The 56,611-nt window shown below is 68.0% G+C and carries 57 protein-coding genes and 2 tRNA genes (1 of these 59 cut by a window edge); 33 read left to right on the top strand and 26 right to left on the bottom strand.

All coding sequences use genetic code 11. From position 1 onward, the window contains the following. Together eno and ACJH6I_RS22930 are read right to left on the bottom strand one after the other, a co-directional pair. Nucleotides 1-148, bottom strand: partial view of a phosphopyruvate hydratase gene (eno, locus tag ACJH6I_RS22935; protein WP_406784532.1) — the 5' end (the start) only. The gene continues 1,142 nt to the left of window position 1, outside the view; only the first 148 of its 1,290 coding nucleotides appear in the window; its start codon is at nt 146-148; the stop codon falls past the left edge of the window. Nucleotides 149-247: 99 nt separating this feature from the next. Then, nucleotides 248-973, bottom strand: coding sequence for a lytic transglycosylase domain-containing protein (locus ACJH6I_RS22930; protein WP_226520764.1), 726 nt, complete (start codon nt 971-973; stop codon nt 248-250). A gap of 193 nt (nt 974-1,166) precedes the next feature. On the opposite strand from ACJH6I_RS22930, the gene efeU reads away from it, so the two are divergent. The 3 genes from efeU to efeB are packed head-to-tail and all read left to right on the top strand — an operon-like array spanning nt 1,167 to nt 4,514. Then, nucleotides 1,167-2,063 (top strand): iron uptake transporter permease EfeU, encoded by an 897-nt coding sequence (efeU, locus tag ACJH6I_RS22925; RefSeq protein WP_212812868.1) that lies wholly within the window; start codon nt 1,167-1,169, stop codon nt 2,061-2,063. Further along, the gene (efeO, locus tag ACJH6I_RS22920; protein WP_318986713.1) at nt 2,060-3,220 is read left to right on the top strand and encodes an iron uptake system protein EfeO; all 1,161 of its coding nucleotides are present in this window, start codon (nt 2,060-2,062) and stop codon (nt 3,218-3,220) included. Before efeU ends, efeO begins: the two co-directional genes overlap by 4 nt. Next, nucleotides 3,201-4,514: an iron uptake transporter deferrochelatase/peroxidase subunit gene (efeB, locus tag ACJH6I_RS22915; RefSeq protein WP_318986714.1), complete on the top strand. Its 1,314-nt coding sequence runs from the start codon at nt 3,201-3,203 to the stop codon at nt 4,512-4,514. Before efeO ends, efeB begins: the two co-directional genes overlap by 20 nt. On the opposite strand, the gene ACJH6I_RS22910 is transcribed toward efeB, so the two are convergent. Beyond that, nucleotides 4,487-4,774 (bottom strand): hypothetical protein, encoded by a 288-nt coding sequence (locus ACJH6I_RS22910; RefSeq protein WP_318986715.1) that lies wholly within the window; start codon nt 4,772-4,774, stop codon nt 4,487-4,489. The two genes, efeB and ACJH6I_RS22910, sit on opposite strands and share 28 nt — an antisense overlap. Nucleotides 4,775-5,077: 303 nt before the next feature. Continuing rightward, on the bottom strand, nt 5,078-6,028 hold the full coding sequence (locus ACJH6I_RS22905; protein WP_406784531.1) for a cupin domain-containing protein: 951 nt from the start codon (nt 6,026-6,028) through the stop codon (nt 5,078-5,080). A gap of 34 nt (nt 6,029-6,062) precedes the next feature. On the opposite strand from ACJH6I_RS22905, the gene ACJH6I_RS22900 reads away from it, so the two are divergent. Next, nucleotides 6,063-6,755, top strand: a complete 693-nt coding sequence (locus tag ACJH6I_RS22900) for an alpha/beta hydrolase (protein WP_318986717.1) — start codon at nt 6,063-6,065, stop codon at nt 6,753-6,755. Here the strand turns inward: ACJH6I_RS22900 and ACJH6I_RS22895 are convergent. Next, a complete protein-coding gene (locus ACJH6I_RS22895) occupies nt 6,743-7,690 on the bottom strand; it encodes a nucleoside triphosphate pyrophosphohydrolase (RefSeq protein WP_318986718.1) in 948 nt (315 codons plus the stop codon). The two genes, ACJH6I_RS22900 and ACJH6I_RS22895, sit on opposite strands and share 13 nt — an antisense overlap. Further along, nucleotides 7,687-11,337 (bottom strand): transcription-repair coupling factor, encoded by a 3,651-nt coding sequence (gene mfd, locus ACJH6I_RS22890; RefSeq protein WP_318986719.1) that lies wholly within the window; start codon nt 11,335-11,337, stop codon nt 7,687-7,689. Before mfd ends, ACJH6I_RS22895 begins: the two co-directional genes overlap by 4 nt. A gap of 107 nt (nt 11,338-11,444) precedes the next feature. Here mfd and ACJH6I_RS22885 point away from each other — a divergent pair, with 107 nt between their 5' ends. The 3 genes from ACJH6I_RS22885 (at nt 11,445) to ACJH6I_RS22875 (ending at nt 14,942) form a co-directional block, all read left to right on the top strand. Further along, entirely contained in the window at nt 11,445-12,692 is a 1,248-nt protein-coding gene (locus ACJH6I_RS22885) for a diaminopimelate decarboxylase (protein WP_318986720.1), read from the top strand. A 112-nt stretch (nt 12,693-12,804) separates the two neighbouring features. Continuing rightward, nucleotides 12,805-14,364 (top strand): alpha/beta hydrolase, encoded by a 1,560-nt coding sequence (locus ACJH6I_RS22880; protein ID WP_318986721.1) that lies wholly within the window; start codon nt 12,805-12,807, stop codon nt 14,362-14,364. Further along, nucleotides 14,364-14,942, top strand: a complete 579-nt coding sequence (locus ACJH6I_RS22875) for an LppA family lipoprotein (protein ID WP_318986722.1) — start codon at nt 14,364-14,366, stop codon at nt 14,940-14,942. Before ACJH6I_RS22880 ends, ACJH6I_RS22875 begins: the two co-directional genes overlap by 1 nt. Here the strand turns inward: ACJH6I_RS22875 and ACJH6I_RS22870 are convergent, their stop codons facing one another. Then, entirely contained in the window at nt 14,943-15,536 is a 594-nt protein-coding gene (locus ACJH6I_RS22870) for a TetR/AcrR family transcriptional regulator (protein ID WP_064983424.1), read from the bottom strand. 85 nt (nt 15,537-15,621) lie between these two features. On the opposite strand from ACJH6I_RS22870, the gene ACJH6I_RS22865 reads away from it, so the two are divergent. The 8 genes from ACJH6I_RS22865 to pth all read left to right on the top strand — a co-directional run bounded on the left by ACJH6I_RS22865 (nt 15,622) and on the right by pth (nt 21,548). After that, nucleotides 15,622-15,693, top strand: a tRNA-Gln gene (locus ACJH6I_RS22865). Nucleotides 15,694-15,731: 38 nt separating this feature from the next. Continuing rightward, a complete protein-coding gene (gene glmU, locus ACJH6I_RS22860; RefSeq protein ID WP_406784530.1) occupies nt 15,732-17,174 on the top strand; it encodes a bifunctional UDP-N-acetylglucosamine diphosphorylase/glucosamine-1-phosphate N-acetyltransferase GlmU in 1,443 nt (480 codons plus the stop codon). A 103-nt stretch (nt 17,175-17,277) separates the two neighbouring features. After that, nucleotides 17,278-18,258, top strand: coding sequence for a ribose-phosphate diphosphokinase (locus tag ACJH6I_RS22855; RefSeq protein WP_060999253.1), 981 nt, complete (start codon nt 17,278-17,280; stop codon nt 18,256-18,258). Then, nucleotides 18,258-18,596: an arsenate reductase (glutaredoxin) gene (gene arsC, locus ACJH6I_RS22850; RefSeq protein ID WP_064859483.1), complete on the top strand. Its 339-nt coding sequence runs from the start codon at nt 18,258-18,260 to the stop codon at nt 18,594-18,596. Before ACJH6I_RS22855 ends, arsC begins: the two co-directional genes overlap by 1 nt. A gap of 2 nt (nt 18,597-18,598) precedes the next feature. Continuing rightward, nucleotides 18,599-19,252 (top strand): LpqN/LpqT family lipoprotein, encoded by a 654-nt coding sequence (locus ACJH6I_RS22845; protein ID WP_406775974.1) that lies wholly within the window; start codon nt 18,599-18,601, stop codon nt 19,250-19,252. Nucleotides 19,253-19,276: 24 nt separating this feature from the next. Continuing rightward, nucleotides 19,277-20,146 (top strand): oxidoreductase, encoded by an 870-nt coding sequence (locus ACJH6I_RS22840; RefSeq protein ID WP_406784529.1) that lies wholly within the window; start codon nt 19,277-19,279, stop codon nt 20,144-20,146. Between the two features lie 151 nt (nt 20,147-20,297). Next, complete coding sequence (locus ACJH6I_RS22835) at nt 20,298-20,966, top strand: 50S ribosomal protein L25/general stress protein Ctc (RefSeq protein WP_318986728.1); 669 nt, start codon at nt 20,298-20,300, stop codon at nt 20,964-20,966. A gap of 6 nt (nt 20,967-20,972) precedes the next feature. Then, nucleotides 20,973-21,548 (top strand): aminoacyl-tRNA hydrolase, encoded by a 576-nt coding sequence (gene pth, locus ACJH6I_RS22830; protein WP_406784528.1) that lies wholly within the window; start codon nt 20,973-20,975, stop codon nt 21,546-21,548. A gap of 77 nt (nt 21,549-21,625) precedes the next feature. On the opposite strand, the gene ACJH6I_RS22825 is transcribed toward pth, so the two are convergent. The 7 genes from ACJH6I_RS22825 to ACJH6I_RS22795 all read right to left on the bottom strand — a co-directional run bounded on the left by ACJH6I_RS22825 (nt 21,626) and on the right by ACJH6I_RS22795 (nt 28,667). Next, nucleotides 21,626-21,889 (bottom strand): hypothetical protein, encoded by a 264-nt coding sequence (locus ACJH6I_RS22825; RefSeq protein ID WP_138248077.1) that lies wholly within the window; start codon nt 21,887-21,889, stop codon nt 21,626-21,628. A gap of 249 nt (nt 21,890-22,138) precedes the next feature. Next, a complete protein-coding gene (locus ACJH6I_RS22820) occupies nt 22,139-22,561 on the bottom strand; it encodes a hypothetical protein (RefSeq protein WP_406784527.1) in 423 nt (140 codons plus the stop codon). A gap of 146 nt (nt 22,562-22,707) precedes the next feature. Then, on the bottom strand, nt 22,708-24,345 hold the full coding sequence (locus ACJH6I_RS22815) for a fatty acyl-AMP ligase (RefSeq protein WP_346416161.1): 1,638 nt from the start codon (nt 24,343-24,345) through the stop codon (nt 22,708-22,710). Nucleotides 24,346-24,626: 281 nt separating this feature from the next. Further along, nucleotides 24,627-25,595, bottom strand: coding sequence for a 4-(cytidine 5'-diphospho)-2-C-methyl-D-erythritol kinase (locus tag ACJH6I_RS22810; RefSeq protein WP_346416160.1), 969 nt, complete (start codon nt 25,593-25,595; stop codon nt 24,627-24,629). Nucleotides 25,596-25,660: 65 nt separating this feature from the next. Then, entirely contained in the window at nt 25,661-26,581 is a 921-nt protein-coding gene (gene rsmA / locus ACJH6I_RS22805) for a 16S rRNA (adenine(1518)-N(6)/adenine(1519)-N(6))-dimethyltransferase RsmA (protein ID WP_346416159.1), read from the bottom strand. Further along, the gene (locus tag ACJH6I_RS22800) at nt 26,578-27,705 is read right to left on the bottom strand and encodes a transglycosylase family protein (RefSeq protein WP_406784526.1); all 1,128 of its coding nucleotides are present in this window, start codon (nt 27,703-27,705) and stop codon (nt 26,578-26,580) included. Before ACJH6I_RS22800 ends, rsmA begins: the two co-directional genes overlap by 4 nt. Before the next feature lie 128 nt (nt 27,706-27,833). Then, complete coding sequence (locus ACJH6I_RS22795; RefSeq protein WP_406784525.1) at nt 27,834-28,667, bottom strand: TatD family hydrolase; 834 nt, start codon at nt 28,665-28,667, stop codon at nt 27,834-27,836. A 25-nt stretch (nt 28,668-28,692) separates the two neighbouring features. On the opposite strand from ACJH6I_RS22795, the gene metG reads away from it, so the two are divergent. The 5 genes from metG to ACJH6I_RS22770 all read left to right on the top strand — a co-directional run bounded on the left by metG (nt 28,693) and on the right by ACJH6I_RS22770 (nt 35,099). Further along, nucleotides 28,693-30,246: a methionine--tRNA ligase gene (gene metG / locus ACJH6I_RS22790; protein ID WP_346416157.1), complete on the top strand. Its 1,554-nt coding sequence runs from the start codon at nt 28,693-28,695 to the stop codon at nt 30,244-30,246. A 9-nt stretch (nt 30,247-30,255) separates the two neighbouring features. Further along, nucleotides 30,256-31,611: an NADP-specific glutamate dehydrogenase gene (gene gdhA / locus ACJH6I_RS22785; protein ID WP_346416156.1), complete on the top strand. Its 1,356-nt coding sequence runs from the start codon at nt 30,256-30,258 to the stop codon at nt 31,609-31,611. A gap of 137 nt (nt 31,612-31,748) precedes the next feature. After that, nucleotides 31,749-32,918 carry an FAD-dependent oxidoreductase gene (locus ACJH6I_RS22780; RefSeq protein ID WP_318986734.1) on the top strand — a complete coding sequence of 390 codons (1,170 nt, stop codon included), beginning with the start codon at nt 31,749-31,751 and terminating at the stop codon, nt 32,916-32,918. Continuing rightward, nucleotides 32,915-33,832 carry an RNA polymerase sigma-70 factor gene (locus ACJH6I_RS22775; RefSeq protein ID WP_318986735.1) on the top strand — a complete coding sequence of 306 codons (918 nt, stop codon included), beginning with the start codon at nt 32,915-32,917 and terminating at the stop codon, nt 33,830-33,832. The genes ACJH6I_RS22780 and ACJH6I_RS22775 overlap by 4 nt, the downstream gene beginning before the upstream one ends. 13 nt (nt 33,833-33,845) lie before the next feature. Continuing rightward, the gene (locus ACJH6I_RS22770) at nt 33,846-35,099 is read left to right on the top strand and encodes an aminodeoxychorismate synthase component I (protein ID WP_346416155.1); all 1,254 of its coding nucleotides are present in this window, start codon (nt 33,846-33,848) and stop codon (nt 35,097-35,099) included. A 227-nt stretch (nt 35,100-35,326) separates the two neighbouring features. Here ACJH6I_RS22770 and rsmI read toward each other — a convergent pair whose 3' ends face one another. Next, nucleotides 35,327-36,184 carry a 16S rRNA (cytidine(1402)-2'-O)-methyltransferase gene (gene rsmI, locus ACJH6I_RS22765; RefSeq protein WP_406784524.1) on the bottom strand — a complete coding sequence of 286 codons (858 nt, stop codon included), beginning with the start codon at nt 36,182-36,184 and terminating at the stop codon, nt 35,327-35,329. Nucleotides 36,185-36,208: 24 nt separating this feature from the next. Between rsmI and ACJH6I_RS22760 the strand changes: the two genes are divergently transcribed. Then, nucleotides 36,209-37,747: a dolichyl-phosphate-mannose--protein mannosyltransferase gene (locus ACJH6I_RS22760; protein WP_133427940.1), complete on the top strand. Its 1,539-nt coding sequence runs from the start codon at nt 36,209-36,211 to the stop codon at nt 37,745-37,747. Between the two features lie 101 nt (nt 37,748-37,848). After that, the gene (locus ACJH6I_RS22755) at nt 37,849-38,460 is read left to right on the top strand and encodes an alpha-ketoglutarate-dependent dioxygenase AlkB (protein WP_060999285.1); all 612 of its coding nucleotides are present in this window, start codon (nt 37,849-37,851) and stop codon (nt 38,458-38,460) included. On the opposite strand, the gene ACJH6I_RS22750 is transcribed toward ACJH6I_RS22755, so the two are convergent. Together ACJH6I_RS22750 and ACJH6I_RS22745 are read right to left on the bottom strand one after the other, a co-directional pair. Further along, a complete protein-coding gene (locus ACJH6I_RS22750) occupies nt 38,461-39,120 on the bottom strand; it encodes a DUF5642 family protein (protein ID WP_212812891.1) in 660 nt (219 codons plus the stop codon). It lies immediately after the preceding gene. A 10-nt stretch (nt 39,121-39,130) separates the two neighbouring features. Then, nucleotides 39,131-39,805 carry a DUF5642 family protein gene (locus tag ACJH6I_RS22745; protein ID WP_064859500.1) on the bottom strand — a complete coding sequence of 225 codons (675 nt, stop codon included), beginning with the start codon at nt 39,803-39,805 and terminating at the stop codon, nt 39,131-39,133. Between the two features lie 148 nt (nt 39,806-39,953). Here ACJH6I_RS22745 and ACJH6I_RS22740 point away from each other — a divergent pair, with 148 nt between their 5' ends. Next, nucleotides 39,954-40,646 carry an LpqN/LpqT family lipoprotein gene (locus tag ACJH6I_RS22740; RefSeq protein ID WP_061007396.1) on the top strand — a complete coding sequence of 231 codons (693 nt, stop codon included), beginning with the start codon at nt 39,954-39,956 and terminating at the stop codon, nt 40,644-40,646. 12 nt (nt 40,647-40,658) lie between these two features. Here ACJH6I_RS22740 and ACJH6I_RS22735 read toward each other — a convergent pair whose 3' ends face one another. Further along, complete coding sequence (locus ACJH6I_RS22735; protein WP_061007397.1) at nt 40,659-41,495, bottom strand: shikimate 5-dehydrogenase; 837 nt, start codon at nt 41,493-41,495, stop codon at nt 40,659-40,661. Beyond that, nucleotides 41,495-42,520: a GNAT family N-acetyltransferase gene (locus tag ACJH6I_RS22730; protein ID WP_406784523.1), complete on the bottom strand. Its 1,026-nt coding sequence runs from the start codon at nt 42,518-42,520 to the stop codon at nt 41,495-41,497. The genes ACJH6I_RS22735 and ACJH6I_RS22730 overlap by 1 nt, the downstream gene beginning before the upstream one ends. A 120-nt stretch (nt 42,521-42,640) precedes the next feature. Between ACJH6I_RS22730 and ACJH6I_RS22725 the strand changes: the two genes are divergently transcribed. From ACJH6I_RS22725 to ACJH6I_RS22705, 5 genes are all read left to right on the top strand, one after another. Beyond that, nucleotides 42,641-42,892: a type B 50S ribosomal protein L31 gene (locus ACJH6I_RS22725; RefSeq protein ID WP_293014887.1), complete on the top strand. Its 252-nt coding sequence runs from the start codon at nt 42,641-42,643 to the stop codon at nt 42,890-42,892. 2 nt (nt 42,893-42,894) lie between these two features. After that, the gene (locus ACJH6I_RS22720; protein ID WP_406784522.1) at nt 42,895-43,260 is read left to right on the top strand and encodes a WhiB family transcriptional regulator; all 366 of its coding nucleotides are present in this window, start codon (nt 42,895-42,897) and stop codon (nt 43,258-43,260) included. A gap of 56 nt (nt 43,261-43,316) precedes the next feature. Continuing rightward, complete coding sequence (locus ACJH6I_RS22715) at nt 43,317-44,231, top strand: lysophospholipid acyltransferase family protein (RefSeq protein WP_293014893.1); 915 nt, start codon at nt 43,317-43,319, stop codon at nt 44,229-44,231. Between the two features lie 87 nt (nt 44,232-44,318). Beyond that, a complete protein-coding gene (locus ACJH6I_RS22710; protein ID WP_406784521.1) occupies nt 44,319-45,116 on the top strand; it encodes an enoyl-CoA hydratase/isomerase family protein in 798 nt (265 codons plus the stop codon). Between the two features lie 14 nt (nt 45,117-45,130). Further along, nucleotides 45,131-46,378 (top strand): MgtC/SapB family protein, encoded by a 1,248-nt coding sequence (locus ACJH6I_RS22705; protein ID WP_406784520.1) that lies wholly within the window; start codon nt 45,131-45,133, stop codon nt 46,376-46,378. A 14-nt stretch (nt 46,379-46,392) separates the two neighbouring features. Here the strand turns inward: ACJH6I_RS22705 and hchA are convergent, their stop codons facing one another. After that, a complete protein-coding gene (gene hchA / locus ACJH6I_RS22700) occupies nt 46,393-47,268 on the bottom strand; it encodes a glyoxalase III HchA (protein WP_406784519.1) in 876 nt (291 codons plus the stop codon). 96 nt (nt 47,269-47,364) lie between these two features. Next, the gene (locus ACJH6I_RS22695; RefSeq protein WP_406784518.1) at nt 47,365-48,660 is read right to left on the bottom strand and encodes a cytochrome P450; all 1,296 of its coding nucleotides are present in this window, start codon (nt 48,658-48,660) and stop codon (nt 47,365-47,367) included. A 217-nt stretch (nt 48,661-48,877) separates the two neighbouring features. On the opposite strand from ACJH6I_RS22695, the gene ACJH6I_RS22690 reads away from it, so the two are divergent. Further along, nucleotides 48,878-49,435, top strand: coding sequence for a TetR/AcrR family transcriptional regulator (locus ACJH6I_RS22690; RefSeq protein ID WP_064859508.1), 558 nt, complete (start codon nt 48,878-48,880; stop codon nt 49,433-49,435). 62 nt (nt 49,436-49,497) lie between these two features. Here the strand turns inward: ACJH6I_RS22690 and ACJH6I_RS22685 are convergent. The 5 genes from ACJH6I_RS22685 to ACJH6I_RS22665 form a co-directional block, all read right to left on the bottom strand. Then, a tRNA-Ala gene (locus ACJH6I_RS22685) sits at nt 49,498-49,570 on the bottom strand. Between the two features lie 51 nt (nt 49,571-49,621). Then, a complete protein-coding gene (glpR, locus tag ACJH6I_RS22680; RefSeq protein WP_166428158.1) occupies nt 49,622-50,833 on the bottom strand; it encodes a gephyrin-like molybdotransferase receptor GlpR in 1,212 nt (403 codons plus the stop codon). Between the two features lie 194 nt (nt 50,834-51,027). Continuing rightward, complete coding sequence (locus ACJH6I_RS22675) at nt 51,028-51,681, bottom strand: GNAT family N-acetyltransferase (RefSeq protein ID WP_064859510.1); 654 nt, start codon at nt 51,679-51,681, stop codon at nt 51,028-51,030. A 3-nt stretch (nt 51,682-51,684) separates the two neighbouring features. Beyond that, nucleotides 51,685-52,923, bottom strand: coding sequence for a gephyrin-like molybdotransferase Glp (glp, locus tag ACJH6I_RS22670; protein WP_133427929.1), 1,239 nt, complete (start codon nt 52,921-52,923; stop codon nt 51,685-51,687). 86 nt (nt 52,924-53,009) lie between these two features. Then, complete coding sequence (locus ACJH6I_RS22665) at nt 53,010-53,900, bottom strand: UTP--glucose-1-phosphate uridylyltransferase (RefSeq protein WP_406784555.1); 891 nt, start codon at nt 53,898-53,900, stop codon at nt 53,010-53,012. Between the two features lie 159 nt (nt 53,901-54,059). Here ACJH6I_RS22665 and ACJH6I_RS22660 point away from each other — a divergent pair, with 159 nt between their 5' ends. From ACJH6I_RS22660 to mscL, 4 genes are all read left to right on the top strand, one after another. After that, nucleotides 54,060-54,632, top strand: a complete 573-nt coding sequence (locus ACJH6I_RS22660; RefSeq protein ID WP_064859513.1) for a 5-formyltetrahydrofolate cyclo-ligase — start codon at nt 54,060-54,062, stop codon at nt 54,630-54,632. Nucleotides 54,633-54,899: 267 nt separating this feature from the next. Next, nucleotides 54,900-55,217 carry an FmdB family zinc ribbon protein gene (locus tag ACJH6I_RS22655; protein ID WP_061003899.1) on the top strand — a complete coding sequence of 106 codons (318 nt, stop codon included), beginning with the start codon at nt 54,900-54,902 and terminating at the stop codon, nt 55,215-55,217. A 63-nt stretch (nt 55,218-55,280) separates the two neighbouring features. Then, on the top strand, nt 55,281-55,946 hold the full coding sequence (locus tag ACJH6I_RS22650; RefSeq protein ID WP_061003897.1) for an SAF domain-containing protein: 666 nt from the start codon (nt 55,281-55,283) through the stop codon (nt 55,944-55,946). A 141-nt stretch (nt 55,947-56,087) separates the two neighbouring features. Next, nucleotides 56,088-56,456, top strand: a complete 369-nt coding sequence (gene mscL / locus ACJH6I_RS22645; RefSeq protein ID WP_064859516.1) for a large-conductance mechanosensitive channel protein MscL — start codon at nt 56,088-56,090, stop codon at nt 56,454-56,456. Nucleotides 56,457-56,611: the final 155 nt, after the last annotated feature.

Here is a 56,611-nt window from a genome sequence, read left to right as displayed (position 1 = left end):
CGACAGCCTCGTGCTCACCGGTCGACGCACCCGACGGCACCGCCGCGCGAGCGAAGGTTCCATCGGTCAGAGCGACCTCGACCTCGACCGTCGGATTTCCCCGAGAGTCGAGAATCTCGCGGGCTCCGACCTGTTCGATGATTGGCACTTGGGTCTCCCTTTGGCGTCACGGACTCGTGCGAACGCCCATCAGCCTAAACGGTGCCAGGGTGTGAAGTGCGTCAGCTACCGGTAGCTATTCGCAGACCTATCTCTGGTGCCCGTTCGCGTACGCCGTCGCCCAGTCCCGCACGGCGCGGGCGTAGTCGTCGGACAGGTTGTAGGCGTGCAGCGCGTCCATCCAGCCGTGCGGGCTGGACAGATCCTTGCCGCGGTAACAGAGGTAACCCGCCGCCGACAGCGCGGCGTCGTCGATGTTGTCGGGGCTGGCGAAACCGGTGTTGTTGGCGTCAACGCCGTACAACCGCCAGGTGTCCGGGATGAACTGCATGGGCCCCATGGCGCGGTCGACGGCGTCGTCGCTGTCCATGCTGCCCGAGTCGGAGTCCGGAATCCGCAGATTGTTCATGGTGCCGTCGAGTGGCACACCGCGGATCGGGGGCGTGACGTCGCCGTTCGGGGCGATGGTCGCGCCGCGGTAGGTGCCGTGATGGCTCTCGACCATGCCGATGCCGGCGAGCGTCGTCCACGCGATGTGGCACTTGGGGTTCTCGACCTCGGCCACGCGCGCGGCGTACCCGTAGGCCTCCAGCGCCATGACCGGAATGCCGAGAGGCGGTGCCAGATGCTCGGCCCAGTCATGCAGCTGGTCCGCGCCCCGACCCTTCACATGAGTGTTGATCGGGGGCACGGCGGGCCCGGGTGGCGGCGGCACTCCGCGCAGGTAGCCGGGCTGAAATGAGCAGCTCGAGGCCATCAGGAGCGCCGTCGCGGCGACAACAGCGCTCGCCCGCAGCCATCGCGCTCGCAACACCGGTACTCCCCTATACCCAGAGATTTCGACGGATTCGTCGTCCCGTCATCGTCGCATGCCGGGCTGAGCGCACCCCGAAGCGCAAGCTTTCCGGCACGAAGGTACGACGGTCGCCCATCCGCTGATAAGGTTGGCTTGCCTTCCTTTGGCAAGGCAAACCTGTGTTGCCGTTTAGTCTATCTAAGGATTGCGGATGACCACCACTTTCGCGGTCTCGACATCGCTGGTCGCCGCCGGCCCCGGCGTTTCCTCACAGCTATTTGGCAGCTTGCTGATCGGGCTTCGCGAAGGCCTGGAAACTGCGATCGTCGTCACCATCCTCATCGCCTTCCTCGTGAAATCCGACCGCCGCGACGCCCTCAAGTGGGTCTGGCTCGGCGTCGCCGCAGCCATCGCGATGACCATCGGTGTGTTCCTGACGATCCAGCTCAGCGAGAACACCATCTCCGGCCTGGCCGCCGAGGCCATCGCCGGCGTCGCCTCCCTGGTGGCGGTGATCATCGTGACGACCATGGTGCTGTGGATGCGCAAAGCCGCGGCCACCATCTCCGGCGAGCTGCGCAGCGACATGGCGCGCGCCCTGGAGACCGGCGGCATGGCCGTCGCCACGCTCGCGTTCCTGGCCGTCGGCCGCGAGGGCGTCGAAACGGCGCTGTTCATGGTCGGCTACGCCAACGCGTCCACCGCCTGGCCGCTGGCCGGACTCGTGATCGGTCTGCTCATCGCCGTCGTCGTCGCGTACGGCATGTACGCCGGCGCGGTGCGGATCAACCTGGCCAAGTTCTTCAAGTACACCGGCGCGTTCCTCGTCGTCGTCGCCGCGGGCATCCTGTCGTACGCCATCCACGCGCTGCAGACCGTCGGCTGGCTGCCCGGGCTGGGCGCCAAGGCCTTCGACATGACCGGCGCCTTCAACTGGTCGTCGTGGTACGGCCAGGTGATCCAGGGCGTCTTCAACATCAGCCCCGCCCCCTCGATCCTGCAGTTCGTCTGCTGGCTGGCGTACCTCGTGGTCGTCCTGACGCTGTTCCTGCGACCCGTCGCAGCCAAACCCGCCCCTGCTGCCACCCTCGAAAGGTCCGCCAAGTGAATCTCGCTGCCCTGAACGTCAAGACCGGCGTAGCTGCATCGGTAGCCCTGCTCGCCGGCCTGACCGCGGTCTCCGCGTGCTCGTCCAAGACGGACGAGAACAAGTCCGCCTCCGGCGAGATCACCGTGACCGCGACCGATGATGCCTGCAAGCTGTCGGCAACGTCGGCCAAGACGGGCCCGAGCACCTTCGTCGTCACCAACAACGGCACCAAGGTCACCGAGTTCTACGTCTACGGCCCCGGCGACAAGGTCATGGGCGAGATCGAGAACGTCTCCCCCGGCCTGCAGCGCAAGCTGATCGTGCAGCTGCCCGAAGCCGGCACCTACAAGACCGCGTGCAAGCCCGGCATGGTCGGCGACGGCATCCGCGGCGACTTCACCGTCACCGGCGACACCGTCAAGATCGACGACACCGGCAAGTTCAAGGAAGCCGCGGACTTCTACAAGAAGTACGTCGTCGAGCAGACCACCGCGCTGGTGCCCGCGACCGAGGCCTTCGCCGCCGCCGTGAAGAAGGGTGACGTCGCCGGCGCCAAGGCGCAGTACCCGAAGGCCCGCACCTTCTACGAGCGCATCGAGCCGGTCGCCGAGTCGTTCCCCGACGACCTGGACCCGCGGATCGACCTGCGTGAAGCCGACGTCAAGCCGGGCGACAAGTGGACCGGCTTCCACGTGCTGGAGAAGCAGCTGTGGGTCACCGGACTGCAGCCCGACGCCAATGCCCTGGCCGACCAGCTGGTCGCCGACGTCAAGGAGCTCGACGCGGGCGTCAAGGATCCGAAGTGGACCATCGACTCCACCAAGATCGCCGGCGGCGCGCAGGAGCTGCTGGACGAGATCGCCAAGACCAAGATCACGGGTGAAGAAGACATTTTCAGCCACACCGACCTCTGGGACATCCAGGCCAACATCGAGGGCTCGCGCACCGCGGTCGGCTCGGTCGACCCGATCCTCGACGAGCGCAACCCGCAGCTGGGCAAGGACGTCGAGGCGGCCTTCGACAACGTCCAGAAGCTGCTGGACAAGTGGCGCCAGGGCGACGGCTTCATCTCCTACGACAAGGTGACCGAGCCTGAGCGGCAAGAACTTTCGCGCGCCGTCGACGCTTTGAGCAAGGAGGTCAGCGAGGTGCAGGGTGTCGTCGCCAAGCAGTGAGCCCAAGCCCACTGAGCCGGCCGTGACCGAGTCCGGTGGGCTCAGCCGGCGCAAGCTCTTCGGCGCCGCCGGGGTGACGGCTGCCGTCGTCGGCGCCGCCGCCACCGGTGCGCTGGCCGGCCGCTCCTCCGCGGCCGTCGTCGAGGACACCCTGGGTAGGCCGGTGCCGTTCCGCGGCACCCACCAGGCGGGCATCGTCACCGCGGCGCAGGACCGCATGCACTTCGCCACCTTCGACGTTACGACGGACAAGAAGGCCGACGTCGTGGCAATGCTGAAGAAGTGGACCGAGATGGCCGAGCGCATGACGCTCGGCGAGGAGGCCGTCGCCCACGGGGCCATCGGGCTCAATCCGTACGCCCCGCCGGCGGATACCGGTGAGGCCCTTGGCCTTTCGCCCTCTGCGTTGACCCTCACCATCGGCTTCGGCCCCACGTTCTTCCGCAAGGACGGCAAGGACCGGTTCGGCATCGACGGGCAGCGGCCGGCGCATCTGGTCGACCTGCCCAAGTTCCGCAACGAGACGCTCGACCCGAAGCGGTGCGGCGGCGACATCGTCGTGCAGGCCTGCGCCAACGACCCGCAGGTCGCCGTGCACGCCATCCGCAACCTCGCCCGCGTCGGCTTTGGCACGGTCGCGGTGCGGTACTCGCAGCTGGGGTTCGGCCGCACGTCGTCGACCACGCGAAATCAGTCCACACCGCGAAACCTGTTCGGGTTCAAGGACGGAACCAACAATCTCAAGGCCGAGGACACGTCGGCCATCGACAAGCACGTCTGGGTCGCCAGTGGCGACGGGCCGGCCTGGATGACGGGCGGTTCGTATCTGATCAGCCGGCGCATCCGGATGCTCATCGAATCGTGGGACCGCACCGTGCTGGCGGAGCAGGAGCGGGTGATCGGCCGGCAGAAGGGCAGCGGCGCACCCAACGGGTACACCGACGAATTCACCCCGCTCGACTTCGAGAGCAAGGGCGCCGACGGCGCGCCGCTGATCGACGTCGACTCGCATGTGCGCTTGGCCTCGCCCGAAGCCAACAACGGCGCCCAGATTCTGCGCCGCGGCTACAACTTCACCGACGGCTCAGACGGTTTCGGCCACCTGGATGCGGGTCTGTTCTTCATCGCGTTCGTCCGCAACCCGGCCGAATCGTTCATCCCGATGCAGACCAAGTTGTCCGACAACGACGCCCTGAACGAATACATCACGCACACCGGCAGCGGCATCTTCGCCTGCCCGCCGGGTGTGCGTGATGGTTCGTCGGACTACTGGGGATCGACGCTGCTCGGCTGAGTGTCGGGCTGCTCGGCGGTGCGGTAGCGGTTGTAGAACGCGAACGACGCGAGCGCTGCCGCCGCACCGATGACACCCCACAGGGCGATCTGGAAGACCAGCGAGCCGAACAGGAAGTCGTAGGTCATGGTCAGGTACAGCGACCAGGCGACACGGTAGCCCGACCAGAAGGCCAGCAGGCCGGTGCTGATCGCGATGATCAGGCTCTGCTGACGATCGAAGCGGTTGACGTGCTGTTCGATGGCGGCGGGGAGCTTCATGGTGATTCCTTCCTCAGGTGTCTCGGACGCTCGTTGTCGGCGTCGTTGGAGCAATCACACCGGGGCCCGCCGGCTACCGATCCCAAGTTCGTGAGGCACGCGTGCTGTGTCAGCCGGCGCGCTCGAACGTAACGGGGTGGCGGTAAACCGGCCCGAAAATCACCGTGGCATTGCGTTCAAGCGGTACGGCGCCGTCGCATCACGCGAGACTGACCTGACGGCGGAAATCCAGCTCGAAAATCACCCTGCGGTCAGGCTCGCCGAAGCTCGCGTGGCAACGGGAGTGACGAATGTGCCGACTCGTCAGTCCGCGCCGCCGACGGTGTTGCGCCAGCGCAGCGGCGGGGCCCCGAACCGCCGGCTGAATGCCCGGCTGAAACCGGCTTCGGAGGAATAGCCCACTGCCGCGGCGATCGCAGCGACCGACGCGGTATCCGTCCGCAACAACTGCGCCGCCCGGTCGAGCCGGCGGTCGATGAGGTAGCCGGCGGGCGGACACCCCAGCAGCCGGGTGAACCGATCGGCGAACGCGGTCCGCGACAGGTTGGCCATCTGAGCCAGTTCGGCGACCGACCACGGCCGCGCCAAATCCTGGTGAACGGCCGAAAGCACTTGACCCAGTACCGGATCCAACGCGGCAGTCAGCCAGCCCGACGGCGCGGCCGTGTCGCGCGACCAGGCCCTCAAGGTGTGGATGAACAGCAGGTCCAGGATGCGCGAGATCATCACCGCCGAGCCGGGCCGCGGCGCCGCGACCTCTGCCACCAGCAGCCGCAGACTGACCTCCAGCCACTCCCGATCCACCCCGCCACCGGGCACCATGATGGCCGGGGGCAGCACCGACAACAGCGGATCGGCGACGGCGTCGTCGACCGCGAACGTCCCGGTCACCCAGCGCGGCGAATCATGTTGCGGGAGTTCATCTTCGTCGGTGTAGCGGTCAGCGTCGACGATCTCGCGGACCGGTACGTCGGGCCCCGCCTGCAGCTGGTGCCGGTCACCGCGGGCCAGGAGCACCAGGTCGCCACCGCGCAGCGTGATCGCCGGACCGCCGCCGCGCACCCGGAGCCGGACGTCGCCGTGCTCGACGATGTGCAGGAGGCGTTGCCCCGGCATCGCGATGGTGAACGGCACGCAGCGGGGCGCATAACGGGCGACGTGCTGACCGCGCAGGCGCACGGTGTCGAGGATCTCGGAGAACGCATCGGACACAGGTGGCGGTGAATCGGCAAAGTTTGGCGCCTGATCAGTCATTGAACTTGCCTCATCGTCCAAATACTGTCACCGCATGACCGAAAAACCAACAGTCGTCCTGGTCCACGGATTCTGGGGCGGTGCCGCCCACTGGGCCAACGTGATCGTCGAACTGAACCGGCGTGGCTACCCGTCGCTGCGCGCGGTGGAGAACCCGCTGACGTCGCTGGCCGACGATGCCGAGCGCACCCGCAAGATGGTCAGTCAGGTCGACGGTCCCGTCGTCCTGGTCGGGCACTCGTACGGCGGGGCCGTCATCACCGAAGCCGGAGACCTGCCCAATGTGAAGGCCCTGGTCTATATCGCGGCCTTCGCACCCGACGCCGGGGAGAGCCCCGGCGGGATCACCCAGGAGATGCCGCCCGCAGCGGCGGCCAACCTCGCACCCGATTCGGACGGCTACCTCTGGGTCCTCCAAGACAAGTTCCACGAGAGCTTCTGCCAGGACCTGTCGCCCGATGACGCGCTCGTCATGGCCGTCACCCAAAAGGCCCCGCTGGCATCGACTTTCGGTGACACGGTGACGGTGCCGGCCTGGCGGGTCAAGCCGTCGTGGTATCAGGTGTCCACACAGGACCGCATGATCCACCCCGACAACGAACGCCGCATGGCGGAGCGCATGAACCCGCGCAAGATCATCGAACTGGACGCCAGCCACGCGTCGCTGGCTTCACAGGCGGCGGCCGTGGCCGACCTGATCGACGAGGCTGCGACTCAGTCGACCTGAACCGGCCAGTGCTCCCGCCACTCATCCTCTGACACAGCACCCAGCGGTGCCGCGTCCAACTCCACCGCCACTTCGTCGCCGCGGCGGGCGGCGACGATGCGGCGCTCGGCCTCCCGCACGGTATCGATGAATTCGAGAGCCACTGTGCGCAAGGCACTCTCGGCGTCGAAGTCAGGTGCCAGGGTCACCGAGGTGAGTCCGGCCGGAAGCAGATCGGACGGCAGACCGGCCGTGCCGGCCCGTTCGATCAGCTTCTGCGCCAGGGCCAGCGCCGGCAGTGCCGTCGGCACCTCGTCCATGCACGACGTCCGCGCAGCCTTCTCGAGTGCTTTGCGCTCCTCCCACTGCGCAATCTGGTCTTCCAGCGAAATCTCTTGTCCGGCAAGCACTGCCGGTACGCGATTGCCGAGCTTTCGGATCAGGGTGTCGGCCACGTCGTCGATGCCGAACGGGTGCAGGGGCGCGTCTTCGGCAATGCGGGCGTGAAACAGCACCTGCAGCAACACATCCCCGAGTTCCTCGCGGACGTCGTCGGCGTTGCCGCCCCGCACCGCGTCGAACAGCTCGTAGGTCTCCTCCAGCAGATACCGGCGCAGCGAGTCGTGCGTCTGCTCGCTCTCCCAAGGGCCGTTGGTGCGCAGCTTGTCCATCATCGTGACGGCGTCGATGAGCCGCTCGCCCGGCTGCGAACTGTCCGCCGCGATCAGCTTCTCACCGGCCGCGAGCCGCGCCCGCACCTGCGGATGCTCCGGATCGGACGACAACAGCACGGGCGCCGGATTGTCGGCGTCGCCGTAGGCCGGCCGGCCCGACGGCAACGACCACGGCACCTTGACCGGCAGTTCCTCGGTGTACTGCACGTCGCCGGTGAGCAGCACGAGCGCGTCGATCGGCATCAGCGAGGGGCGGCGCGGATCGACCAGGACGACCGTCATGTGCGATCCGCCTCTCCCACCGCGCTACCTCCCAGGTCGGTGATATCAACTTCACCTGCCGCTTTCCCGTCGAGCACCAGCAGCAAACCCGCCACCGCACGGGCCAGCTCCAGGTCCCGGATACGCGGTGCCCCGACCCCGGCACCGGCCCGCGGAATCGGGATCTGCACCGTCGACGTGGTGGCCCGGTACGTCGCGCCGGGATACATCCGTTTCAGGCGCAGCTGCCCCGAGTCCATGAGCGTCAGGGGCGTCAGCCGGATGGTCGAGTCCGAGATCGCGCTGACCTCGGTGACGCCGTACTCGCGGCACAGCAGCCGCAGGCGCGCCACCGCGACGAGGCGCTGCGCGGGTTCGGGCAGTGGTCCGTAGCGGTCCACCAGCTCCTCGACCACCGACGCCACCGCCGCGTGGTCGGACGCCGCGGCCAGCCGGCGGTAGGCCTCGAGTCGCAGCCGGTCGCTGCCGATGTAGTCCGGCGGCAGGTGGGCATCGATCGGCAGGTCGACCCGCACCTCCTTCGGTTCCTCCACGGCCGCAATGGTTTTGCCGTCCACGGCGGCCCGGTAGGCCTCGACGGCCTCACCGACCAGCCGGACGTACAGGTCGAATCCAACGCCCGCGACGTGCCCGGACTGTTCGACACCGAGCACGTTGCCCGCACCACGGATCTCGAGGTCCTTCATCGCCACCGCCATACCGGCGCCCAGATCGTTGTTCTGGGCGATGGTCGCCAGCCGGTCGTGCGCGGTCTCGGTGAGCGGCACCTCGGGCGGGTACAGGAAATACGCGTAACCACGCTCACGGCTGCGGCCCACGCGGCCTCGCAGCTGGTGCAGCTGCGACAGGCCGAACGTGTCAGCGCGCTCCACGATCAGGGTGTTGGCGTTCGAAATGTCAAGGCCCGTCTCGACAATGGTGGTACAGACCAGGATGTCGTATTCGCGGTTCCAGAAGCCCTCGACGGTCTTCTCCAGCATTTCCTCGGGCATCTGCCCGTGCGCGACCACGACGCGCGCCTCGGGCACCAGCTGGCGTACCCGCGCGGCCGCGTTGTCGATCGACTTCACCCGGTTGTGGATGTAGAACGCCTGCCCGTCCCGCAGCAGCTCGCGTCGCAGCGCCGCGGCGACCTGCTTGTCGTCATGCGGCCCAACGTAAGTCAGCACCGGGAAGCGTTCCTCGGGCGGCGTCAGGATCGTCGACATCTCCCGGATGCCCGCGAGGCTCATCTCCAGCGTGCGCGGGATCGGGGTGGCGCTCATGGTCAGTACGTCGACGTGGGTGCGCATCGATTTGATGTGCTCCTTGTGCTCGACGCCGAACCGCTGTTCCTCGTCGACGATCACCAGACCCAGATCTTTCCACGTCACGCCGGTCGCCAGCAGCCGGTGCGTGCCGATCACCACGTCGACCGACCCGTCCTTCAAACCCTCGACCACCAAACGGGATTCGGCCGGATCGGTGAACCGGGACAGGCCCTTGACCGTCACCGGGAAGCCCGCCATGCGCGCGGTGAAGGTCTGCAGGTGCTGGTCGGCCAGCAGCGTCGTCGGCACCAGGACCGCGACCTGCTTGCCGTCCTGTACGGCCTTGAACGCCGCGCGGACCGCGATCTCGGTCTTGCCGTAGCCGACGTCGCCGCAGATGACCCGGTCCATCGGGACCGGCTTCTCCATGTCGGCCTTGACCTCGGTGATGGCGGTCAACTGGTCCATGGTCTCGGTGAAGCCGAACGCGTCTTCCATCTCGGCCTGCCACGGGGTGTCCGGCGCGAAGGCATGCCCCGGCGCGGACTGTCGCTTGGCGTACAGCGACACCAGCTCGCCGGCGATCTCGCGAACGGCCTTGCGCGCCTTGGTCTTCGTGTTGGTCCAGTCGCTGCCGCCGAGCCGGCTCAGCGTGGGCTCGGTGCCGCCGACGTAGCGGGACAGCTGGTCCAGTGAATCCATCGGCACGTACAGCCGGTCGGACCCACCGCCGCGTTTGGCCGACGCGTACTCGAGCACCAGGTACTCACGCCGGGCGCCCCCGACCACACGCTCGGTCATCTCGACGAACTTGCCGATGCCGTGCTGGTCGTGCACCACCAGGTCGCCGGCCGTCAACGCCAGCGGGTCGACGACGTTGCGCCGTTTGGCGGCAAGCCTTTTGCCCTCGGTGACCCCGGCCCGGTTACCCGTCAGGTCGGTCTCGGTGATGATCACGAGGTTGACGCCGGCCAGCACCAGACCGTCGTGCAGCGGGCCCTTGAGCACACCGACGACACCAGGCTTCGGCACCTCGCCGGGTTCCAACATCGTTGCGGCGACGTCGGATTCGCCGAGTTGCTCGACCACGCGGTGTGCGGTACCGGTGCCCGGCGTCACCACCGCGGCGAGCCCGCCGGTGGCGATGTGCGCCCGCAGCATCGCGAAAATCTCTTCGAGGCTCTGCTGGCTGCGCGCCGACGGCGCCGGCCGGATGTCGAGCTCCTGCGCCGACTCGTTGGCCAGCTGGCTCAGCGTCCACCACGGGTGGCCGCCGGCGGCCGCGGATTCACGGACCTCAACGAAGTCCCGGAAGCCCGAACCGCCGAGCTGCTCGATGTCGATCGGCGCGTCGCCACCCACGGCGGCCACCGACCACGAGGCCTCCAGGAACTCGCGGCCTGTCTTGATCAGGTCGGCCGCGCGGGTCCGCACCTTCTCCGGATCGCAGATCAGCAGCGGCGCACCGGCCGGGAGCCGGTCGGTGAGCAGCGCCAGTTCGCCGGGGCGCAACACCGGCAGCAGCGCCTCCATGCCGTCGACCGGAATGCCTTCGGCGAGCTTGGCCATCATGTCGGCGACGCTGCCGGTCACCTGGTTGTCGCTACTGGGCAGGCCCGCGCCGATCTCGGCGGCGCGTTCGCGGACGTCCGCGGTCAGCAGCAGTTCACGGCACGGCATCGCGATCACGGTGTCGACGGCGATCTCGGGAATGGACCGCTGGTCGGCCACCGAGAACATCCGCATCTCGGTGACCTCGTCGCCCCAGAACTCGACGCGCACGGGGTGCTCGGCAGTCGGGGTGAAAACGTCGAGAATGCCTCCGCGGACCGCGAATTCGCCGCGCTTGCCCACCATGTCGACGCGCGTGTAGGCCAGCTCGACCAGCCGCGCGACGGTGTCGTCGAAGTCGGCCTCGCCGCCGACGGTCAGCGTCACGGGTTCGGCGTCGGTCACCCCGCCGGCCAGCGGCTGCAGCAGCGACCGGGCCGTGGTGACCACCACGCGCAGCGGCGGACCGAGGCGGGCGTCATCAGGCAGCGCCAACCGGCGCAGCACCGTCAGCCGAGCACCCACGGTGTCCACGCCGGGCGAGAGCCGCTCGTGCGGCAGCGTCTCCCACGACGGGAACAACGCCACGGCGTCGCCGTGGACGGCCCGCAGTTCGGCGGTGAGATCGTCGGCCTCGCGACCGGTGGCCGTGACGACCAGCACCGGGCCCGCGGCGGCGAGCGCGGCCGCGACCGGGAGCCGTGCGCTGACCGGGCCCACCAGAGCCTGCTCGGCGACACCCTCAGCGGCCTGCCGCGTCAATTCCTGCAGGCCAGGATCGGTGAGTGCGAGTTGGACGAGCCCCGCCAACGGGGTTTGGATCGATTGCTGCCCCGGGGAGGTCATGATGCCTCTGATTGTAGTTCGCAGGACTTCGTCAATATTGGGCACCGTCCCGTCAAGGGATCGTCAACGCGGCGCTCAGCGGCCGATTCGGGGCGCAGGGTGGATCCATGACACTGCTCGACATCCTGCCGTCCCTGCGGGGCGCCATGCGTCCGCGCATCGACACCGCCATCTGGCCGCTGACCACCCAGGTCGACGCCCTGGGCCGACTCTGCGTCGGGTCGGTCGCGCTGACCGACGTGGCCGACGAGTTCGGCACGCCCGCATACGTTCTGGATGAGGCCGACTTCCGCAAGCGGGCCCAGCACTACCGTGCCACGCTGCGCGGTGTCGAGGTCGTCTACGCCGCCCAGTCCCTGCTGACCAGGACCGTTGCCGGGTGGGTGCACGAAGCCGGCCTCGGCATGGCGGTGTGTTCGACGGCCGAGCTGGCCACGGCGCTCGCCGGCGGCATGGACCCCGCGCGCATCGTCGTCCACGGCAGCGGCAAGTCGGTCGACGAACTGGCAACGGCGGCGGGCGCCGGCGTCGGCCGCATCGTGTTGGATTGCCCCATCGAGATGGCCTACCTGGCCGGCGTCGCGCGCCGGCGGCAGGCCGTGCTGCTGCAGGTCCGGCCCGGTGTCGACGTGCTGCCGACCGTCCGTCGCGCACTGGCCACGCCGCAACTGCCGCTGGCCGGGCTGTACTGCAATCTCGGCACGCAGATCGCCGAACCGGAGGTCTACGTCGAAGCCGTCCGCGGCCTCGTCGACACCATGACCGATGTGCGCGCCGCCCACGGCGTGGTGCTCACCGAGCTGAACATCGGCGGCGGCCACGCCATCGCCTACCGCACCGGGGAACCCGAACTCGACGTGCCGGCCCTGGCCGATTTCCTCGAAGACGCCCTCGACGCCGCCTGCGCCGCCAACCGGTTCCCCCGTCCCCGGCTCGTCGTCGAACCCGGCCGGGCGATCAGCGGCCGCGCCGGCGTGACGCTGCACCGCGTGCAATCGGTGTCGGCCCGCACCGACGGCCGCGCCGTCGTCACCGTCGACGGCAGCCACCCGCATTCCGCGCCGGTTGCGAATTACACTGTCGCCCTTGCCAACCGGCACCCACTCGGGCCCACGCGGCCGTCCACCGTCGTCGGCCGCGACGGCTCCGTCATCGCCGGCGATCTCGACCTGCCCGACGACGTCCACCCCGGCGATCTGCTCGCCACCGCGTGCACCGGCGCCTACCACCACAGCATGGCGTCGAACTTCACCATGACGACGCGGCCGCCGGTCATCGCCGTGTGCGACCGCCGGGTCCGGGCACTGATCCGCCGCGAGACCACCGCGGACCTGCTGCTGCGCGACTGCGGCTGACGGTGGAATTCCCGTCTACGACAGCGGTTGCGAGACGCTAGCCTGTTGACAGGGAATTCACAGTCCGGGGGGACGGCATGGCATCACGGTCGGGGGCGACTGCCGAGTGTCGGTGACCATTTCCGCGGTGCAGGCTTCGGACCCCGCACGTCTGGCAGACGGTGCCGCGCAACTGCGCGGTGACGTCAAGCAACTCGACGAGCTGATATTCGACGAGCGGCGTGCACTGCACCAGCTCGGCGAGGCCTGGGAAGGTACCGCCGCCGACGCCGCGAAGGCCAAGGGCGACGCCCTGGTTCAGCAACACGAGGCGCTGAAGTCCCGGCTCACGTCCATGCAGTCGACGCTGGAGTCGGCCGGCACCAGCCTGACTACACTGCGCGGCACGATCACCGGGATGGTGCAGCAGGTCTTCGCGCTCGGTGGCACGGTCAGCGACGACGGCACCGCCACCTCGACCGGCGCGGGCCAGACGTTCACCCCCGAACTCGCCGCGGCGTACACCTCGATTCTCAAGAGCCTGCTGCAGCAGTTCAGCGCCGTCGACGAAGCCACGGCCGCCGCCATCGATTCGGCTGGTACCGGCAGGAACAACATCGTCGGTGAGCCGCCGGCCGCGCCCCTGGACCGCGAGCTCGACAGTCTCAAACCGCCCGACGGCGCCACAGACACCGAGGTCAATCAGTGGTGGGACGGGCTGAGCAAGGAAGAGCGGGACCGCATCATCGCCGAGCGGCCCGACTGGATCGGCAATCTCGACGGTGTGCCCGGCTCTGCGCGGGATCTGGCCAATCGCAACCGGTTGGCGAAACTGCGCAATGACCCCAACCTGACCGAAGAGGAGAAGGGCACCCTCGCCGCGATCGACGACGCCCTCTCCAAGCCGGACCGCCAGCTACTGGTGGTGGACTTCGACGGCGAGCACCCGAAAGTGGCTGTCGCGCTGGGCAATGTCGATACCGCCAAGCACGTCAGCGTGTACGTGCCGGGCACCGGGTCGGTGACGTACGACAAGAAGAACGCGGGCAACGACCTGCCGACCTACATCGAGCAGTCCGAGTGGCTCAAGCGCGACACCGAGAACGTCCTCAGAGATGCCGGCAAGGGCGACGAGACCGTGGCCACCGTCGCCTGGCTGGGCTACGAACCGCCGGAGGACGTCGGGCAGGCTGCCAGCGCGCACTACGCCGACGACAACGCGCCGAAGCTGGCGTCGTTCATCAACGGCCTGGACAGCTCGCGCGACACCGACCCGCATCTGACGGTGCTCGGCCATTCGTACGGTTCGACGCTGGCCAGCGAGGCCCTGCAGCGCGGGACGGCCGCCGACGACGTCGTGTTCATGGGCTCACCGGGCCTGGAGACCAACCCGCTGCAGTTCCTGCACGACACCACCCCGTCGGACCTGCATCTGTCGCAGGGCCACGTGTTCGTCGAACATGCCAAGAACGACGTCGTGGCCGACCTCGGCCGCTTCGGCGTGACGATCCCGTCGAACCTGCCCGGCCTCATCGACCTGTCAACCAACGCCGAGACCACGCCGTTGGGGCAACGCGCCGAATCGACGGGCCACAGCAAGTACTCGTTCATCGGCACCACGGCGCTCTACAACCAGGCCGTCGTGGTGGCAGGTCTAGGACAAGATGACCACTACGTGAAGCGGGAGGATTGATGTGGCGTTCGGTGATCACCGTGCTGCTGGCGTTCGCATTGAGTGGGTGCGGTCCGATGTTTGAGTCCGGCTATCAGGGTGGCCCCGTCGAGGGCGATTACGGCTACGGCACTCCTCAGGAGCTCGGCACGCTACTGGCCCGCCGCGACGCGGAAGACGTCCTCGCCGACCGCGACCGCATGATGACCGAGATCGCCGACGCTCTCGCCGCCATCGTGCCGGGGGGCCAGTGGCTGCCCGACGACAAACCCGGCTCCACAGGCTGCGGCGACTTCGGATCGACCAAGGGCAACATCTACTTCAGTCCGCACTACACATCGAAAGTGCCTGTGCCCGCCGCGCTCTGGAACCGGGCCACGCAGGCCATCATCGACATCGCGGCCAGATACGGCTACACCAATGTGACCGGCGGCCCGGGAGACGTCACGGACGACGAGCACAAAGGACTGGTCATCACCGACGCCGACGGCGGCCGCTTCACGTTCGGGTCGGCCAAGGCCTCGTCGATGTACGTCGGCACCGGCTGCTACCTCACCGCCGAGGACAAGCGCAAGGCCCGCGAAGCCGCCCCGAAGTAGTCAGTTCTCGTGCAGCTCCGGGTCGGACTCGAGGTGCGTCAGCCCGTTCCAGCACAGGTTGACCACGTGCGCGGCGACCACTTCCTTCTTGGGCTGCCGCACATCCAGCCACCACTGGGCCGTCATCGACACCGAACCGACCAGCGCCTGCGCGTACAGCGGCGCCAGTTCCGGATCGAGCCCCCGCCGGGAGAAGTCACCGGCCAGGATCGACGACACCTGGTTGACGGCGTCGTTGAGCAGCGTCGCGTAGGTGCCGGCCGTGATGGTGGCGGGCGAGTCGCGGATCAGGATCCGGAAGCCGTCGGTGTGCTCCTCGACGTAGGTCAACAGGGCCAGCGCCACCCGCTCGACACGTACCCGGGACCGGTTGTTGGTCAATGACGACGTGATGCCGTCGAGCAGTGCCGACATCTCGCGGTCGACGACGACGGCGTAGAGGCCTTCCTTACCGCCGAAATGCTCGTAGACGACGGGCTTGGAGACGTTGGCGCGCTGCGCGATCTCCTCGATGGACGTGCCGTCGTAACCGCGCTCGGCGAAAAGCGACTTCGCGATCTCGATGAGCTGCTGACGGCGTTCACTGCCGGTCATGCGCGCACGAGGGCTGCGCGCTCCGTTCTCCGCCGCTGCCATGGTCGCCAGCGTATCCGCTTGCACTAGAGTCTCTGGCGAGTAATCCGTCGTGGTGTAATCGGCAGCACCTCTGATTTTGGTTCAGATAGTTCAGGTTCGAGTCCTGGCGACGGAGCAAGTTCAAAGCGCGATGCGGCGTAGAGAGAGGCGTACGTGACTCGAGGCGAAGCCGCTGTCATCGTTCTGGCAGCTGGGTCGGGCACCCGGATGCGCTCCGACATCCCGAAGGTCCTGCATACGCTGGCCGGCCGCAGCATGCTGGCGCACGCGCTACATGCCGTGGCCAAGGTCAACCCGGCGCACCTGGTCGTGGTGGTCGGTAAGGAGCGCGAGCGCGTCACCGCCCATGTGCACGAGATCGCGGGCGGCCTCGGGCGCAGCGTCACCGTCGCCATCCAGGACCAACAGCTCGGCACCGGGCACGCCGTCAGCTGCGGGCTGTCCGCACTGCCCGAGGACTTCGCCGGCACCGTCGTCGTCACCGCGGGTGATGTGCCGTTGCTCGGCGCCGACACCCTTGCCGACCTCGTCGACACCCACGCCGCCGCCACCGCGGCCGCCACGGTGCTGACCACGACCGTCACCAACCCGACGGGCTACGGCCGCATCCTGCGCACGCAGGACCACGAGGTGATCGGCATCGTCGAGCAGGCCGACGCCACCGAATCCCAGCGCGCCATCCGTGAGGTGAACTCCGGGGTGTACGCGTTCGACGCGGCAGCCCTGCGGTCGGCACTGAGCCGGCTGCGCTCGGACAACGCCCAACAGGAGCTCTACCTCACCGACGCCATCGCGATCGTGCGCGGCGACGGCCAGATCGTCCGGGCCCACCACGTCGACGACAGCGCACAGGTCTCCGGTGTCAACGACCGCGTGCAACTGTCCGAGGTGGCCGCCGAGCTGAACCGCCGCATCATCGCCGGGCATCAGCGCGCGGGCGTCACGATCATCGACCCGGCCACCACCTGGATCGACGTCGACGTGAGCATCGGCCGCGACACCGTCGTCAAGCAGTGCACCCAGCTGCTGGGCGCCACCGACGTCGGCGCGAACTGCGTCATCGGCCCCGACACGACGCTGACCGACATGGAGGTCGGTGACGGCGCCGAGGTGATCCGCACCCACGGGCAGCTGGCCGTCATCGGCGCCGGCGCCACCGTCGGGCCGTTCACGTACCTGCGGCCCGGCACCGAGCTGGGCGCCGACGGCAAGCTGGGCGCGTTCGTCGAGGTCAAGAACTCTAAGATCGGCACCGGCACCAAGGTGCCCCACCTGACCTACGTCGGGGACGCCGACATCGGCGAGTACAGCAACATCGGCGCGTCCAGCGTCTTCGTCAACTACGACGGCGAGAACAAGAACCGCACCACCATCGGTTCGCACGTGCGCACGGGCTCGGACACGATGTTCGTCGCACCGGTGACCGTCGGCGACGGCGCCTACACCGGCGCCGGCACCGTGGTCCGCGAGGACGTACCCCCTGGTGCGCTGGCCGTTTCGAAGGGCGAACAGCGCAATATCGAGGGCTGGGTCGAACGGAAGCGACCCGAGTCGAAGGCCGCCGAAGCCGCGAGGAAAGCACGCGGCGAGGCCTGATCCCGACATCTGATGTTGGTAATCCGGTAACCCGGCAACGGGACAGGGTTACCGGTAAGTACGATTACGACGTATCGAGCCCCCACCGCGAAAGCAGCACACAGTGGCCACGGACTGGACCGACAACCGCAAGAATCTGATGCTCTTCTCGGGGCGCGCGCACCCCGAACTGGCCGAACAGGTCGCCAAAGAGCTCGGCATCGAGGTCACCCCGCAGACTTCCCGCGACTTCGCGAACGGCGAGATCTTCGTCCGTTTCGACGAGTCGGTGCGTGGCTGCGACGCCTTCGTACTGCAGAGCCATCCCGCGCCGCTGAACCACTGGCTGATGGAACAGCTCATCATGATCGACGCGCTCAAGCGCGGGTCGGCCAAGCGGATCACCGCGATCCTGCCGTTCTACCCGTACGCGCGCCAGGACAAGAAGCACCGCGGCCGCGAGCCCATCTCGGCCCGCCTGGTCGCCGATCTGCTCAAGACCGCCGGTGCCGACCGCATCGTCTCGGTCGACCTGCACACCGACCAGATTCAGGGCTTCTTCGACGGCCCCGTCGACCACATGCGCGGGCAGTCGCTGCTTTGCGGCTACATCGGTGACAAGTACGGCGACTCCGACCTCGTCGTCGTCTCCCCCGACTCCGGTCGCGTGCGCGTCGCCGAGAAGTGGGCCGACTCCCTGGGCGGCGTGCCGCTGGCCTTCATCCACAAGACCCGCGACCCGCTGGTCCCCAACCAGGTCAAGGCCAACCGCGTCGTCGGTGAGGTCAAGGGCAAGACCTGCATCCTGACCGACGACATGATCGACACCGGTGGCACCATCGCCGGCGCCGTCAAACTGCTGCGCGAAGACGGTGCCAAGGACGTCATCATCGCCGCCACCCACGGCGTGCTGTCCGACCCCGCGGCCCAGCGCCTCGCCGACTGCGGCGCCCGCGAGGTCATCGTCACCAACACGCTGCCCATCACGCCGGACAAGCAGTTCCCGGCACTGACCGTGCTGTCGATCGCGCCGCTGGTGGCCGCGACCATCCGCGCGGTGTTCGAAAACGGCTCGGTCACCGGCCTTTTCGACGGTTCTGCGTAATGTCGCGGATTTACCACAACCCGAAATGCTCGACCTCCCGCAAGACGCTGGATCTGTTGCGGGAGAACGGCATCGAGCCCGAGGTCGTGCAGTACCTGAAGACGCCGCCGACCCGGGCCGAGCTCGCGGCGATGATCAAGGCTGCGGGTATCGACGTCCGGACCGCGGTGCGTAAGCGCGAGGCCCTCTACACCGAACTCAATCTGGCCGAGGCCACCGACGAGCAGCTGCTCGACGCCATGGCCGAACACCCGATCCTGATCGAGCGACCGTTCGTCGTCACCGACAAGGGCACTCGGCTGGCCCGCCCGATCGACGCGGTCCGCGAGATTCTGTGATCCTGCAGCGGATCGGTGGGGCGGTGCTGTCCATTGCGACCGCTCTCACCCTCGCCGCATGCGACGCGAAAACGCCTGACTACAAGTCGATCTGGTCGACGACGCCGACCACCAGCACGACTCCGGTGGACAAGGCCAGCCTGATCCCGTTCCCCGACTACCTGAACAAGCTCGGCGTGCAGAGCAAGCAGGTCGTCCCGGACCAGCTCACCGACCTCAAGGTGTCGCTGCCGCGGCCACCGGGCTGGACGGGCTACAAGAACCTCAACTACTCGCCCGGCACCGTGACGATCGCCAAGAACGACACCTATCCCCTGGCGATGCTGATGGTGTTCCAGCTGTCCGGCGACTTCGACGTCAAGGACGCTCTCAAGCACTCCGACGCCGACGCGCTGCTGTCCGAGAACTTCAAGAAGCTCTACAGCTCGAGCGAGGACTTCCAGGGTTATCCGTCGGCCATGATCGAGGGCAGCTACGACCTGCACAACCGCCGGATGCAGTCGTACAACCGGATCGTGATCGCCCAGCCGTCGCCGCCGCGCCCGGGCATCCACTACCTGATCCAGCTGACCGTCACGACGTACGCCGAACAGGCCAAGGAGCAGGCCGGCGACATCGAGACGATCATCAAGGGCTTCTCCGTCGGACCGAAGTAGCGGCGCCGCACTAAGCTCGCCGTCATGAGCGAATGGACCGCCGCGGACCTTCCTTCCTTCGCCGGCCGCACCGTCATCGTCACCGGGGCCAACAGTGGCCTCGGCGAGGTCACCGCCCGTGAGCTGGCCGGCGTGGGCGCCAAGGTCATCCTGGCCTGCCGCAACACCGCCAAAGGCGACGCCGCGGCCGCGGGCATGACCGGCGACGTCGAGGTCCGTCCGCTCGATCTGCAGAGCCTGGCCTCGGTGCGTGAGTTCGCCGCCGGGGTCGACAAGGTCGACGTCCTGATCAACAACGCCGGCATCATGGCGGTGCCCTTCTCGGTGACCGAGGACGGCTTCGAGAGCCAGATCGGCACCAACCACCTGGGTCATTTCGCCCTGACCAACCTGCTGCTGCCCAAGATCACCGACCGCGTCGTCACGGTGTCGTCCGAGCTGCACCTGCTGGGCTACATCAGCCTCAAAGACCTGAACTGGAAGTCCCGGCCGTACTCGGCCTGGCTGGCGTATGGGCAGTCGAAGCTGGCGAACCTGCTGTTCACCAAAGACCTGCAGCGCCGGCTGTCGGTCGCGGGCTCGCCCGTCCGGGCGCTGGCCGCGCACCCGGGCTACTCGGCCACCAACCTGCAGGGCCACACCGGCAATGAGTTCGGCGACAAGTTCTGGCTCGCCGCCAACAAGATCGCCACCGACGCGTCGTTCGGTGCGCGCCAGACGCTGTTCGCGGCGTCGCAGGACCTGCCGGGCAACACGTTCGTCGGCCCGAAATTCGGCTTCCGCGGGCCGACCGGCCCCACTCAGCTGATCAAGCCGGCCGCCCGCTCGGCGCGCACCGCGACGGCGCTGTGGGACCTGTCTGCCCAGCTCACTGCCACTGAATTTCCGCTGTAAGGGGCGTTTCCGCTAGTCTGGCTCACGATCACGGCGAGGGTCGGTCCGATTTCGGGCCACCGTTATCGACGGGAATTCACAGCACGTATGTGCGCAGATATCCCAGCCCTGGCCGTGCCACCCAGTAGATACGGCATCAGGAGCGATTCACATGGCCAAGAACGCGGCCCCCACCTCGAACAATCTGACCGCTGCGGTCCGCACCCGGACCGGCAAGGGCGCCTCGCGTCTGGCCCGTCGCGAAGGCCGCGTGCCCGTGGTCCTGTACGGCCACGGCACCGACCCCCAGCACCTCGAGATCAACGCCCACGACTTCGCCGCCGTGCTGCGTAACTCGGGCACCAACGCGGTGCTGACCCTGGACATCGCCGGCAAGGAGCAGCTCGCGCTGACCAAGCAGGTCGTCGTTCACCCGATCAAGCGCAACATCGAGCACGCCGACCTGATCGTCGTGAAGCGTGGCGAGAAGGTCACCGTCGACGTGAACGTCCTCGTCGAGGGCGACGCCGCCCCCGGCACCCTGGTCACCCAGGACGCCAACACCATCCAGATCGAGGCCGAGGCCCTGTCGATCCCCGAGTCGCTGACCATTTCGGTCGAGGGCGTCGAGGCCGGCACCCAGATCCTGGCCGGCCAGGTCGAGCTGCCCAAGGGCGTCACCCTGGTGACCGACGCCGAGACCCTGGTCGTCAACGTCGTCACCGCGCCGACCGCCGAGGACCTGGACGCCGAGGGCGCCGGCGAGGAAGAGGCCGCTTCGGGCGAAGAGGCCGCTGCCGAGGGCGAGGCGGCCGAAGAGGCCGCTGCCGAGTCGGAGTAGTCCGCTTTGGCCGAGCCACTGCTGGTGGTCGGCCTGGGCAATCCTGGGCCGCGCTACGAAACAACGCGGCACAACGTTGGATTTCTGGTTGCCGACATACTGGCCGAGCGCATCGGCTCAGGATTCAAGGTGCACAAGAAATCCGGAGCTGAGGTCACCACGGGCCGGCTGGGAGGCCGGTCCGTGGTGCTCGCCAAGCCGCGCACCTACATGAACGAATCCGGTAGGCACGTCGGGCCTTTGGCGAAGTTCTATTCGGTCGCGCCCGCTGATGTCGTGGTGCTCCACGACGAGTTGGACATCGATTTCGGCCGCATCCGGCTCAAATTCGGTGGCGGCGAGGGCGGCCACAATGGCCTGAGGTCCGTGGCTTCGGCCTTGGGTACCAAGGATTTTCAGCGCGTCCGTATCGGCGTCGGCCGCCCACCGGGGCGTCAGGACCCGGCGGCGTTCGTGCTGGAGAACTTCAATTCGAGGGAACGGCCCGAACTGGGCACCATTCTCGAACAAGCCGCCGACGCAACGGAACTGCTGCTGCAGCACGGCGTCGAGGCGGCGCAGAACACCGTCCACGCCTGGTAGCCATTTCGGCCGTAAAACCACGAAAACCCCCAAATTCCACCGAATTTGGGGGTTTTCGCGTAGTGGTCGCGAAAGAACTATCCGCAGATGTGTTGCCGGTCAACGGCATCGGTGTAGCAGTTGCGGCGGCCCTGCGCGCCCACGCGCGAGCTCTGGGTGGTGTCCTGGGTACGGACGCCCGGGGTCGCCTTGATCGCGACGCTGCCGTTGGTCTCACAGGTGGAGGTTGCGCCGGAGTCCTGACAGGTCGGGCGGGCACCTGCGACGGGCGCCATGATGCCGCTGACCGAGGCCAGGCCCACCAGCAGAGCTGCCATCGTGCGCTTGCCTTGATGAGTCATGTCACCTTCTCACTTTCGGGGGAAGGCCGTCTGTCTCTCAGCCTGCCTTCTGGCCCCCGCATGTTAGTTCGACTATATGTTTCGGCCATGTGACCGTGCCATGAACTCATGGCAAACTCACATGTCCGTGAGCAGCCGAAATGCGGTGACCTGGCGATCTTGAAAAAGGCGGTGAGCAACGTCACCGGATGGCCGAGGAACTTTCGCATGCAACGGAATTCGTCACGACCGCTGCGTGCGTGCCTCAGTTCACGGGCACGACGACACCAGTGTGGGTGAGTCCGCAGCAAGAGGAGTGTTGTTGGCCGCCGCCCGGTTGAACGCGTCGCGGCGTGCGTCCTCGATCGTCGGCCCGGCGCCGCCGGCCACGACGCCGCTCTCGGGGGCGTGCACGTTGACGATGCACAACCGATCGTTGGTGACCTCGTCGCTCGTGCACTGGTCGGCGCCGGCCCGGTTACACGCCGCGATCACTGCCACGGAGGCCGCACGGACGTCAGGCCCGGTCGCGGTGAAGCCGACGATGACGCCGCCCCGGACGCCGGAACCGACCGCTGCGGCAATGTTGTTCGGCTTCCCGAGCACGCCCGCCGAGCCGTCGGCGCAACCGGGTACCGCGGCGATGGCGCCCGCGCCGAGCACTGCGGCCAGGGCCGCAACGACACGCCTCATGAATACGCCGGTCCTCTCGTCGGTAATTGGCGAGATTACCCGGGGTTCACAGCTTTCGCTCAGCGTAGCGGGCAAGCCCATCCGTGTGGAAAACGTGAAAACCCCCGATCTCCTTGGAGATCAGGGGCTTTCACGACTTCACAAACCTAGCCGGTGACGAGTTCCACCGAGTTGGCGCGACGGAGCTTGCCGGACGGGGTCTTCGGGATGGTGCCGGGGCCCAGCACAACCACGTTGCGCGGCCGCACGTCGACCTCGGTCACGACCTCGTGCGCCACCTGATGCTCGATCCGGCGCACCTCTGCCGGGTCCTGCCAGGCGTTGGACTCGACCGCGACGGCGAAGGTCTCCCGCGAATGACCGGCATCCAGGCGCACCGCGACGGCGCAGCCCGGGCGCACACCTTCCACCCGGCCCGCCGCGCGTTCGATGTCCGTCGGGTAGATGTTGCGGCCCGCCATGATGATGACGTCCTTCACGCGGCCACACACCACGATGTTCTGCTCCTCGGTGATGTACCCGAGGTCACCGGTGTCGTACCAACCGTTCTCGTCCTGTGTCGGCAGGAAGCCGGCCATGGTGATGTAGCCGGGGGTCACCGATTCGCCGCGCAGCTGGATGACGCCGACACCGCGCTCGGGCAGGACGTTGCCGTCCTCGTCGACGACGCGGGCCTCGAGGTCGCGCAGCAGCGGGCCCAGCGATGCCAGGCGACGCGTGTTGCCCTTGGAGGCCGGCACGGCGCGCCGCAGGGCGGCCAGCAGGTCGGCGTCGACCTCGTCGACGACCAGGCCGGCGTTACACGGCGAGAACGACACGGCAAGGCAGGTCTCGGCCATGCCGTAGGCCGGCAGGATGGCCGAGGCCTTCAGGCCGAACGGCTTGCCGGCGTCGATGAGGTCCTCGACGTCGGCGGGGTCGACGGGCTCGGCGCCGGACAGCGCGAACCGGAGCGTGGAGAGGTCATATTCGCCCGGCTTGGCCTGGCGGCGCAGCCGCTTGGCGAACAGGGCGTAGGCGAAGTTCGGGGCCGCCGTCATGGTGCCCTTGTACTTGTCGATGAGCTTGGCCCACAGCAGGGTGTCGCGCAGGAAGTCCATGGGCGTGACCTTGACCAGCTCGGCGCCGAAGTACATCGGGATGGTCAGGAAGCCGACCATGCCCATGTCGTGGAAGCACGGCAACCAGCTGACCATGACGTCCTTGTCGACGTCGTACTCGGCGCCGATGAACATGGCCTCGGCGTTGGAGTAGATGTTGCGGTGCGTGATCTGCACGGCCTTCGGCGAACCGGTCGAACCCGAGGTCAGCTGCATCAGCGCGAGGTCGTCTTCACCGGTCTCGACGGGGTCGATGGGCTCGGCGGCGAGCAGATCGCCGACCTTGAGGACCTGCAGGCCCTTCTCCTCGAGCACCGGGATGGCGACCAGGAACGGCTCGGAGACGATGACGGCCTTGGCCTCGATCATGCTGATGACGTTCATGGTGTCTTCAGCCCAGACGGCCAGATCGGTACGGGGCGTCGGCTGGTGCAGCATGGTGAGGCTGCCGCCGCGCATCCAGATGCCCTGCACAGTCGGGGCGATCTCCACCGGGAAACCGGCCAGCACGCCGATCTTGTCGCCGTGACCGATGCCGGCGGCCGCCAGGCCGCCTGCGATCCGGCGGGCCCGCTCGTGGACCTCACCCCAGGTGTGGCGCACCGGCTCGTGCGGCTCACCGGTGACCATGCCCCGCTGCGATGTACGCGCGTTGTTGTACATCTTGTCGGTAAATCGGCTCACGACAACCTCCTGACGTCAGGCGCCACTGCCCGTCGTTCCATAGTCCGTCCGGTGCCAGGCGCACTTGTAGAGGCGCGCACGCACAATTCGGCCGCGGTTATATCTCGAATCGATGGCTCCGCTGCCATGACTCCGGCGCTGCGCATCCGCCCACCGACACCGCCGGTGAGAAAAACCATTGCGTTCCACGCCTGGCCGCTGGCATACACCATCGATCATCTTAAGAGACTCTTAAGTAGCTAACAAACTGTTGGCCGAATTGAGTGCTGAGTCACACCGGCTCAGGCCTGCTTGCTGGGCGCCGGCACCACTCTGGCGCCGTGCACCGGGCCGCTGGCGACACGCACCGTGCGGCATACCCCGGCACCGGAAAGCTGGGTGCCGACCTCGACGGCGTCCTCCGCGGAGGCGCACAGGAACGCGCAGGTGGGGCCGGAACCGGAGACGATGCCCGCCAGGGCACCGGCTTCGACGCCCGCGCGCAGTGTGCGCCGCAGCCCGGTGTCCAGGCTGACGGCCGCAGCCTGCAGATCGTTGCCCAGCAGCGGCGCCAGCTCCCTCGGATCGCCCGAGGCCAGCGCGGTCAGCAACGGCTCGGGATCGTCCAGCGCCGGCGGGCCGCCCTTGCGCCCGTCGGCCCGCAGGTTGTCCAGCTCGGCGAAAACCTTCGGCGTGGACAGCCCACCCTCGGCAAACGCCAGCACCCAGTGGAACGTGCTCCGCGCCAGCACCGTGGCCAACTGCTCGCCGCGGCCGGTGCCCAGCGCGGTGCCACCGTGCAGCGCGAACGGGACGTCGCTGCCGAGCCGGGCGGCCAGCGCATGCAGGTCCCTGCGGGGCACACCCAGCTCCCAGAGGTTGTTCATGGCGACCAGCACGGCGGCCGCGTCGGCGCTGCCGCCGGCCATGCCGCCGGCCACCGGGATGGACTTGTCGATCGAGATCGCGACGTCGGGCGCGCGGCCGACGTGCTCGGCCATGAGTTCGGCAGCCTGCCAGGCGAGATTGCGGTGGTCGGTCGGCAGGCCCTCGGCGCCGTCGCCGAACATCTCCAGTGACAACAGGTCCGCGTTGCGAACGGTCACCTCGTCGAACAGGGAGACGGCGTGGAACACCGTGGTGAGCTCGTGATAGCCGTCATCGCGACAGTCACCGACACCGAGGTACAGGTTCACCTTGCCCGGCACGCGGACGGTCACCGAGCCTGTGGGTACCCACTCAGAAGCAGTGTTTCCATCCGACGTAGACACGCCACGACATTAACGCCCGCGGCGAGAGCCACAACACCAAGTGTGGAAAAGGCTGCCCGCCGGCCTCAGTGGGTGGCGTCGACCTGCTGCTCAGGCTCCGGGGCCGTGGCGCGCTGCTCGCGGTCCAGCTCGCCCGAACGCTGCAGCAGCCGCACGAAGTCGGCGATCGCCAGGGTCTCGCCACGACGTGCCGGATCGATGCTGGCGGCCAGCAGGCGCTCGGCCGAGGCATTGCCCGAACCCGCCCACTCGGCGAACGCGTTGCGCGACGTCTTGCGCCGCTGCGCGAACGCGATGTCGATCAGGTCGAAAACCTGCGAGCGGAAGTTGTCGTCGGTCGGCCACGGCGACGTCTCGTGCCGGTCGATCCGGACCAGGCCCGAGTAGACCCGCGGGATGGGCCAGAACACCGTCGGCGACACCATGCCGTAGCGCCGGACGTTGCCGAAGAACCGCACCTTGGCGCTGGGCACCCCGTAGTCCTTGGTGCCGGGGTCGGCGGCGAGCCGCTCGGCGACCTCGGCCTGGACCATCACCATGACGGTGCGGATGGTCGGGAATTCCGAGAGCAGGTGCAGGATTGCGGGCACCGCGACGTTGTACGGCAGGTTGGCGACCAGCGCCGTCGGCTGCTCGTCCAGGTCGGACGGCATGAGGTCGAGCACGTCGCGGTTGATCACCGTCAACCGGCCGATCTCGCTGTGGGAGTGCTCGGCGACCGTGGTCGGCAGCTGGCGGGCCAGCACCGGGTCGATCTCGACGGCCGTCACCTTCGCGCCGCGGTCCAGCAGCGCCAGCGTCAGCGAGCCCAGACCCGGGCCGACCTCCAAGACGTGGGACTGCCGGTTCACCCCGGATGCCGACACGATGCGGCGCACCGTGTTGGCGTCATGCACGAAGTTCTGTCCGAAGGCCTTACGCGGCCGGAAATCAAGCTCTTTTGCCAGATGCCGGATTTCGGTTCGACCGAGTAGCCGGATCGTCATCGTGCCCCAATTCTCCCGCTACACACTGGCCAGGCACCCCAACCTTGGCGGGCTCGCGTCACTTCAGCAATCGCGATCTGCTCTTCACGTGTCGCAAGATCAGCTCTCGCAGCATAACGCAGACCGCCCTGCCGCTCCCAGGTGTTCTGATCAAATTGGACTCCGCCGTAAAAACCGTTGCCCGTATTGATGGCCCAGTTGCCGGTGGACTCGCACCGCGCCAGTGCATCCCAGGCAGCCCCTTGCGTCACCGGCGGCACCTCGGTGCCGGGCTTGGCGCCGACGCGCAGGACGCCGTCCCGCGCCGGGGTCAGCACCTGATTGGAGACCGGCAGCCGCCCGGTCTCGACACCGTTGACCGTGGCAACGGCGAACGTCACGTTCTGCGTGCCGGGCTGGCCCGGATCGTCGACCACCTTGCGGCTCATGTTGAGCGCCGGGTCGGGCACCGTGTTCATGGTCGGGGGCAGCGGCGATTCCATGGTCACCTGCTGCAGCCGGATCCGGGTCACATCGATCTGCATGCCCTCGGTCACCGGCGTGGATGCCGCGGGGACGACGGTGTCGCGCTGCTCCAGCGGCACGCCGGCCTCGGCCAGCAGCCCAGCCACGTTGGCCGCGGCCAGGTGCACCTGGCGCGGCACACCGCCGTCGACGATGGTCACGTTGCGGGCGCTGACCACGGGCAGCGACATGCCGGCCAGCGGCACGCGGGTGGCGCGGTCGGCCGCGACGGGCGCGGTGTCGGTAATGGACAGCTGCTTGAGGGCGTCCTGCACGGTGGCGGCGGTGGTCCACACCTGACGCGTGCCCTGGCCGTCCAGCGAAATCTCGAGCGGGCGGCTGCGGCGCAGCACGATGTTCTCGGCGTCGTGCACGTCCTGGTCGGCCGCGGGGAACAGGTCGTCGCGCTCGCCGACGGTGAAGCCGTTCTCGGTCAGGACGTCGCCGATGCGGGTCTTCATGGTCTGCACCGTCATCGGTGCGCCGTCGATGGTGAGGGTGACGGTCTTGTGGTTCGCGACGGCGAACCCGCCGGCGACGGTCAGCGTGGCGAGGAAGGCCCCGGTCACGCCACGCAGCATCGGCGAGCGCGCATCATGCAATTTGTTCAGAACGTTCAAGGCGTCAATCCCGTGTCTATCGAGCCCGGGGTGGCCCCGAGCAGCGGCCGCGGTGACCACATGAAAGCCACCTCGACCGGGTTGATCACAGAACGGTAACGAACGTCCCCGGGAGGCGGCAACTTGGACTAATGATACAGTCCATAGCTTTTCGAAGCGTTTTCCGAGGTCACCGCGGCAATTTCGGCCGCTGAAGAATTCCGGATCTCGGCCAGTGCGCGGACCGTGTACGGCAGGCAGTACGACTCGTTGGGCGCGCCGCGGAACGGGTGCGGCGTCAGGAACGGCGCGTCGGTCTCGACGAGCAACAGCTCCGCCGGGATGATCGCGGCCGCCTCCCGCAGCGCATGTGCGTTCCGGAAGCTGACGGTGCCGGACAGACTCATGAGCCAGCCGTGATCAGCGCAGGTGCGGGCCATCGCGGCGTCCGACGAGAAGCAGTGGAAGATCACCGTCTCCGGCGCGCCCTCTGACCTGAGCACGTCGAGGACCTCGGCGTCGCCGTCCCGGTTGTGGATCATCAGCGGCTTGCCGACCCGTTTGGCCAGGTCGATGTGCCAGGCGAAGGCCTCGCGCTGCGTCGCCTCGTCGGCGCAACCGTCGAGCTTGCCGGGCCAGTACATGTCGATGCCGGTCTCCCCCACCGCGACCACACGCGGGTCGGCGGCCAGGCTTTCCAGGGTGCGTCTGGCCTGGTCATCGAGGGCGTTGGCACGGGTCGGATGCAGCGCGACGGCGGCGTACACACGCGGATCGGCATGCGCGGCGCCGACGGCCCACTCGGCCGCCTCGAGATCGTCGGCGATGGTGACGACCTTCTCGACGCCGACGGCTTCGGCACGGTCCAGGATTTCTTTGATGCTCGCCGCGTCGGTCGCACCACAGGCGTCCAGGTGGGTGTGGGCGTCGATCAGTCCGGGCAGTGGTTCCGGGGCGGGCGGCTTCTCTCGTTTGGCGCTCACAGCGACACCCTAAAGTGAGACCCAAATGAGTGAGCCTTTCTACATCACCACCGCCATCGCGTACCCGAACGGCGCACCGCACATCGGGCACGCGTATGAGTACATCGCCACCGACGCGATCGCCCGGTTCAAGCGGCTCGACGGCTTCGACGTCCGCTACCTGACCGGTACCGACGTGCACGGCCAGAAGATGGCCGAGGCCGCGGCGGCCGAAGGCATCACCGCCGCGGAGCTGGCCACGCGCAACTCCGACGTGTTCCAGGCGCTGCAGGAGAAGCTCAACATCTCCTTCGACCGGTTCATCCGGACGTCCGACGCCGACCACTACGAGGCGTCCAAGGAAATCTGGCGCCGGATGAACGAGACCGGGGACATCTACCTCGGCACGTACGCCGGCTGGTACTCGATCCGCGACGAGCGCTTCTTCGCCGAGGACGAGACCGAGGTGCGCGACGGCAGCCGGTTCGCCATCGAGACCGGCACGCCCGTCACGTGGACCGAGGAGCAGACCTACTTCTTCAAGCTGTCGGCCTACACCGACCGGCTGCTGGCGCACTACGAGGCGCATCCCGAATTCATCGGACCCGATGTGCGGCGCAACGAGATCGTCAGCTTCGTCTCGGGCGGGCTCAAGGACCTGTCGATCTCGCGCACCACGTTCGACTGGGGCGTCCCGGTACCCGACCACCCCGAGCACGTCATGTACGTGTGGGTCGACGCGTTGACGAATTACCTTACGGGCGTGGGCTTTCCGGACACCGCCGCCGAGGACTTCGGCAAGTACTGGCCGGCCAATCTCCACATGATCGGCAAGGACATCATCCGGTTCCACAGCGTCTACTGGCCGGCGTTCCTGATGTCGGCCGGAATCGCCCTTCCGGAGCGGGTTTTCGCGCACGGCTTCATCAATGTCAAGGGCGAGAAGATGAGCAAGTCGGTGGGCAACGTGGTGGATCCCATCGCGCTGATCGACGCCTTCGGCCTGGACCAGGTGCGCTACTTCTTCCTGCGCGAGGTGTCCTTCGGCCAGGACGGCAGCTACAGCGAGGAAGCCATCATCGGCCGCATCAACGCCGACCTGGCCAACGAACTGGGCAACCTGGCACAGCGCTCGCTGTCGATGGTGAACAAGAACCTCGGCGGAATCGTGCCGGAGCCAGGCGAATTCACCGCCGCCGACCTCGAGTTGCTCAAGCAGGCCGACGCGCTGCTCGAGCAGGTGCGGGCGCACTACGACGTGCCGGCGATGCATCTGGCCCTGGAGGCCATCTGGCAGATGCTCGGTGCCGCCAACCGTTACTTCTCGGCCGAAGAACCGTGGGTGCTGCGCAAGTCTCCCGCTGAGTCGGACCAGACCCGCTTCGGCACAGTGCTATACACGACGCTGGAGGCGGTCCGGATCGCCGCGCTGCTGGTGCAGCCGGTGATGCCGGAGTCCGGGGGGAAGCTGCTCGACCTTCTTGGGCAGGACGCCTCGGCACGGGATTTCCGTGCCCTGGGCACCCGGCTGGCACCGGGGACGGTGCTACCGACACCCGAAGGCGTATTTCCCCGCTATCAAGCGGAGACCAAGGAGTAACGAAAAGATATGGCGCAGGACGGCTTACACGAGCGGCTGCACGACGTCTACGAGGAAGTCACCCGCCGCAACGCCGGCGAGATCGAATTCCACCAAGCCGTCTACGAGGTTCTGACGAGCCTGGGCCCGGTCGTCGACAAGCACCCCGAGTACTCCGACACCGCCATCATCCGACGGCTGTTCGAGCCGGAGCGGCAGATCATCTTCCGCGTGCCGTGGATCGATGACGCCGGAGCCGAGCAGATCAACCGTGGCTTCCGCGTCGAGTTCAACTCCGCGCTGGGTCCGTTCAAGGGCGGCCTGCGGTTCCATCCGTCGGTGTACCTGGGCATCGTGAAATTCCTTGGGTTCGAGCAGATTTTCAAGAACTCGCTGACCGGCCTGCCCATCGGCGGCGGCAAGGGCGGTTCGGACTTCGACCCCAAAGGCCGCTCCAAGAACGAGGTGATGCGGTTCTGTCAGTCGTTCATGACCGAGCTGTACCGGCACATCGGTGAGTACACCGATGTCCCCGCCGGCGACATCGGCGTCGGCGGCCGCGAGATCGGCTACCTGTTCGGCCAGTACAAGCGCATCACCAACCGCTACGAGTCCGGTGTCCTGACGGGCAAGGGCCTGACGTGGGGTGGCTCGCAGGTCCGCACCGAGGCCACCGGCTACGGCACCGTGTTCTTCGTCGATGAAATCCTGCGCAGCACCGGGCAGTCCTTCGACGGCAAGCAGGTCGTGGTGTCCGGGTCCGGGAACGTCGCGATCTACGCCATCGAGAAGGTGCACGCACTCGGCGGCACCGTCATCGGCTGTTCGGACTCGAGCGGATACATCGTGGACGAGAAGGGCGTCGACCTCGAGCTCCTCAAGGAGCTCAAGGAAGTGCGTCGCGGCCGGATTGCCGAGTACGCCGAAATGCGCGGCGGCGGTGCGCAGTTCGTCGATAACGATTCGGTCTGGCAGTTACCGTGCGACATCGCGCTACCGTGCGCGACGCAGAACGAGCTGGACGGTGACGACGCGAAGGCACTGATCGCGTCCGGCTGCCAGGTCGTCGCCGAGGGCGCCAACATGCCGTGCACCCCGGAAGCAGTGAAGTTGTTCGCCGAGGCCAAGGTCGCCTTCGCGCCCGGCAAGGCCGCCAACGCCGGCGGCGTGGCCACCAGCGCGCTGGAGATGCAGCAGAACGCGTCGCGCGACTCGTGGACGTTCGAGGAGACCGAGCAGCGGCTGGCCGAGATCATGGGCCGCATCCACGACCGCTGCCTGAGCACCGCCGACGAATACGGCCAGCCGGGCAACTACATGGCCGGGGCCAACATCGCCGGGTTCATCCGGGTCGCCGACGCGATGTCGGCCCTCGGAGTGGTCTGACCTGCGCATTGACCCCCGCTGGTCGCAGGGTCCGCACTGGAGTCGAGTGATCTGGGCCACATCTGCGGGTACGTTTGTCACACTTTCGGCGCCGCCGGTGTCTTGAGGGCATAACCAACCCCGAAGGAGATGCAGTGATGACCGGAAACCAGAAGCTCCACCGCGTTGTCGTCATCGGCGGCGGATACGCCGGCGCACTGGCGGCCAATCACGTCCGGATGCGCGACGACGTGGCCGTCACCCTGGTGAACCCGCGGCCCAAGTTCGTCGAACGCATCCGCCTGCACCAGCACGCGGCCGGGAACTACGACGCCACCGTCGGCTACGACACCCTCCTCGCCGACGACGTCCGCGTGGTGATCGACACCGCCACCCGCATCGACGCCGCGGCCCGCACCGTCGAGCTGGCGTCTGGCGACACCCTGGACTACGACTACCTGATCTACGCCGTCGGCAGCACTGGCGCCGTCCCGGCGTCGGTGCCCGGCGCCGCCGAATTCGCTTACCCCCTGGCCGAATTCGAGCAGGCGGAGCGGCTGGCAGCGCGACTGCAGGACGTGCCGCTGTCCGCGCCACTGGTGGTCATCGGTGCCGGGCTGACCGGCATCGAGGCGGCGTCCGAATTCGCCGAGGCCGGCCGCAACGTCGTGTTGGTCGGCAACAAGCTCGCGCCGGCGATGAGTGCCCCGGCCCGCCGCTCGGTGGCCAAGGCCCTGGCCAAGCTGGGCGTGACTGTGATCGAGGGCGACGTCAGCGCCGTCAGCGCCCACCGGGTGACCCTCGCCGACGGGCGCTTCATCAGTAGCGCCGTCACGGTGTGGACCGCCGGCTTCGGCACCCCCCAACTGGCGGCCGCCAGCGGACTGCGGACCGATGACCTGGGCCGGTTGCTGACCGATGAAACCATGACCAGCATCGACGATCCGCGCATCGTCGCCACCGGCGACGCCGCTGCACCGTCGGGTCAGCCGCTGCGGATGAGCTGCCAGGCGACGAGTCCGCTCACCGTGACGGCCGTGGGGACCGTGCTGAGCCGGATCGCCGGAACCGAGCCCAAGCCCCTCGACCCCGTGTTCGTCGGATCGTGCGTCAGCCTCGGCCGGCACCTGGCGACCATCCAGATCGCCCGGAAAGACGACTCCTCGACCAACTACTACATCGGCGGTCGAGTCGGCGCGAAGCTGAAGGAAGCGATCTGCAAGGGCACGCTGTGGGGGATCCGACGGGTCGCCAATAAGCCGAGCGCGGTGTTCGTAATGACGGGCGGCAAGCGGGCCGAACAGCTGGCGGAGACTGTCAGCGCATGACCGGCTCAGCCAGTGTCGCAGGGGGTGAACACGCCGAGCGGTTCACCCACCTGCGGCCGCTCCTCTTCACCATCGCCTACGAAATCCTGGGCTCGGCAACGGAATCCGACGACGTGCTGCAGGACAGCTACCTGCGGTGGGCCGAGGTCGACCTCGACACCGTGCGGGACACCAAGTCGTACCTGGCGCAGTTGGTCACCCGGCAGGCGTTGAATGCCCTGCGGGCCGGCGCTCGCCGCCGCGAGGAGTACGTCGGCCCGTGGCTGCCCGAGCCGCTGCTACTCGACGAGCGCGACGCCTCCTCGGATGTCGTTCTCGCCGAGTCGGTTTCGATGGCGATGCTCGTGGTCCTGGAGACGCTGGGCCCCGACGAACGGGCCGTGTTCGTGCTGCGTGAGGTGTTCGGGTTCGACTATGACGAAATCGCCGGGGCCGTAGGCAAATCCACCGCGGCGGTGCGCCAGGTCGCACACCGGGCCCGCGAGCATGTCCAGGCCCGGCGTAAGCGGTACACGCCCGACACCGCCAAGTCCGCCGAGGTCACCACGCAGTTCCTGACGGCAGCGGCGACCGGCGATCTGGACGGCCTGATGACGCTGCTGGCCCCGAACGTCACGTGGACCGCGGACAGCGACGGCAAGGTCAGCGCGGCCCGGCGACCGGTGTACGGCCCGGACAAGGTCGGCAGACTGCTGCTCGGCCTCATGCGCGGCATCGGTGATTACCCCGAGGCCCGTGCCGACCTCGCGACGTACAACAGCGCCCCGGCACTGGTGCTGTACCTCGGCGAGAAACTCGAGGGCGTCATCCTGATCGAGATCGAGGACGGCAAGATCAGCCACTTCTACGCCGTGCGCAACCCCGACAAGCTCGGTGGGGTGCTGGTCGAGCGGGAGATCCGGCGGACCGTCTGACAAGCTGTGGGGCGTGCGAGTCGAGCGGTTGGCCGACCTGGGCGACGCCCCGGGGGTGTTGAAGGCTGTCGCCGACGCCGCCGCCCGCCGCGGCCTGCCCCCGCCGGCCGCGCTGCTGGGTGACTGGTTCGGCGCGACGGCCGTCATCGCACCGAGCGTCGCCATCGAACCGGTGACCGCCACCGAAGTCTTCGACGCGCCAACGGGTTCCGGTGAGGCGATCGGTGGCGGCTGGTTCGGCTACCTGTCGTACCCGGACGGTGGTCACCGGATTCCGGAGGCTGCCGGCGGCTGGTCGGACTCGGTGCTGCGGCAGGACGCCGCCGGGCACTGGTGGTACGAAAGCCTCTCCGGGGCAGCGCTTCCCGACTGGCTGGCCGCCCTGGAGCCGGCGGCACCCGAGCCGTACGCCATCGACTGGCGGGCGCCGGACCGCGCCGGCCACCGCGCCGGCGTGCTGTCCTGCCTCGACGCGATCGCCGCGGGCGAGGTGTACCAGGCCTGCGTCTGTACCCGCTTCACCGGGCGGCTGTCCGGCGCGCCCATCGACTTCTTCGTCGACGCGGTGACGCGGACCGCGCCCGCCCGGGCCGCGTTCGTCGCAGGCGAGTGGGGCGCGGTCGCGTCGCTGTCGCCTGAACTGTTCCTGAGCCGCCGCGGCGAGGTCGTCACCTCCAGCCCCATCAAAGGCACGCTCCCCCTTGATCGTCCGCCGTCGGAGCTGGCGTCGTCGGTCAAGGACGTCGCCGAGAACATCATGATCGTCGACCTCGTCCGCAATGATCTGAGCCGCGTCGCGACGACCGGGTCGGTCCGGGTGCCGCAGCTACTGGCAGTCGAGCCCGCGCCGGGCGTCTGGCATCTCGTGTCGACGGTGGCCGCGCGGGTTCCGGTCGACACCCCGATGGCAGCCGTGCTCGATGCCGCGTTCCCGCCCGCCTCGGTGACCGGCACCCCGAAATGCCGCGCCCGCGAACTCCTCGCCGAATGGGAGCCGTACGACCGCGGAATCTATTGCGGGACGGTCGGTTTGGCGTCACCCCTGGCCGGCACCGAACTCAACGTCGCGATCCGCACCGTGGAATTCGACCCCGACGGCAGAGCGATCCTGGGGGTGGGCGGCGGCATCACCGCCGACTCCGACCCGGACCGCGAATGGGAAGAGTGCCTCCACAAGGCCGCCGCCACCGTCAGCCTCTCCCTGTCTCGCGAGCAGTCCGCTGCAAGCGGGCGGTACCCTGCACAAAATTGGGTCGATCGACACTGATCTAGCTACCCGACTCTCTTAGGCCTCGGATCCCAGTCACCTGGTGACTGGGATCCGAGGCCTTAGTGCGACCTAAGCGAGTCGGGTCGGTTCACGCGGAGATTGGCGGCGAATTTCGTGATCGCCTGCGAAGCATCGCAGGCGATCGCCCGCGTGGCGCATCCCAGGCCCGCACCGGCCGGACAGTCGACCCACAGAAAACGTCAGCGGAGCCTTTTTCAACACTTTTATGTCTCACGGGCCTTCAGGACCGCGTCGTAGAGCTCGCGGCGGGAAGGCGCGCCCGGGTTGTCCGCGATCACCTGCGCGCAGGCGTCTTTGACGCGCGCGCCGTCGTCGACCAGGTCCTGAACCAGCGCGACCAGCGCGTCGATGTCCGCCACCGGCGTCGCCCCCGCCAGCACCACGGTGATCTCGCCGAGCACGCCGTCGGCGGCCCACTCGGCCAATTCCGCGAGGGTGCCCCGCCGAATCTCCTCGTGCGTTTTGGTCAGCTCACGGCACACGACCGCCCGCCGGTCCGGCCCCAGAGCGGTCACCGCCTCGGCCAAGGTCTCGGCCAGGCGGCGCGGTGACTCGAAGAAGACAGACGTCCGTCGCTCGGTCGCGAACCCGGCCAGCCACGCCGCCCGGCCCTTGCGCGGCGCGAAACCTTCGAAGCAGAACCGGTCCGATGCCAGCCCGGACACCGCCAGCGCCGTCGTCACCGCCGACGGGCCCGGCAGACAGGACACCGGCAGCCCGGCCTCGGCGCACGCCGCCACCAGGCGGTACCCCGGATCGCTGATCAGCGGCATACCCGCGTCGCTGACCACGAGCACCGTCTCGCCCGCGGCGATCGACTCGACAAGCCCCGCGACCCGGGCGGCCTCGTTCTGGTCGAAGAAACTGACGACGCGCCCGACGGGCCGGACATCCAGCGACGCGGCCAGGGCACGCACCCGTCGGGTGTCCTCGGCGGCGATCACGTCCGCGGTGCCGAGCGCCTCGATGAGGCGGGCCGAAGCGTCGCCGGGCTGGCCCAATGGCGTGGCCGCGAGCAGCAGCCGACCAGCGTCAGCGAGCGGACCAAGTGCTGATGTCACACCGGACAGCCTAAGCTCGCTGACGTGACCGCCCCCGCCCTCGACGCCTCCGACGCCGAGCGCGAGGTCCCCGTGATCAGTCCGGCGCCACTGACGCCTGCCGCCGATTTCGGCCCTACCGACCGGCTGCGCGGCTGGACCATGACCGCGGTGATCACCGCGCTGGCCGTCATCACCCGGTTCCTGAACCTGGGCTCCCCGACCGACGCGGGCACCCCGATCTTCGACGAGAAGCACTACGCGCCGCAGGCCTGGCAGGTGCTGCACAACAACGGCGTCGAGGACAACCCCGGCTACGGCCTGGTGGTGCACCCGCCGGTCGCCAAACAGCTGATGGCCATCGGCGAATGGATCTTCGGCTACAACGGCGTCGGCTGGCGGTTCTCCGGCGCGGTGTGCGGCGTCATCCTGGTGCTGCTGGTGGCGCGGATCGCGCGGCGCATGACGCGCTCGACGCTGCTGGGCGGCATCGCCGGGCTGCTGATCATCGCGGACGGCGTCAGCTTCGTCTCGGCCCGCACCGCGCTGCTCGACGTCTACCAGGCCGTGTTCATCGTGGCGGCGTTCGGCGCGCTCATCGTGGACCGCGACCAGGTGCGCGCTCGGATGCACGTCGCGATGACCGAAGGCCGGATCAACGAGACGGTGTGGGGCCCCCGGCTCGGCGTCCGGTGGTGGCGGTTCGGTGCCGGCGTCCTGCTGGGGCTCGCGTTGGCGGTGAAGTGGTCGGGCCTCTATTACATGGTGTTCTTCGGCCTGCTGACCGTCGCGTTCGACGTCGCGGCCCGGCGCGCGTATCGCGTACAGCGGCCCTGGCTGGGCACACTGCGCCGCGATGTCGCCCCGGGGGTGTGGGCGCTGACGTTGATCCCGGTCGGGGTGTACCTGGCGTCGTACGCGCCGTGGTTCGCGTCGGAGACCGCGATCGACCGGCACATGGAGGGCCGGAACATCGGCGACGGGCCGTTCGCGACGCTGCGCTCGCTCTGGTACTACACGCACGACGTCTACCGCTTCCACTCCGGGCTGACCAACGCCGCGGGCAATCACCACCCCTGGGAATCCAAGCCGTGGACGTGGCCGATGTCGCTGCGTCCGGTGCTGTACGCCATCGACAACAACAATGTGCCGGGCTGCGGCGCACAGTCGTGCGTCAAGGCCGTCATGCTGGCCGGCACGCCGGCCATGTGGTTCATCGCGGTGCCGGTGCTGGCGTGGGCGGTGTGGCGGACGTTCGTCAAACGCGACTGGCGGTACGCCGCCGCGCTGACCGGCTACGCCGCGGGTTACCTGCCGTGGTTCGCCGACATCGACCGGCAGATGTACTTCTTCTACGCAACGCCGATGGCGCCGTTCCTGATCATCCTGATCACGCTGATCCTCGGCGACATCCTGTATCCGAGATCGACGGAACCGGAACGACGAACACTCGGGCTGCTGGTCGTGTGCTTCTACGTGGCGCTGGTGATCACCAACTTCGCCTGGATGTACCCGATCCTGACCGGCCTGCCGATCTCGCCGGCCACCTGGAACCTGGAGATCGTCCTCCCGTCCTGGCGTTGACCCTGCGTCTGGTGCGCAAGAGCGCGAGTGGCGAACGCCGCCACCGCGGAGTCAACGGAACGGTTCCGACACATCGAACGCCTGTGCGATAGGATCGCGGGGTGTCCTTGGCGGTTCAGGGTTCGCTGTTCGACCATGCCGAACGGCGCTGGCTCGGTGACGGCGCCTGGGTCGACGTCCGCGCCGGCTGGCTGACGGGCGCCGACACGCTTTTCGACGAGCTGCTGACCGCCATTCCCTGGCGTGCCGAGCAGCGCCAGATGTACGACAAGGTGCTCGATGTGCCGCGTCTCGTCAGCTTCCACGACCTCGCGCAGGACCGGGCGCCGCATCCCGGGCTGGCGCGGCTGCGGGTCCGGCTCAACGACGCCTACGCCCACGAGCTCGGCGAGCCGTTCACCACCGTCGGCCTGTGCCTGTACCGGGACGGCAACGACAGCGTCGCCTGGCACGGCGACACCATCGGGCGCAGCAGCACCGAGGACACCATGGTCGCGGTGCTGAGCCTCGGCGCGACAAGGGTTTTCGCGCTGCGTCCCCGCACCACGGGCGCAGACGGCAGACGCACCAGCGTCCGGCTGCCTCAGGGGCACGGCGACCTGCTCGTCATGGGCGGGTCGTGCCAGCGCACCTGGGAGCACGCGGTGCCCAAGACCGCCCGCCCCACGGGGCCGCGGATCAGCATCCAGTTCCGGCCGCGCAACGTGCGCTGACTACTGGCCCCGCACCGCGGTGACCGACTTGGTCAGCAGCTCCGTGGCCTTCTGCGTGTTCACCGGGACGACGGGCTTGTCCGGCTCGACGAGCGAGTTGGCGGTGACGATCACCAGGAATCTGCCGAAACCGCCGACGTAGTTGTAGAGCTGACCGGCAGCCGGCTTGCCGGCCGCCACCGTCTCGAGAATGCGGTGGGTGCCCAGCGTCTTCACCCCGTCGATGGGCGGGGCCGGCACCTCTTCGACCAGGCCCCGCACCCCGGCGCCGGAGAAGGCGACCTTCTTGCAGCCGTCGCCCGGATCCGCCGGCGCGATCGGCTCGGACGTCTCCACCGCCAGGATGACGAACCGGTTGCCCTGCCCTTCCGCGGTGACGGCGGTCATGTTGCCCTTGGCACCTGGGGAGACGGCCATGCCGGAGGCGAATTTCGCGCAGTCCGGTGGCTCGAATTTCAGGCCCGGCGGCAGGGTCTGCGGGGCGAACGCGCGCGGGTCGATGCCCGTCGGCGCGACGGTCTTGACCTGGTAATCCGGCCCGAAAGTGCCCTTCAGATCAAGGATTTTGGTGATGTCGGGGTCGGCGACCACCACCTGGGAGTGGGACGTGCATGCCGCCACCAGACCGGCGGAGGCCACCGCGAGCACCGTTCTGCGCATTGTGGCGAATCTACCGGGCCAACCCGTCGGCGGCCGGGATGCCCCGCACCGACCGCACCGCCGCGTCCAACAATGTCGCCGGGAGTTCGGCGGGCAGCGGCGGCGCGACGGCACCCGGGTCGGTCACCATGGTCACCGAAACCGCCAGTGTGTCGACGTACGCGATCAGAGTCGTTGCCTGCGAATGGGTTTGCGCACCGTTCTCGACGCTCGTGGTGATGTGCGCCGTCAGGTCCAGCGTGCGGGCGTCGGCGACCTGGGGCGCGTCGGTGAGGTCGACGGCCGCGCGCGCCCGGTCGGTGCTCAACGTCCAGCTGTGGCAGTCGCCGACGAGGTCGGGCGCCGGGGCGACGGCCGGCGCTGCGGTCGCGTACACGATGCCACCGGGTCCCGATGCCGACCAGCCACGAACACCGTCGGCCGGTGCGGCCATCAGCGCTGCGCAGTCCGGCGGGTCGGCGGCCGACCCCGCGGACATGCCCCAGAAGGTTGTCGGGACAGCGGGCGCCGGCAACGCCCCGAACTCGTAGCCCTGTAGGTTTTTGGGGAGGTGTTGGCGCATCCGGCCGATCGCGGCAGGATCGGCGGGTTTCGCGGCCGCCGGGGTGGTGGGCCGCGTGGGCGGGGTCGTCGACCCGCACGCGGCGCACAGCAGGACCGCTGCCGACGACGCGAGTGCGCGCATTTGCTGTTGATAGCACGGCGAACGCGCCGAACTCGGCCGATGCCCGGCGCCACGCCGGTACGACTTTTGCGGACACGGCGTTGCGCCGGAAGCTGACCCAAGCGGCTTCGTCCGCCCCGTAGTCTGCAACCGACGACAGGAGACGGAAATGTTGCCGATGAGGGTTGCCGGCGTTGCGCTGGCCGTGACTGTGACTGCGCTGGGCGCGAGTGCCTGCAACTCGGATTCGAAGCCGGCGCCGTCGTCGACATCGAGCAGCGCCGCGAGCAGCAGCGCCGCGGCGGCACCGACCTCCGCGGCACCGAGCGCGCCGGCGGTTCCGAAGAAGACCATCCGGGACTACCTGCACGAGAAGAACATCACCGAGCAGCAGCTGCACCCCGGCGATCCCGGCGCCCCGACGCTGACCATGCCGCTCCCCCAGGGCTGGGTGGACGCCGGTCCGCTGACGCCGAAATGGGCTTGGAGCGCAAGCAAATTCGACGACCCGGCGATGAAGGCCGACCCGCCGACCATCATCGTGCTGGTCTCGAAGTTGCCCGGCGCCAATGCCGACGAGGTGTTGCAGTACGCGCCCGGCGAGCTACAGAACCTGCACAACTGGCAGGACGCCGGCACCAACTGCGAGGCCAAGCTCGCCGGGTTCAAGGCGTGTCAGGTCGGCGGCACGTACAACCAGGACGGCAAGGACCGGTTGATGGCCCAGAAGACGGCGGCCATCCCCACCAAGGACGGCGTGATCGTTCTGCAGATCAATGCCAGCGGCACCAAGGAGACCATCGCGCCGCTGATGGATGCGACGGCAGCGATCGACAAGTCGATGACGATCACCGTGCCCTGAGGGCGACTGCGGTCAGGCGCGCGAGAAGGCCGATGCCGCGGCCACCTGCTCGGCGGTCGGCCGCACCCCGGTATACCGTTCGAACTGTTCAGCGGCCTGCAGGGCGATGACCTCGGCGCCGGTGATCACCGGCACCCCGGCCGCGCGCGCCGCCCGGACCAGCGGGGTCTCCGACGGCAGTGCGACCACGTCGAACACGGTGCGCGCCTTGGCAATAACGTCCGGAGCGAAGGACAGGTCGTCGGCTTCGGCGCCACCAGCCATCCCGATCGGGGTGACGTTGACGACGATGTCCGCGCCGCCTGACGCGTCGGCCGCATAGCGGTACCCGAGCCGGTCGGCCAGCCGGCCGCCGGTGTCCGGGTTGCGGGCCACGATGGTGCCCGCCTCGAATCCCTTGTCCCGGAACGCCGCCGCCACCGCGCTGGCCATGCCACCGCTACCGCGGATGAGCAGCGACGCGGCCGGATCCAGGCGGTACTCGTCGATGAGCCGGGCGATGGCCAGGTAGTCGGTGTTACAGGCCGTCAGCCGGCCCGCGTCGTTGACGATCGTGTTCACCGAATTGATCACGCGCGCCGACTCTTCCAACTCGTCGACGAGTGCGATGACGTCTTCTTTGAACGGCATGGACACCGAGCAGCCGCGGATTCCGAGGGCCCGGACGCCGCCGATCGCCGCGGCGATGTCGGTTGTGGTGAAGGCCTTGTAGACGAAGTCGAGGCCCAGTTCGTCGTAGAGGTAGTTGTGGAAACGCGTACCGATGTTGCTGGGCCGGGCCGCCAGCGAGATGCACACCGCGGTGTCCTTGTTCAGCAGCGGCCGCCGCGAGTACAGCGATTCCGTCATCAGCCGACCGCCTTGATCACTTGCTGCGCCAACCTGTGGATTTCGCGATACTGCTTGTGCGACAACGACAATTGCTCCGGTTTCGGGACGTCGAATTCGGTGACGATCATGTTGCGGTCGTCGCGCTCCCAGGTGGCGCCGTAATGCTCGAGGATCTTGCGCATCGGGAAGTTGTCGGACAGCACCCGCGCGGCGAACCGCTCGACGCCCGAGCCCCGGGCCGCGGGTACCAGCGCGTCCATCAGAAAGGTGCCGATGCCCCGGCCCTGATAGTCGTCACCGACCATGAAGGCCACCTCGGCGACCGTCGGATTCTCATGCAGCCGAACGAATCTCGCGTCGGCGACCATCGGCCCGTCCGGCCCGTCGACGCCGTCGGTCAGCACCCAGACGAAGTGGTCGACGTAGTCGACCTCGAAAAGGTAGGCCATCAGCGCCGGACTGGGCTGGTAGGCCGTCTGGAACCGGCGGTAGATGGTCTCGGTCGAAAAATGGACGGGCCCCTGGCGCACCCGCGGGTTGTCGCCCGGCAGCACGGGTCGTAGGTACATCTGACTGCCGTCGCTCAGCTTCACCGGAAGCGGCGTGATGAACTCCGCGAGCCGCTGCCGCGCCGTGCGCACCAGCCGCTCGGCCATACAGGGCACGTCGAGCATGGCGGTCAGCGCGTCATGTCCGCCGATCCACCCGGCCAGTGGCTCGGTGACCAGCACCGTGGCGTTGCGCGTGCCGCCGCGCAACAGGGCGATCTCACCGACGATCAGGCCCGGGCCGATGTTGTGGACGACGAGTTCGCCGTCGGGAGCGGTGTGCGTCACCCGGACGCTGCCGGCGCTGATCAGGATGAACGACGACGCGACTTCGCCCTGCGTCATCAGAACCTTGCCCGGTTCGGCCGTCAGCGGACGCAGCAGGGGCGCCAGCCGGTCGAGGTCCTCCCGACGGCAGCTCGCGAAGAACCCCAACGAAGCCAGTTCATCCGTCGTTGCTTCCGGCACGCAGGAAACGTTACCGGCGGACGGCATGCCGCGTGGGGCCGTTGAGACCGCACCCTATTGAAAACTGTTTTCGACAAGCCCTCGGGCGTCGGGTATCGTCGGCCAGGTCTTAATGAAAACGATTTTCACTTGGTCGACGGAGGTTCCATGAAGGCCGGCATTCACCCCGACTACCACCACGTCGTCTTCCAGGACGCCACCACGGGGCGCACGTTCCTGACCCGCTCCACCGCCACGAGCTCGCGGACCATCGAATGGCAGACCGCCGACGGGGTTCACACCTACCCCCTGATCGTCGTCGACGTCACGTCGGATTCACACCCGGTGTGGACCGGCAAGAGGCAGATCCTGGACACCGCGGGCCGCGTCGAGAAGTTCAACCGCAAGTACGGACGCTGACCTTGGCGCGGGTATCTCCTTGCCACGACGACACATTCACCTCTCCCCCGGGCCTGACCCGCACCACCCGGCACCGGCCGCGCCCCGGGTCCCACACCCGGGGTGCGGCCACCACCGCAACCTGGGACTGGCAGCTGCATGCCCGTTGCCGCGGGCTGCCGGCCGAGGTGTTCTACACCGGCGACGACGATCGCGGCGCCCGGCGGGTCGCCCACGAAGAGCGCGCCAAACAAATCTGTCAGCACTGTCCGGTACTGCGCGCCTGCCTCGGCCACGCCCTGGAAGCCGTTGAGCCCTACGGCATCTGGGGTGCGACGACACCGAAGGAGCGGGCTGCGATACGAAGTTCACAGCCTTTTATTAGCTGATCTATCAAAACTCTCGGTACCTTGGTGTCAACACCACGACACCGACGGGAGCACCGATGGGATTCGGACCGCCACAAGGCCGGCCGACCGTCACCGACGACGAGATCACTGCCATCATGGAACCGCCGCAACGCGTCCGAACCCTGCGAAATGTGTTGGACGCGACCGGCGATGCCCTCGAACCGTTGATCGACCTGTATCGACCGTACGTCACCGGCCTCGACCGGCTGCCGCGCGACGGCCGTTTCCTGCTGGTGGGCAACCACACCGCGTTCGGCTTCGCCGAGATCCTGCTGATGCCGTATTACACCCGCCGCGAGCTCGGAGTGCAGGTGCGCCCGCTCGCCGAGCGCGGCCTGGCACAGGCCAAGGGCTTCGGCGGTGACCTGGTCGCCGCGTACGGCGGCGTGGTCGGCCACCCCGACACGGCGCGAGAACTGATGCGGCACAACGAGACCGTTCTGGTCTTCCCTGGCGGCGGACGCGAGATGCCCAAGTTCAAGGGCGAGGAATACCAGCTGAAATGGGACGGGCGAAGCGGTTTCGCCCGCGTCGCCATCGAGAACGGCTACCCGATCGTGCCGGTCGGACTGGTCGGCAGCGACGACGTCTACGAGCCCCTCTTCCAGCGCGACAGCACACTGGGCCGGCTGAGCCAGTCCATCGGCGAGCGGTTGGGCGGACGGTCCGACATGGCGATGCCGCTGGTGCGCGGCATCGGCCCGACGCTGATCCCCCGTCCGCAGCGTATGTACCTGGAGTTCGGCGCGCCGATCAGCACCACGGCGCCGTCCGGCACGACCGACCACGCCCGGTGGGTCGAAACCGTCAAGTCCGCGACTCAGCAAGCGCTGGAACAGATCTTGTCCGACCTCCAGGAAGTCCGGGCCCGCGATCCGTACCGCGGCCTGAATCCCCTGGCCTGGTCCCGGGCCGCTCAGCCACCCGAGGCTGCCATCCGCGTGGGCTGACCACGGCGGCGGTCGGGAGACCGTAACGTGGGTTGCCGTCGGGCGCAGCGCTTCATGCACCCGCATGCGGCAGAAAGGCTTCGCGAGATGGCATTCATCGACTACCAGCAGTTGTCCCTGACGCGCCACGACAACGGCGTCCTGCTGATCACCCTCGACCGGCCGGAGAAGTACAACGCCGCCGACGAGGGCATGCATGCCGAGCTGGCCAACATCTGGAAGGACGTCGCGGCCGATCCGGACACCCGGGTGGCCGTCATCACCGGCGCGGGAAAGGCTTTCAGCGCCGGCGGAGATCTGGCCATGGTCGAACGCATGGCGGGTGACTACGACCGCGTCTCGCACATGCTCGGCGAGATGAGCGACCTCGTCTACAACATGATCAACTGCGACAAGCCGATCGTGTCGGCCATCAACGGCGTCGCGGTCGGCGCGGGTGCCGTGGCCGCGCTGCTGGCCGATGTGGCAATCATCGCCGAGGACGCCAGGATCGGCGATGGCCACGTCAAACTCGGTGTCGCCGCGGGCGATCACGCCGCGATCATCTGGCCGTTGCTGGCCGGGACCGCCAAGGCCAAGTACTACCTGATGACAGGTGAGATGATCGACGGCGTCGAAGCCGAGCGCATCGGCATGGTCGCCAAAGCCCTTCCCCGCGAACAGGTTCTGGACGAAGCGCTCCGGGTGGCCGACGTGCTGGCCACCGGCGCCCAGCAGGCGATCCGGCTCACCAAGCGCGCACTCAACAACTGGCTGCGCCACGCCGGCCCGATCTTCGACCAGTCCGCCGCCTACGAGATGTTGACGTTCCTCGGGCCGGACGTGGTCGAGGGGTATACGGCGCTGCGCGAGAAGCGGCCGCCCCGGTTTCCGTCGGCGCAGTAGGCGCGGCGACCGAAATGACCTGGCAACAGATCGAACCCTTCCTCGTCGCCCTCGCCATCGGGCTGTTGCTCGGCCTGGAGCGCGAACGTAGCCATGCCCGCAAGCTCCCGGCCGGCTCCCGTTCGTTCGCGCTGCTATCGCTGGCCGGCGCGATCGCGGCCGGTTTCAGTCAGTGGGCTGTCGTCGCCGGATTTCTGGCTGTCGGCGCGCTCATCGCCCTGGCCTATCTCCGGACCAGCGCGGAAGATTCGGGAACGACTACCGCGACAGCCGCACTCGTCGCATATCTCCTTGGCGCCCTTGCCTATTCGCGTCCGGCACTCGCGGTGGCCCTCGCGGTCGTCGTCGCGGGCCTGCTCGTCTCGAAGAACCGCATCCACCGGTTCGCCCGCGACATCATGACCGAGGTCGAGCTGGAAGACGCGATCAAGTTTCTGGTCGTCGCGTTCGTGATCCTGCCGCTGCTGCCGGATCGCGGACTGGGGCCGTACGGCATTCTGAATCCGGAGAAGGTCTGGCTCCTCGTCGTCCTGCTCACCGGCATCGGGTGGGTGGGCTACATCGGGGTTCGTGCGCTCGGCCCGGAACGCGGCCTGCTGATCACCGTTATCGCCGGCGGCTTCGTCTCGGCGACCGCGACGACGGCGTCCATGGCCCGGCTCAGCCGCACGACACCGAGCGTGCGTGCGCCCCTGGCCAGCGCTCTGCTGGCCAGCCTGGCCACCTTCGTCCAGCTGCTGATCGTGATCGGCGTGGTCGACTCCCACGTCCTCCAGCGCCTGTGGCCACCCGTGGCCGCCGGCGCGTTGGTGCTGGTGGTGATCGCCGGGGTCGTCTACCGCGGAGCCGGTCTCGCCGAGGACAATCCGTCACCAGAGCAGGACACCGGCGCGAAAGCCGCAAGCCGACCGTTCGCCCTACGTCCGGCGTTGATCCTGGCCGCGGTGCTCACCCTCGCGCTGCTTGTCGGGCGGTGGGGCGCGGACGTGCTCGGTGCCGGCGGCACCGTGCTCGCCGCGTTCGCCGCGGGTCTGGCCGACGCGCACGCCGGTTCCGTCGCCGCCGCCAGCCTCGCCGCCAAGGGCGATATCACCGTCGACACCGCGCTGCTCGCGATAGCGGCCGCACTCGGCTCCAACCTGATCGTGAAGACCGTGCTGGCATTCACGGCCGGCGGTCGCCGGTTCGGGCTCCGGTTTCTCGCCGGGATGACCGCACCCGCCGTGGTTTTCGGCGTTGTCCTGGCCGTGACGATGACGTAGCCCGTCACCAGCGGCTACGCCTCGGCAGTCACCGCCTCGACCAACGCGTCCGCGGCGAGCAGACCAAGGTTGTTCGAGGCCAGCGGACTGTCGCCGGTGAGCAGCCGCCGGTCCTGATGGACCTGACCGGTCATCTGGTCATTGACGACCTTGAGACCCTGATCCTCCAGCGCCTCCCCGATGAAGAGCCGCAGCCCGCCGGGTATGTAACCCATCTCCTTGTTGGGCCCCTTGTCGAGCGCATCGGGAAAAACGCAGATGCGGTAGCCCTTGAACGGTGACTCCGTCTTGCCGATCGCGGCCGCCAGCAGGCAGGCCGGACCGTGACACAGCGTGATGACGAACCTGTCGTTCTCGAGTGCCCAATTGAGTACCTGACCGACCTCGGGGCTGAACGGGATACCGACCTCGGCGCCGTGGCCACCCGGGATGAATACCGCCAGATAGTCGGAATCGGGTCCCAGCCTGTCGACGATCACCTCACGAAGATTCAGCGGCTCCTTGAGTTTGGGCTTGAGGTCGGCATAGGTCTGCTGCACGGCGTCGTCCTTGCCCGGCATCGCCCACAGCTCCAGCTTCGCCGGGTTTCCGGTGATGGTGGCGACGTCGACGTCGAAGCCCGCGGCCATCAGGTGATGCAGCGGCAGCAGCATCTCCACGGGGTGGTTCCCGGTGGAGAACATGGTGCCGTTGTCCATCAGCAGATAGCGCTCGTCGGTGGCGATCATCAGAATCTTCCACCGGCCGCCGGCATAGGCGCCGGCATGTTTGACGCCGCCGAAATCTGTTCTGTCCGAGGTGTATTGGCTCAACGAGTACGCCGAGGGAAAGAAGGCGTTGTCCTCGGCCGGATCGGGTGTCGGGGACTTGCTCAGTTCGGATTCGCTCACGAGACGTCCTGACCTTGGCGGGAATTGCGACGACAAGGCCAGCCTACGAACTTCCCGGCGATCACGGAACCGTCGAAATCTCGGCGAAGGAGTGCGTCAGGGGTGAAGCACGACCGGAAGTCGCGTGGGTCCGCGCAGCGAACTGTTGGTGGACCATGTCGGCGGTCCGGTGATGGCCACTCTCGAAACGCGGTTGACGAGCTCACGCAGGACGGCATGCGCTTCCATCCGCGCCAGCGGCGCGCCCAGACACAGGTGCGCCCCGAAGCCGAAACCGACATGGGTCCGTGGGTTGCGGTCCGTGCGGAAAACGTCGGGGTCATCGAATGCGAGCGGATCGCGGTTCGCGGCGCCGAACGACAGGAGGACGCGTGAACCCGTCGGAATGGTGACGTCGCCGACCCGGTAGGGCGCGCGGGTGTAGCGGTAGAGGTTCTGAATGGGACTGGTGTACCGGATATGTTCCTCTATGGCCTGCGGGATCAGGTCCGGGTTCTCCCGGATCATGTCGTACTGATCCGGGTGCAGCGCATAGGTGTGGAGCATCCCGCCCAGCAGATTGGTGGTCGTCTCGTTGCCGGCGATCAGCAGCAGGATGGCGATCTGGAACAGCGCCTCGTCCGACAACGCGCCGTCGGAGCTGTGGGCGAGCAGCCGCCCCAGCACCGTGTCCGAGCCCTTCAGCTCTCCTGCCGCCAGATGCCGTAAGAAGTACCGGCGCAACGCCATTGCGGCACGCATCGACTTCGCGGCGTCGACGAGACCGGGGACGGTCGGGGTGAAGTTGATGAGCCGGGTGCTCTCGTCGGACCATCGGCGGAACTCGGCGATGTCACGCTCGGGGACGCCGAGCAGCGCGGCGATGACCCGCAGCGGCAGCGGGACCGTCAGTCGCTGTACGGCGTCCGCACCCGGGTCGGCGATGAGATCGCCGACGAGATCCGCGGCGAGCCCATCGATGGTGGCGCGCCAACTGTCCAGCGCGCCTTTGGTGAACGCCGGCTGCACCTGCTTGCGCAGCCGGCTGTGCTGCTCGCCGTCGGTCACCACGACGAGGTCGGCGACCATCCGAATCCGCGTCACCCCTTGGCTGCTGGTGACCTGGTCGGTGTCGCGCAGGGCGGCACGGACGTCGTCGAGCCGGTGCAGAATCCACGTCGACCGCTGCGGGCTGTAGTGCACTCGCCCACCCCGATGCAGGGCCGCGTACGCCTCGTGCGGATGGGCGGCGGTCTGCGGGTCCAGCGGGTCATAGTCGGTGTTGATGGCGCCGGTCCAGCTGCGGTAGCCGAGGCGGCGGGCACGCACCGCCGCCGCGACGTTCAGCTGGCCGGCGGCCAGCAGCGGGGACAGCAATGAGGTGGTGCCACGTACCGCCTGTGCGACTGTCATGTCAGCGGACCTTCCTGGTTGCCACCTGATCAGCGTCCGTGCCGGCCACCCAGGTGGTCAATGCGTCTCGTCGAAGTTGAAAGACGCACCAGCAGCACGGCGCCGGTGGTCGAGCGCGCGGGGATTCCCGACCAGCCCATACCTCTGAGATAGAAACCGCAGAACGTCTCAAGGTGATAGAACGGATTCTGCTCCTATCGCGAGGAGGCCCCACCACATGCCACAACATGACTGGGTGCTCGGCACCGACCGCAATACCGAAGCGCTCGCCCGCATTCTCTCGGCCTCGTCGGAACTCGTGTCCCGCAAGGGTTTCGAAGCGTTCACGGTCGAAGCGGTGGCCGCCGAACTGCACTGTTCCCCGGCCACCGTCTACCGCCGCGCCGGTGGCAAGGCCGCCATCCTCGAGCGACTCGTATCGCTGTTCGCCCAACGAATCGTCGGCTCCATCCGCGAGGCCATCACCGGCCTGGAAGGTACCGAGCGCGTCGTGGCTGCCATCGTCGTCGCGCTGGACTGCATGCGGGCCGAGCCGCTGGGAAAGCTCATCATGGGTGATATCCGGCCCGATCACGACAGCGGGGCCGTGACCGCGTCACCTCTGGTTGCCAAGTTCGCCGACGAGATGATCGGGCGCCACGACCCGCTGGCAGCACAATGGCTGATCCGCGTGACATTCGCGCTGTGGTACTGGCCGCTCAAGGACAAACAGGCCGAATACGAACTGGTGAAGCGCTTCGCCGGGCCGTCCGTGACACTGGGCCTGAGCGAGTGAACTCCCGCCAGGTCCGGAAACAGAAATGGGGCCGGTGGACACCGACCCCATCTGAATCTCTGTGGAGCTAAGGGGAATCGAACCCCTGACCTTCTCGATGCGAACGAGACGCGCTACCAACTGCGCTATAGCCCCTTGTACCGGAAGCAAAGGCTACCAGTACCGGTCCGCCACATAAAAACCGAGTTACTGACCGGCCGCTCGGGGCAGGTCATAGTCGCGCGCCATCCGGGCATATTCCAGGTGCTCGAAGATCGGATCCTCGTCGTCGATGTCTAGGACGACGGCACCCGGACGGCGCAGGCGGGAGGGGACGACGTCGAACTCCTCGTCCTGGGTGTTCTCGACGCCGTGCCGGGACCGCATCATCCGCTGGGCGCGCCGGCGCCGCAGCTGTTCCTCGATCCGGGTCTGGCGGCGCAGGTACGCCAGGTACAGCACGGAGATGACGCTGACCGTGCCGCACAGCCACCACATGCCGGGCGACAGCGCGAAGGCGGCGATGCCGGTGAACAGGATCGCCAGCGCCATCACGGACAGCATCCGGCTGCGGAAGCGGTACTTGCGTTCGGCGGCCGCGACGGCGGCCTTCGACTCGTAGCGGACGCGGCGCGCCTTGGACATCGAATCGGCCAGCTTCGGCTCGGCTTCGGAGGCCGCTTCGACGCCTGACGTGTCGTCGACGTACTCGTAGTCGTGTTCGGTGCCGTCCTCGGCTTCGGCCGCAGGCGCGGGCTCGGGCTCGGGCTCGGGCGCTTCCGCGGCCGGTTCCTCGTCCGCCGCGATGGCCTCGTGCACGTCGGTGGTCGGCTCGGCCTCCGAGAGGGCTTCAGCCTCGGGCGCCGCCGCCATCTCGTCCGTGAGCGCTTCCTCGGGGTCGAAGTCGGCCTCGGAGATGGTCCGGATCGCCATGGTCGGCGTCGCGATGTCGTCGAAAAGCGTTGGCTGTTCCTGGCTTTCGGGCTCGGGAACGGCTTTCATGCGCCCGGAGGCGCCGATCGGCAGCGCACCGGAGTCCATCTCGACCACCTCGACGTCGAGGTACTCCGATTCCTCGACGACGACCTGGTCGGCGAGCACCACCGAACGCGGCGCATCAGCCTCGGGGTCGGCGACCGGGATCGAATCGGTGGTCGCATCGCTGCGCGCGAAGTCCTCTTCGAACGCGCTGAGATCGTCGTCCTGCTTCCAGTGCGGGTCGCTGTAGTGCCCTGCGGCGGGCCCACTGCGGCGGCGCCGCAGCCGGCTGTTGCCGTCAGTGTTGAGCACGCGGGTCGCCAATGCGACATCGCTCGTCCGGCGGACGTTCTCGCGCTTGCTGATCAACATCGGCACCAACACGAACAACCACAACACGACGAGGGATATCCACAGTAGGGATTGGGGGATGCTTGGCATGTCGCCGGCTCCTTTCCCCATCAGATTAGGTCCGTGACCAGCGCATCCGAAGCCGACGCGCCAGGGTCAATTACACACCTGTAATTCGCTACTTACAAGCACATCAGTCACAGATGTCACATCTGCAACATAATCCCATTTGCGATTTGTGCACGATTTGCCGCGCCCACCGCGGACTACCGTGCACAAATCCCTCAGACCCAGGTGGCACGGCCCTCCCTGACCAGCGCCGATGACGCCGACTGCGCCATCTCTTCCACGGTCATGGCGACCAGCAGATGGTCCCGCCAGGCCCCGTCGACTTCCAGGTAGCGCTGCAGCAGTCCCTCTTCGCGGAACCCCACCCGTGCCAGCACCGACCGGCTCGGACCGTTTTCCGGGCGGACGGTCGCCTCGATCCGGTGCAGTCCGACCGGCCCGAAGGCATGGTCGACGCCCAGTGCCAGCGCGGCCGTCGCGATCCCGCCGCCGGTGTACTGACGCGCCACCCAGTAGCCGATCCACGCCGACCGCAGCGCTCCGTGTGTCACGTTGCCGATGGTCAGCTGCCCGCAGAACTCACCGTCCAACTCGATGACGTACGGCAGCATACGGCCGCGCCGCGCCTCTGCCCGCAACCCCGAGCACAGCGCCGGCCATGACGAAACAGCATGGCGCGCAGTCCAATCCACCTCACCGACGGGCTCCCAGGGTTCCAGGTGGGCACGGTCCGTCAGCCGCATCCGGCTCCACACCGGACCGTCGCGCAACCGCACGGGCCGCAGTCGCACCACCCCGGCCCGCACGCGGATCGGGCCAACCGACAGCGGCCAGCCCGGATGCATCGCACTCGAACGCAACAGGTTCACGAATCAGCCGCGCTGCGCAAGAAAGGCCACATCGACCGATTCGCCCGTGCGAATCTGCTCGGCCTCGGTGGGCACGATCACCAGGCAGTTCGCCTCGGCGAGGGTGGCCAGCAGGTGCGACGCGCCCGGCGCCCCACCCAGCGCCTGCACCAGATATTCGCCGGTGTCCTGATCGCGCATGAGCTGCCCGCGCAGAAATCCCTTGCGCCCCACCACCGATGAGATGGGCGACAGCGTCCGGGCCGGCACCACGCGCCGCATCGGCTGCCGCTTGCCCAGCGACATCCGGATCAACGGACGGACCATCACCTCGAAGACCACCAGCGCACTCACCGGGTTCGCGGGCAGCAGGAAAACCGGGACGCCGTCGCGGCCGAGCGTGCCGAAACCCTGCACCGATCCGGGGTGCATCGCGATCCGGGCGACCTCCATCTCCCCCAGCTCGGCGAGCACCGCGCGCACGCCCTCGGCCGCCGCGCCGCCGACAGCGCCCGCGATCACCACGACTTCCGACCGGCTCAGCTGGCCCTCGATCACATCGCGCAGGGTCTTGGGGTCGGCATCCACGATGCCGACGCGGTTCACCTCGGCGCCGGCGTCGCGCCCGGCGGCGGCCAAGGCATAGGAGTTGACGTCATAGACCTGGCCGTTGCCGGGCGTGCGGGAGATGTCGACGAGCTCGCCGCCGACGGAGATGACCGTCAGCCGCGGCCGCGGGTGGACCAGCACGCGTTCGCGGCCCACCGCCGCCAGGAGTCCGACCTGGGCCGGCCCGATGATGGTGCCGGCACGCACCGCGACGTCGCCGGGCTGCACGTCGTCCCCGGTACGACGGACGTAGGCGCCGGACCGCACCCCGCGCAGGACCCGCACGCGCGATTCGCCGCCGTCGGTCCAGCGCAGCGGCAGCACCGCGTCGGCGAGCGTGGGCATCGGCGCACCGGTCTGCACCCGGGCGGCCTGCCGCGGCTGCAGGCGAGTGGGGGTTCGTTCGCCGGCGGCGATGGTCGAGACCACGGGCAGCGTGACGTCGGCGTCGCCGCCGGAATCCGCGCCAATGACGTCGACGCTGCGCACCGCATAGCCGTCGATGGCGGCTTGATCGAACCCGGGCAACGGGCGTTCGGTGACCACCTCTTCGGCGCACATCAGGCCCTGCGCTTCGGCTATCGCCACCCGCACCGGCCGCGGTGCCACCGCCGCAGCCGCAACCCGGGCCTGCTGGTCCTCAACCGAACGCACAGCTCGCCTTTCTGCATACCTCGCACACCGTGGCTGACCACATGCTCGCGCACGTGCGGGCCAACCGTACCGCCGGTGTCAGGCGCTCAGCGCTCGGCAAGACCCAATCGCTCGACCAACCAACGCCGCAATTCCGGGCCGTAGTCGTCGCGTTCCAACGCAAAGTCAACCGCAGCTTTAAGGTAGCCGCCGGGATTTCCCAGGTCGTGTCGGGACCCGCGGTGCACCACCACATGCACGGGGTGGCCGTCCTCGATGAGGAGCGCGATGGCGTCCGTCAACTGGATCTCGCCGCCGACACCCTTCTGCACGCGCCGCAACGCGTCGAAGATGGCGCGGTCCAGGATGTACCGACCGGCCGCGGCGAACGGCGACGGGGCGTCCTCGGCCTTCGGCTTCTCCACCATGCCCTTGACGCGCAGCACATTCGGGTTGGCCGCGTCGGGCACCGTCTCGACGTCGAACACGCCGTAGGCGCTGATCTCGTCCTCGGGCACCTCGATGGCGCACAACACCGAGCCGCCACGCTTGGCGCGTACCTTCGCCATGGTCTCGAGCACGCCGGTCGGCAGCACCAGATCGTCGGGCAGCAGGACCGCGATGGCATCCTCGTCGGGCAGCAGCACCGGCTCGACGCAGCTGACGGCGTGGCCCAGGCCCAGGGGCTCGGCCTGCACGACCGACTCCACCTTGATCAATGCGGGTGCGCGCCGCACCTTCTCGAGCACCACGTGCTTGCCGCGCGCCTCGAGCGTTCCTTCGAGGATGAGGTCCTCGACGAAATGCGCAACGACGCCGTCCTTGCCCTCCGAGGTCACGATGACCAGTCGCTCGCCGCCGGCGTCGGCAGCTTCCGCAGCAACCAGCTCGATGCCGGGGGTGTCGACGACCGGCAGCAACTCCTTGGGCACGGTCTTGGTGGCAGGCAGGAAACGCGTGCCCAGACCAGCCGCCGGGACCACCGCGGTACGCGGCATCGGCACTGAAGTCTGTGTCGTCATTGTTCACACGATAACGGCAATGCCTCGATCTGCCCTACCAAGGTGCACCTTCCAGGGGTCAGCGGCAACGCCGAAGTGGCCGTTACCTGGACAGGTGTACAACACCGGGCGAGCAAATATGACACGGTGGTAACCGTGACCCCTGAGGGAAAGCGTGAGCTGCGCAGCGCCATCCTGAATCGACGGCGGGCCCTGACGCCGGAGCAGAGGCAGGCGGACGCCGAAGCGCTGGCGCGACGGGCGCCCGAATTGGTGAGCCCCGGCGTCGTGGTGTGCGCGTATGTCCCGATCGGCACCGAACCGGGTTCGCCGGCGATGCTGGACGCCCTGATCGACGCCGGTGCCCGGGTGTTGTTGCCGGTGACGCACCCCGACGCCCCGCTGAGCTGGGGCTGGTATCGCGCCGGGCATCTCACGAAGGCGTCCTTCGGACTACTCGAACCGGCGGGGCCGCATCTTGCACCCGATGCGATCCGGCAGGCCGGCGTGGTGCTGGTCCCTGCGCTCGCCGTCGACCGTGCGGGCGTGCGCCTCGGCCGCGGCGCCGGCTTCTACGACCGGTCGCTCTCGCTGGCCGCGGCGGACGCGCTGCTCGTGGCGGTGGTGTACGACGACGATCTGCTGCCGGCGCTACCTGCCGAACCGCACGACGTCGCGATGACGCATGCCCTGACCCCGCGGGCGGGCCTGGTCACGCTGGGAGTTTGAAGCTGAGGGAGACGATCAGTCCTTGCCGCAGGTACATCCCGATCCGCAGTTGCAGTTTTCACAGGTGCAGTCCGGGTTGTCACAGCCGCCCTTGGTCATGATGCGAGTCATGCGCACAATGCTATGTGTCCCGCCGCCATCCCGGACGTGATTGCCCCTGCCACCTGGCCACCGGGCCTGTCGGCCTGGGAATGCCCGGCACCGAATAGCTGTTTTGGCACTTGAGCCGGTAGAGTGCTAACAAGTTTGACGACCTCGGAGGTTTACGTGCCGACCTATTCCTACGCGTGTACCGAGTGCGACAACCGGTTCGACGCGGTGCAGGCATTCAGCGATGACGCGCTGACCGAATGCCCGAAGTGCCACGGCCGGCTGCGCAAGCTGTTCGGCTCCGTCGGCGTGGTCTTCAAGGGCAGCGGCTTCTACCGCACCGACAACCGCGATTCGAAGAGCTCCAGCACCGCGGCCGCTCCCGCAAAGAGCGAGTCGAGCTCCAGCTCGTCGGACTCGTCTTCGTCGTCCTCGTCGTCCTCGTCGAGCAGCAGCACGAAGTCGGCCGCGCCGGCCGCCGCCGCGTCCAACTGAGTTATCCACAGGCCGGAAGCGTTCCGGCCTGTGTTTCCCGCACAGAATCCCTACCGTTACGGCATGGGGGATTCGCTCGATGCGCCGTTGATCGGCCGACTGACACACAAGCTGCGGCCCGACTGGACCAGGACCACGGCCGCGCGCCGCGCCGCCGCAGGGATGTTGGTGGTCCTCGCGGCCGTCATCGAATTTCGGCCGGACCCCGCGGACGGACAGGTCGCCGTCGTCGTCGCCGCGCATGACCTGTCCCCCGGCTCAGCCTTGACGGCAGACGACGTCGTCGTCGAATCCCGTTCCGCGCCAGGCATTCCCGACGGCGCACTGCGCGAATCCAGCGCCGTCGTCGGCTCGACGCTGGCCGCCCCAGCGCGACGCGGCGAGGTCATCACCGACGTGCGGATACTCGGTTCCCGGCTCACCGTCGCCGCCGCCGGGCCCGACGCGCGCATGGTACCACTGCATCTGGCGGACGCCGCGCTCCCGGACCTGCTGCGCGCAGGCGACGTGGTCGACGTCCTGGCCGGACCGGAGAACGCCGGCACGACAGCCGATCAATCGCCGGCCGAGGTGATCGCCACCGACGCGCGGGTGGTGCTGGTGTCCGAACGGCGCAAGTCACCGACGAGCGCCGACGAACGCGTCGTACTCGTCGCCCTGCCGCGGCACAGCGCCAATGTCGTCGCGGGCGCGGCGCTGCACCGGGCCATCACCGTCACTCTGCACTGATCCGCGAAATTTGCCGCACGGCTGATTTCGATTTCGTCACCAGTACGCATCTGTTGCGATCGTCCGGCCGCCGACTCCTGCACGATGCTCAGGTCGGTCTTACCGTTCGTGGGTACAGGCCGTATCACAGGGAGGGCAGTCATGCTTAAGGGCTTCAAAGAGTTTCTCGCACAGGGGAACATCGTCGATCTGGCGGTCGCCGTCGTGATCGGCGCCGCGTTCACCACGCTGGTGAAGGCGTTCACCGACCAGGTGATCCAGCCGTTGATCTCCAGCATCGGTGCCGGCGGCGACCACTCGTACGGGGTCCTGCGGATCCACCTGCTCGGCGACAACTACATGGACCTGAACGCGGTCTTGAGCGCGACGATCAACTTCGTCCTGGTGGCCGCCGTCATCTACTTCGTGGTTGTGCTGCCGTACAGCAAGTTCCGCGCGGCCAAGGAAGACGCCATCAAGGAGGAAGTCGAACTTCTGAAGGAAATCCGCGACCTGCTCGGCAACAAGTAGCGGATACGACAAAGCCCCCGGCCTGAAGTGGTCCCCGAAAGTTGGACCCTGACGTAGGGAGCTTAAGCCGCGAGGGCCGAGCAATTGTCAATACCTGTGGATCGGGGTGTTTCAGGCGACCTCCGTTTCGGTGTGTTGATCGCCGTCTGACGGTG

Origin of the sequence: Mycobacterium sp. SMC-13 (genome assembly GCF_045311035.1) — a bacterium.
Classification (GTDB): domain Bacteria; phylum Actinomycetota; class Actinomycetes; order Mycobacteriales; family Mycobacteriaceae; genus Mycobacterium.
This window is presented reverse-complemented; position numbering and strand designations above follow the sequence as displayed.

Coding starts and splice junctions, on each gene's coding strand:
- efeU (WP_212812868.1), top strand. CDS start 1,167: ATGACCACCACTTTCGCGGTCTCGACATCGCTGGTCGCCGCCGGCCCC.
- ACJH6I_RS22910 (WP_318986715.1), bottom strand. CDS start 4,774: ATGAAGCTCCCCGCCGCCATCGAACAGCACGTCAACCGCTTCGATCGT.
- ACJH6I_RS22905 (WP_406784531.1), bottom strand. CDS start 6,028: ATGACTGATCAGGCGCCAAACTTTGCCGATTCACCGCCACCTGTGTCC.
- ACJH6I_RS22900 (WP_318986717.1), top strand. CDS start 6,063: ATGACCGAAAAACCAACAGTCGTCCTGGTCCACGGATTCTGGGGCGGT.
- ACJH6I_RS22895 (WP_318986718.1), bottom strand. CDS start 7,690: ATGACGGTCGTCCTGGTCGATCCGCGCCGCCCCTCGCTGATGCCGATC.
- mfd (WP_318986719.1), bottom strand. CDS start 11,337: ATGACCTCCCCGGGGCAGCAATCGATCCAAACCCCGTTGGCGGGGCTC.
- ACJH6I_RS22885 (WP_318986720.1), top strand. CDS start 11,445: ATGACACTGCTCGACATCCTGCCGTCCCTGCGGGGCGCCATGCGTCCG.
- ACJH6I_RS22875 (WP_318986722.1), top strand. CDS start 14,364: ATGTGGCGTTCGGTGATCACCGTGCTGCTGGCGTTCGCATTGAGTGGG.
- ACJH6I_RS22870 (WP_064983424.1), bottom strand. CDS start 15,536: ATGACCGGCAGTGAACGCCGTCAGCAGCTCATCGAGATCGCGAAGTCG.
- arsC (WP_064859483.1), top strand. CDS start 18,258: ATGTCGCGGATTTACCACAACCCGAAATGCTCGACCTCCCGCAAGACG.
- ACJH6I_RS22840 (WP_406784529.1), top strand. CDS start 19,277: ATGAGCGAATGGACCGCCGCGGACCTTCCTTCCTTCGCCGGCCGCACC.
- ACJH6I_RS22835 (WP_318986728.1), top strand. CDS start 20,298: ATGGCCAAGAACGCGGCCCCCACCTCGAACAATCTGACCGCTGCGGTC.
- ACJH6I_RS22825 (WP_138248077.1), bottom strand. CDS start 21,889: ATGACTCATCAAGGCAAGCGCACGATGGCAGCTCTGCTGGTGGGCCTG.
- ACJH6I_RS22820 (WP_406784527.1), bottom strand. CDS start 22,561: ATGAGGCGTGTCGTTGCGGCCCTGGCCGCAGTGCTCGGCGCGGGCGCC.
- rsmA (WP_346416159.1), bottom strand. CDS start 26,581: ATGACGATCCGGCTACTCGGTCGAACCGAAATCCGGCATCTGGCAAAA.
- metG (WP_346416157.1), top strand. CDS start 28,693: ATGAGTGAGCCTTTCTACATCACCACCGCCATCGCGTACCCGAACGGC.
- gdhA (WP_346416156.1), top strand. CDS start 30,256: ATGGCGCAGGACGGCTTACACGAGCGGCTGCACGACGTCTACGAGGAA.
- ACJH6I_RS22780 (WP_318986734.1), top strand. CDS start 31,749: ATGACCGGAAACCAGAAGCTCCACCGCGTTGTCGTCATCGGCGGCGGA.
- ACJH6I_RS22775 (WP_318986735.1), top strand. CDS start 32,915: ATGACCGGCTCAGCCAGTGTCGCAGGGGGTGAACACGCCGAGCGGTTC.
- ACJH6I_RS22750 (WP_212812891.1), bottom strand. CDS start 39,120: ATGCGCAGAACGGTGCTCGCGGTGGCCTCCGCCGGTCTGGTGGCGGCA.
- ACJH6I_RS22745 (WP_064859500.1), bottom strand. CDS start 39,805: ATGCGCGCACTCGCGTCGTCGGCAGCGGTCCTGCTGTGCGCCGCGTGC.
- ACJH6I_RS22740 (WP_061007396.1), top strand. CDS start 39,954: ATGTTGCCGATGAGGGTTGCCGGCGTTGCGCTGGCCGTGACTGTGACT.
- ACJH6I_RS22735 (WP_061007397.1), bottom strand. CDS start 41,495: ATGACGGAATCGCTGTACTCGCGGCGGCCGCTGCTGAACAAGGACACC.
- ACJH6I_RS22730 (WP_406784523.1), bottom strand. CDS start 42,520: ATGCCGTCCGCCGGTAACGTTTCCTGCGTGCCGGAAGCAACGACGGAT.
- ACJH6I_RS22725 (WP_293014887.1), top strand. CDS start 42,641: ATGAAGGCCGGCATTCACCCCGACTACCACCACGTCGTCTTCCAGGAC.
- ACJH6I_RS22715 (WP_293014893.1), top strand. CDS start 43,317: ATGGGATTCGGACCGCCACAAGGCCGGCCGACCGTCACCGACGACGAG.
- ACJH6I_RS22710 (WP_406784521.1), top strand. CDS start 44,319: ATGGCATTCATCGACTACCAGCAGTTGTCCCTGACGCGCCACGACAAC.
- ACJH6I_RS22705 (WP_406784520.1), top strand. CDS start 45,131: ATGACCTGGCAACAGATCGAACCCTTCCTCGTCGCCCTCGCCATCGGG.
- ACJH6I_RS22695 (WP_406784518.1), bottom strand. CDS start 48,660: ATGACAGTCGCACAGGCGGTACGTGGCACCACCTCATTGCTGTCCCCG.
- ACJH6I_RS22690 (WP_064859508.1), top strand. CDS start 48,878: ATGCCACAACATGACTGGGTGCTCGGCACCGACCGCAATACCGAAGCG.
- glpR (WP_166428158.1), bottom strand. CDS start 50,833: ATGCCAAGCATCCCCCAATCCCTACTGTGGATATCCCTCGTCGTGTTG.
- ACJH6I_RS22665 (WP_406784555.1), bottom strand. CDS start 53,900: ATGCCGCGTACCGCGGTGGTCCCGGCGGCTGGTCTGGGCACGCGTTTC.
- ACJH6I_RS22650 (WP_061003897.1), top strand. CDS start 55,281: ATGGGGGATTCGCTCGATGCGCCGTTGATCGGCCGACTGACACACAAG.
- mscL (WP_064859516.1), top strand. CDS start 56,088: ATGCTTAAGGGCTTCAAAGAGTTTCTCGCACAGGGGAACATCGTCGAT.